Below are 56,571 nucleotides of genomic sequence, written 5' to 3'. Positions count from 1 at the left end.
TACTCCATGCGGCCGGAGAGCTGGCGGTTCGCGGGGGCGTAGACGCCACCACGAGCGAGCTTGAACTCCGCGAGGTCGCCGCCGCCCCAGAGGTCGTTGATCGTGTTCCAGAGCTTGCGGAGGCCGTCGTTCCAGACGAAGTCGATGACCCACTGAACAGGCCCCATGAGGGCGTCCTTGAGGGACTCCCAGGTCTGCTTGATCCAGTCCACGGCGGTCCCGAAGCCGCTCTTCACGGTCTCGACGGCGGAGGAGAACTTGTCGAAGACCGGCCGGATCAGGTTGTCGTAGACCCAGCCGAAGCCGGAGGCGAGGTCGTCCCAGGCGTCACCGATGAAGCCGAAGACGGGCTTGAGGACGCTCTCCCAGAGCCAGGAGGCCGCCGAGGAGACGGCGTCCCAGACGGGCTGGAGGACGTTCTCCCAGGCCCACTGGATGTTGGAGAGCAGGGTGCTCCAGCGGTCTCCGATGAAGCCGAAGACGGGCTTGAGTACGTTCTCCCAGAGCCACGACGCGGCGGCGGAGACGGCGTCCCAGGCAGGCTTGAGGATGTTCTCCCAGGCCCAGGAGATGCCCTTGACGAGGTAGTCCCAGCCGGTCTTGATGCCCTCCCAGGCGGGCTTGAGGGCCTCCTCCCAGAGCCACTTCCCGAAGTCTCCGACCTTCTGGAGAGCGCCGGTGACGACGTCACGGAAGGTCTCGGAGTGCTTCCAGGCGAGGACGAGGCCGCCGACGAGGAGGCCGAGCAGGGTGACGACCTTCAAGATGGGGTTGGCGCTCATTGCGGCGTTGAAGACCCACTGGACGGCGCTCCACGCCTTGGTCGCGGCGGAGATCAACTTCGTCTGCTTGAGCCACTGGGCCATGCCTCCAGCGGCGGCTACGGCCATCGACGCGGCGTGGGCAGAGGTGGCGAGCTTGAGAGCGGCGTAGGCGCCAACGAGCGTGTAAACGGCCCATTCGTTGTCGGAGAGCCAGCCAGTGACGTCGCGGAGGACGGGGGCGAGGAGCTGGATGGCCTCCCAGGCCAGCTTGAGCCCGCCGCCGAGGATCACGCCGAGGACCGGGCCGAGGTCGGCGGCGACGTCGCGGAGGTTCCCGAAGGTGCCGACGAGGTCGTTCCAGAGTGGGAAGAGCTGGTCGGCGGCCGTGCGGATGATGTCGATGTGCGCGCCGGTGTTACCGAGGATGTTGTCCAGCACCTCGGCGACGCCCTGGGCGTCCTGGTCGGCCAGAGCACCCATGAGGTTGGGGGTCTGGTCCACGATGACCTGGAACTTGGCGGAGATCGCGGAGAGGCCGGTCTCCATCGCCACGGCGGCTCCGGCCATGGCCGTCTTGATCGACGGGATGAGCGGCGTCATAGCTGACGCCAGATTCATCTGGACGGTGTCCTTCATGGTGGAGAAGAGGCCGGAAAGGCTCTGGCTCTGCTTCTCCATGAGCCCGTTGAAGCGCTCCAGGCCCTTACCGGTCTCCAGGGCCGTCATGAGCTGTTCCAGCTCCTTGCGCCCCAGCTCGCCGTTCTGGGCCATCGCGGCCAGCTCCTCCTTCGCCTTGCCGGTGGCTCCGGCGAGGAGGTCGAACACGGGGATGCCCGCGTCGCGGAGCTGGTTGAGGTCCTCGGCCGTGATCCGACCGGCCGCGTTCATCTGCTGGATGGCGACCGTGGCCCGCTTGACGCCCTCGGCACCGGTGCCCATGCCGGACGTGACGTTGCCCAGCGTGGTCATGATCGGGATGACCTTGGAGGCGTCGATCCCGATGGAGATGAGCGAGGACGCGGCGGTCTGGAGTTCGGGGAACTCGAAGGGGGTCTTGGCGGCGAACTTCTGGAGGTCGCGGAGGAAGGCGTCGGCCTTCTGAGCCGAGCCAAGCATGGTCTCGAACCCGATGCGGGCGGTCTCCATCTCGGCGGCGACCTTGAGGCCGAGACCAGCTCCGGCGGTGGCAGCACCGAGGCCCGCCGTGAAGGCCGCCCCGGCGAGCTTGCCCAGCTTGCTGAGGGTGCCGGAGATCCCGCGCTCGGCGGCGGATCCGAAACCAGAGGTGTCTGGCCGGATACGAACCCGGGCTTCTCCCAGGAGTGTCGTCATGGCGACGCCCGCCAGTGGGCGCATTCGTTGCTGTTGAGGGTCATCGGATCAACTCCGGATCTGGAGGGGGGCGGGTGAGAGCGCCGCCGGAACGCAGAAAGCCCGCGTCCGGCGATCCGGAGGCGGGCTCTCTGGCGAGACGGCGTGTGGAGCTAGGGGGAGGGTGAGAGGAGAAACTCGGGGCGGAGAGCCGCGACGGCGGCACGCATCTCGTCGGCGGTGGAGCCAGTGACGCGGTCGAGGGGGAGAGCCCAGTCAGCCGAGAGCCTCCAGCGGAGGTACTCCAGATGAGGGGGCGTCTCGGCGTCGGTGGGGCGGGCCATGGGGGCTCCGTTCATGGGGCGTGCGGGTGAGGGCGGGGGCGACGCCGGTGGCGACGACGTGGGCCGCCAGCACGGGCCGGGGTCGTCGCCGTGGGCGCTCGCCGGTGCCTGGCGTGCTGGGAGGTTCGGCGTCAAGCCGCCGTTGACTGCCGACGCGGCGGGGTCAGTAGACGTATCGCCGCAAGTAGTGCTCCCGGCGAGCCCGGTACCTCGCTCGGAAGTCGAACGCGTCAAGGGGCTCGCCGAGCGACGCGGGCCGGAGGGCCGCCTCCTCCTGCGCGAGGCGCTCCGCCTCGCGGGTGCGGGCGGCTGGAGTGACGCCGTGACGGCGGGCCGCCTCGGCTCGGCCCGCCTCGGTGGACGTGTGCCGCCCCTCGTCGGTCACGCGGCACGGGCAGCGATGCGGCGCTGGGCCTCGGCGCGACCGTCGGCGGCGGAGGTCAGGCGGGGCTCATCGGCCTCCGGGACGTCATCGCTGTCCCGGTGGGTGGCGGTGCCGGGGGCGTCGCCGGTGCCCCGGCCCTTCGGGTAGCGGGCACGGGCGGCGGCCACGCCGTCGGCCCAGCCGAGCCGTCGGGGCTGGTCGGCGTCGGTGGAGCGATCCCCGGCGGAGACGCCGCGAGCGTCCTGGTCGGCGAGCGCCGCTCGAAGCTTGGCTCGCAGGCTCTCGACCGCGGCCTCAGCGGTGGCCAGGGCGTCGCGGGCGGCGTCGATCTCGGGGGTGGGGGTCATGTGGGTCCTTCAAGACGTAGGAATGGCGAAGGCCCCTGCCTCCCGCGTCAGGTCACGGGAGGAGGAGCCTTCGGTCGGGGCGGGGGTCAGACGAGGCCAGCCTCAATCGCCTCGTAGGGGTTGAGCGGGCTGCCAAGGTCCGCGAGCTGGCGGACGGCGTTGTCGTAAATCGGCGAGCCGGTGGCATGGCGGATGCCCCGGTCGAGGTGCTCCTTGAGCCGCCGAAGGGATGAGAGCGAGTCGGTCGGGTGGGGATCAGTCACGGTCACGAGCCTTCCTGGTCGAGGTACTCGTAAGGGTCGAGGTCGATGCCCATGGCGGCCAGCTCGGCGACCGCTTCGGCGTGCTGCCTCGTAGCCGGTCCGAAAGTGGCGCCGCCCTGCGTGCGCCACCGGGCCAGGAGGTCGAGAGCGGAGGTGCTCGACCGCCGGAAGCGGTCGCGGCTGGAGCCCGGCCGGATGGTGGTCGCTCTGCTCCGGATCGGTGTGACCGTCGCCGGGGCGGTCGGTCCGGCGATCCGCCATCGGTTCCGGGCCAGGCCGCCGACCGAGAGGCCGAGGTTGTCGCGGGTCATCCGCACGAAGTTGCGGACGGTCGAGGCTGCTCCGGGTAGCTCGGCCTCCACGAAGGCGCGGACGTAGAGCCCGACCTCGTAGTCCAAGCCAAGCGCCTCCCACTGGATGGCCTGGGGGCGGGTCCACTCCTGTTCCCAGACCGCAAGCTCGCGGGGAGAAGGCGCGGGAAGCGGGAACTCAGGCGCGGGCTCGGTACGGCCCTCGGTGGGCAGGGTGATCCACCCGGCAGCGTCGCTGGGGCGATCACGGCGAAGGGCGTTTGGGTCTGGGGCGGGGCCGCCCCGGCCGTGGTATCCGGCCATGCGTTGGTCCTTTCGGGATAGTCCTGGCCTGCCCGGCACCGCAACGCCCTCTCCGCCGGGGTGTCATGAGGGGGCTCGGGGGGGCCTCCCCCCACCCCGCGTGACCCTCCGTGAGTGGAGAGGCTGGGGCGAGGAGAGCGGCGCTCCTAGGGCTCACAGAGCGTCAGAGCCCAGTCCGACGCCATCCGTAGTTGCAGCGGCGACACTGAGCCTCGATGCCATCTGAGGTCCGACCACCGACGCGGACGGCTCGGACGTGGCCTCCGGTCGCGGGGTTAGCGGAGGTGAAGGGCTCACCGCAGCGGGCACAATGAGTCGCCCCTTGCTTGGCGGCTCGGCTGGCTCTACGGAAGCGGGAGTCGTAGCCCCGCTCAGAGTTGGACCCTCGCTGGATCTCGTACTCACGGGCATGGACAGGGCACATGCCTCGGAAGGTGGCGATCTCAGGGCAGCCAGGACGAGAGCAGGGGCGGGCCGCCCTGGGCATGGGGTCTCCAGATGGTGGGCCTCGTAGAGAGGGGGGCTCCAGGGCCTCGCTCCCAGGGCACATCCGCCAGGGGTCTCCGGGCCACCGTGGAGCACCCGCCACGAGCCGCCCGGCTAGTGAGTGCAGCGACGGATCCCAGGGTGACACTCACGACCCGCTCGACGCGGCGGGCTAAGACTGGGAACCGTTGAGCCGGGCGACGTGAGCGGCGCCCGCCGCCTTGTCCGCCCGTGTCACGGACATGAGGTGCCACAATCGCGGCGCCTCACCGGGTGGCCCTGGCGACGCTCCTAACCGGCCCAGCACCCAGGTGCCTATCGACGGTCGAAGCTGCGCCGCGAGGAGCCGTGGGCGCACCCTGGGCGACTCGGGGGGCGCGCAGAGACTGCCTGGGGGTAGGTCAGCCCCTCGACGCCGAAGTGGTGACCACCTGCCCGCGCACACGGCGGGTAGGGACGGCGACGATCGGGAGGACGCTGGTCGCCTCGGTTGCTCGCACGATCCGAGGCAGCAGTCGCTCCCTGTTCTCCACGACATAGCGCAGGTGCTCAGGAGAGGCGGTGGCCGTAGCGTCGAAGGGGACGTCGGTCGTCGTCACGGCAGCGAGGCCGCCGAAGAGGACGTCAGCGAAGGCGGGGCGAACCATCGCCGTGTCGTCGTCGGCGGCGGCCCGCAGCGCTCGGAAAGCGCTGACGATCTCGTCGTACTCGCGGGACAGATCCCGGAGCGCCGTCCACTGGTCGGTCCGCTTCGCCTCGATGGCGGCTTCGGCGTCCGGGATGCCACGGAGAGCCGTGACCACCGGCTTCGCTCGGTCCAGGACGTCGGTGAGCTGGCTGGCGAGGCCCTCGTACAGGTCGTCCTCAGATGCCTCGATGCAAGACAGGATCTCCCGGCGGGCGTCGGCGGGGAGCGCCGCGAATAGGTCGGCCGCCTCTCGGTGTGCAGCCGCATCGGCGATGGCTCGGGCCATCTGCTCGATGAGCACGCCGACGTCGTCGGGCTCGCAGGTTCGCACGGCCTCACAGAAACCGGCGGCGGTATCGCGGGTAGCAACAGCGACCTTCGCGGCAGCGGCGGCCAGTGCTACCGCACGGTTGAAGGCGGCGACGAGAGGTTCGATCTCGTTAGCAGGCAGGAGACCGGTCAGGCGCTCGGACGTGTAAACGGCGTAGGCGAGCTTGCCGTCATGGGTGGGGTTGAAGCGGGGCAGGCGGGCCATGTCGATCTCCTATGTGGGTGAGGCTCCGGGGCTTCTCCGGAGTCGGGTGGGGGCCGCCGAGAGGGGCTTCTCCTCTGGCGGTGGGACGGCGCACGCAGACGGGGCGGCTCTGGAAGAAGCCGCCGGAGTCGCCCCGTCCGGGCGCTCGGACCCCGCATGCCGTCTACGAGTCGGCGGCGGGGGAGTAGGGGTCAGGCCCGCAGACGGCGGGCCAGTTCCTCGGTGGCCTCGTGGTGGAGGGCGGCGACGTACTCGCCGGGGGCCTCGGCCATGACGACGAGGGCGCGCTCTTCCAGCCAGTCGATGACCAGGACGCTGGCCTTCTCGCCGGGGGGTAGAGCGTGGACGAGGGCGGCCTCATGCGGGGTGAGGGAGATGTCGGTCGGGACCGTCACCTCGTCGGGCCGCTCGTCGGGCTCCAGGAAGGAGAGGAGCATCGGATCGTCGGTGTAGAGGTCCACGGTGAGACGCTCGAAGACGCTCACGCCTGGTCCTCGACGTCCCACCGGCTCATTTGGTTTCGGAGAGCGGCCAGGTCGCGGAGGATCTCCCGGCCCATGACCTCCACGCGGGCGAGTGCGGTGGCTCGGTCCTCGTCACGGCGAAGCAGCTCGCCGAGAAGCCGGCCGACATCGGAGCCGGTCAGGGCCGTGTCCTCGCCGGTGTCCGCGACGTCGGGAGTCGCCTCGGCGGCGTGGTCGCGGTGTCGGACGAGAACGAGGTCGTCACCGGGACGGCTCCGGCGGGTCACCGGGGCAGGGGCGCCGGTGACGGCGGGGGCGAGCAAGGGTCGGCTGATGAGGGTCATTCGGTGTGTCTCCCTAGTGAGGTGTCGGCGGACCGGGGTGGTGCCGAGGTAGGTGCTCTCCGGCGGGTAGCGCCGTCGGAGAGCGGTCGAGAAGGGGCTAGTGAGCGGCCCGGTGACGGGCCTCGCGGGCCGTGAGGTCTGCCCGGATCTCGGCGACGCGGCGGGGGATGACGCCGTCGGAGTCGGTCAGCTCGTAGGAGCCAGGGCAGGCACAGTGGGTTCGGCGGTCGCCGAGGGCGAGGTTGTCCAGGTCGTCTCCGGCGCCGTGAAGGACGTCGCGGTGACATCGCTCGCAGCGGGCGTCCACGAGATAGGCGTGGTCGCGGGTGGCAGGGCGGAGGTAGGTGATGGTCGCCCGGCCGGTGGTGTATTCCAGGACGTCGGTGGTGTGTTCGGTCGGCATGGCTGTGGCTCTCTGGGTGATGAAGGTGCAGGTCAGAGAGGCGAGACGGCCGAGATGGTGTGTTTGGTGTGCTGTCTCAGATCCACCCCAAGGAACGGTTCACTAGGGGGTCGATGACAGGTCGGACACCAAACACACCAAGCACACCATCCGATTGCCGCCTCGCCCCGCGTCGTCAGCTCGTCAGCGCCAGCCCGCGTCCGGCGGCCTCCGCCGTCGCCTCCAGGTGCGCACGGCGCAGGCGCTCGGCGACCGGGAGGATTCGGACGTTGCGGTAGATGGGCCGGTTGGAGCGGCGGTCCGGCGTGATCCCGGCGCGCTCGCCGATGGCGGTGGTGAACAGACGACGGCTGAACTTCCGGTCCTCACCCACCTCGTCGGCCCAGTCCTCGTAGGATTTCCAGAGGTCAGTGAGGGTGACGACGTCCAGGCGCTCGCCGGTGATTTCCACGCGGTCGGCCAGGAACTCGCCGAGCCGGTCGGACTCCTCGCGGTAGGCGCTCGTCCCGGCCTTCAGGGTCTCCGGCTCCTGGAGCCCGTCGGCGTACCACTCGATGGCACCCCGGACGGCCCAGGCCAGGATGCCCTCGGCCTCAGCCAGGAGCTTCTCCCCGAGGCGGCCGTCGCGCTTGTCGGGCTCGACGTAGCGGCGGAACGGGACGAGCTTGACCCGCCTCCAGAGGCCCTCGTCCTGCCCCTTGAAGTTCGGCTTGTAGTTCGTGGACAGGATGATCAGGAAGCTCGGCTTGAACTCGAAATACTCGGCGCGCATGAAGCGGGCGGAGATCGTGTCCTGACCCGTGACGCGCTTGATTGTGGCCTCGGCCATCGGCGCGCCCACCTCGCCCTCCGAAGCGAGCACGAGGCGCGCTCCCTTGAGAGCGGCGATGTCGTTGGGGATGGAGCCGGGGCGCTGCTGCTCGAAGGTGGAGAACGGCGTCGCCACGGTGTGGGCCGTGAGGATCGACTTGAGGGTCTCGGTGAAGACGCCCTTGCCGTTCCCGCCCTTGCCGAAGAGGACTGCGAAGCACTGCTCCCGCGTGTGGCCGGTGATGCCGTATCCGGTGAGTCGGCGCATGAAGTCCACGACGTCGCGGTCCGTCTCGCCGTCCTCGTCCACCAGGGCCTCGTCCAGGAAGCGCTCCCAAGTGGGGGCGGTGGCCTCCGGGCGGTAGGCGACATCGACGCGGCGGGTGAGGCGGTCTCGCAGGCTGGCGGGCCGGAGGTTGCCGGTGCGGAGGTCGATGACGCCGTTAGCCACCAGCAGGACGTCGGGGTCCGAGTCGAAAGCCGTCCACTCGGCAGCGACGCCGGGCAGGGACTTGAGAGTAGTGATGATGTCGGCGATGGAGCGGGCACGCCTCATCGCACGGGCCGAGGTCATGAGGCGGTTGGCTCGTGCCTGGAGCACCCGCGAGGCGTCGCTGTCACCTTCGTCTCGGGCGCGCTGCCAGAGCTGGTCGGCGGCGTCCGTGAGCTTGTCGCCTACGGCGTGGATGAACGGGACGACCTGCTCGACGTGCACGGGCGACCAGACGCCGTCGGGGCTGCCGAGCAACCACCCGCCTCGCGGGGCCGAGTGGGCGAAGGCGAGGCCGTAGCCGAGCGAGCGGATGTGCTGGAGCGAGAGCCGTGCTCGGCTCAGGTCGGAGTCGGCGTCGGCGGTCAGCCAGTCCACCGGGGCCGTGGCGGGCACCCCCGCGCTCTCCCACTCCTCGTCCGTGACCGGCTGAGCGGACCGGCGACACGAGAGACAGGCGTAGGTGACGAAACCGCCGTGACTGTCGGTGCGCCGGTCTTGGCACGGCTCGCCGGAGTTGTGGCTACCCGGATCGGAGCAGTGAAGCGGTACGACGAGGAGGGCGGGGTCTTGGCCGTCTTCGGGGCAACCCGAGACGTGGATGAAGTAGTCGCGGGGACTGAGGTCGGGACCGGCGAAGTCCGTAGCGGACATGGGTGTTCCTTCGATGTAGGGCTGGCGAAGCCCGTGTGGGTGGGGAGAGTCGCGGCGTGGAGGGCCGCGTGGCCTGCGCGTCTGGCGCATGGGCGTCCGATGGCGGGGGGGTTCGCTCGACGTCGGCAGAGCCACGACGACGACCGGGGTTCCAAGCCCGGCGTCTTGATGTCGCGGCCCCGCCGACGGAGCCACCACCCACCCGAAGGGGACGCCCCCGTCCGGCCAAGGACGGGGTCTGGTGGGGGACCGGCTCGACGCGGCATTTACACGCGGCGGAGCCTCGGTCCTGATGCGGGGGTCGCTGGGAGGGACCGACGCCGGTCTGAGGACCGGCGTCGGCCTTCCCTACAGGGGACCCCTGGACGCCGACTAGGACGGCGTCCTTCTCCGAGACCTGACGACCTCGGGATCTTGGGTGCCCCCGGCGGCACCTCTCTGACCCGCCCAAGGGGGAGGAGAGACACCGCCGGGGGCGGTCGGACGCGGCGGTCGCTACCTCGCCTGGCCGTCCGGGCCGACCTCGGGACCGCCGCGAGGGAGCACGCGGACGGCGAGGCCGGGGATCAGGGTGTTGCTTAGGCCGCGTGGGCGGCGGTGAGCTGGGCTACCTGCTGGCGAAGCTGAGTCAGCTCGTTTCGACGCTTCTCGCGGAAGCGGCGCTGCTTCGCCGCGTTGGCTGCCGCCCTGCACGGCGGGCAGTACGACGGCGGCCTGCCGACGTGGTCGCCGATGTAGACGACGTCGTTGCAGCGCTCGCACGTGATGGATCGCAGATCGATCACCTCCTCTTCTCGTGCCGTGACCAGAAGTGGTCGTTCCTCTGCGCAAGCGCCGAGGGAGAGAGCTGCACCTGTCTCTCCCCCATGACGTCTGCGAGCCGGGGCGGCGTTACTCACCGCCGCTCAAGATTCCTTTGCAGGACAGATCTATGACGCGGGTCGGAGAATGACCGCCAGGCGGTCACGCTGGGCGGCGGTCAGCGGGGGAGCAGAGTCCACGACGCGGGCGATGTGGCCAGCGGTGTCGGGGCGGGGAGCAGGGCGACGGGGCATGCCCAGGACGTCTGCGAGAGCCCCGGGATCTGCTCAGGCCCCGACGATCACGCTCCGGCGACCCACTCGATCTCTACGGACTCCGGTCGGAAGGTCCGCGTCCCACGGCCTGGCGGGTGCAGGCGGACGACCATGAGCAGATCGACCACGGCTCGGCGGCGGGCGGTGCTCATCCGGTCCCAGGCTGCCTGGACGTCGGCTGAGGACACCAGCGGCCCGAGGACGTCAACGCGGCCCGCGTCTGCCAGCTCGTTCTCCACCTCGGTCAGTCTGGTCTTGATGTCCTCGGTGATCCTCGTGAGCTGGCTCAGCTCGATGGCGCCCGCCGCGAAGGCCTGGGCGGCCCCGTCCAGCCGCGTCCGCAGGGCGACCGCCTTTTCCCTGAGCTTCCCCACGTCGGGCTTCGACTCGTCGGTCAGGAGGTCCGCCGCGTCCGGGCGGCTCAGGCGAGACACGACGACGGCAGAGACATAGGCCTCCACTGGCTCAGCGGCTCGGCTCACATGCTTCATCGACCGGCATCGGTAGATCCGGAGTGGCTGGGTCATCGCTGCACCGCCGGAGTGGACTGTGTCGCCGCAAGTGCCGCACCTAGCGACCCCAGTGAGGAGGGCGCGGGCGTTCGCCGGAGCGGTCCGGCGGCGAGGGTCGCGGAGAAGATCGACCGCTGCCCGCCAAGTGCCCTCATCGACAATGGGGGGCCAGGTGGCGGGTCCGACTACGTGGTCGCAGGCGTAGACGCGGCGCCTCTCCTCCCGCGCCCTCTCGCGGTCCTCCTCGGTGACGTGCGAGCGGAGGGCGGCGTTGCGGGGGTTGAGCAGGACGTCGCGGACGCTGCTCCGGGTGAAGGGGCTGGGCACGTCCTTGCGCTCGCCGGAGTTGCCCCGCTGGCCCGTGGTGAGGCCGCGAGAGTTCCAGTCCCGAGCAATCTCGGCGAGAGGCTCCCCAGCGAGGAGAGCGCGGTAGCCGTCGTAGACGGCGGCGGCCTCTTCCTCAATGACCTCCGTGCCGCCGAGCGTGTAGCCGAAGGCCTTGCGGCCTCCCACTCGGCGACCGGCCTGGGCCGCCTGGGCCTGAGCGCGCTTCTGCCGGTCGGACTTCTGCTCGATCTCCAGGCGGGCCAGGCTGCCCAGGTTGTCGGCGAGGTAGCGGCCGGTCGGCGTCTCCCACTCCAGGTCGGGTCCCCGGACAAGGGAGACGACGACCTTCCGCTTCTCGCACAGTTCGTAGAGCCGGACCTCATCGCGGCGGTTGCGCTGGAGCCGGTCCAGGTGCCACGCGATGACGACCTGAACGGCTCCGTCCTCGATGAGCTGGAGGACCCGCTCGAAGCCGGGCCGCTTCTGTCGTCCCTTGGCGCTGACGTCGTTGTCCTGCTCGACGGCGACTACATCCCAGCCCCGGTCCATCGCCCGGCGCTCGCAGTCCTCGCGCTGGCGGGTGACTCCCGCCTCCTCGCCGGTGCGGTCCTCACTGATGCGGAGGTAGATCGCGGCGCTGGCGGTCATGGGAGGCTCCTCGGGACGGGTGGACAACATCTGCCGTTCGAGTGTCCTCCTAGTCGCCTGGACCCTCGCCGATCTCGGCGGGCTCACGGTTCCGGGAACCGACGAGATCGCCGAGGCCCTCGGCATGCGACTGCAGCGGGCGGCGGCGTGAACACCCTCGAGGAGGACCTCGAGGCCGCGGGGTCGGCCGGGGCGGACGCTGCCGTGCGCCGTGCGCGGGCCTGGCTGACCCGCGCGGTGGAGCCGGGCACCGTCGATCTGTGGCGCTTCGTCGAGGACGTCGGTCCGGTCGAGGCCGTACGGCAGCTGCGGTCGGGTGCGGCACCGGCGAGCATCCGGTCGCTGGCCGGTCCCCGGGCAGAGCAGGACGAGACGGCGGCCGACCTGCGTCGCGCCGAGCGGTGCGGCGCACGCCTCGTCGTGCCGGAGGACGGGGAGTGGCCCGACCTGGCGTTGCACGCGCTCACCGTCGCCGCCGCGCAGGAACCCCTCGACCGAGCGGACCAGAGCGACCGCACGCTGGCGCTGGTTCCGCCGATCGCGCTGTGGGTCCGCGGGCCCGCGCGCCTCGACGAGGTGACCGCGCGGTCGGTCGGCGTCGTCGGCTCTCGCGCGGCCACGGCCTACGGCGAGCACGTGGCCGGGGAGCTGGGGCACCAGCTCGGCGAGCGGGGCTGGACCGTCGTCTCCGGTGGCGCCTTCGGCATCGACGGTGCGGCGCACCGCGGGGCACTCGCCGCGGGCGCGCCCACCGTCGCGGTCCTCTCCTGCGGGGTGGACCGCCCCTACCCGGCCGGGAACGGCGCACTGTTCCACCGGATCGCCGAGACCGGGCTCCTGGTGAGCGAGTGGCCGCCAGGCTGCGCGCCGCTGCGCCACCGCTTCCTGGTGCGCAACCGGCTGATCGCGGCACTGACCCGCGGCACCGTCGTCGTGGAGGCGGCGGCCAGATCGGGGGCGCAGGCCACCGCGAAGCGGGCGCAGAAGCTGGGCCGCCCGGTGCTGGTGGTCCCGGGTCCGGTGACGAGCGCAATGTCCGTCGGCTGCCACGAGCTGCTCCGCGACGCTGAGTCCGGCGCCACCCTCGTGACCTCGGCAGCACAGGTCATCGAGGCCGTCGGCAGCATCGGCAGCGATCTGGCCGCACCCCCCGAACGGCCGGCCTCGCCGCGGGACGGGCTCTCCGACCTCGCCGTCCGGGTCCTCGACGCCTGCCCGGTGCGCGTCGGGGTCGGGCCGGAGCGACTGGCCGCCATCGCCGGTTGCGACGTCCTGGAGGTGCTCCGCGTGCTCCCGGCGCTGGAACTGGCCGACCTCGTGCAGTGGACGGGATCCGGCTGGCGGCTCGCACCGGCACCGAAGCCGACCGGCGCGGCGCCTTGACCAGCGCGACCCGCCGACGCACGGTGCCCCCGTGCCCAGTCCCAGCACCGCCGAGGTCCGTGCCGGGCTGCCGCCCGCCCTGGCCGAGGCGCTGGCCGGCTACGAGGAGCACCTGACCGCGCAGCGCGACCTGTCGGAGAACACGGTCCGCGGTTACGTCGGTGACGCGGTGCGGATGCTGGACCACCTCGCCCGCCGCGGAGGACAGCAGCCGCACGACCTCGACCTCGCCACGCTGCGCAGCTGGCTCGCCTCGGGCCGCACGCGTGGGCACAGCCGCTCGACGACCGCCCGCAACGCGGCCAGCGCCCGCTCCTTCACCGCCTGGCTGCGCCGCGCCGAGCTGCTCCCCGAGGACGTCGGCCAGCGGCTGGTCAGCCCGCGCGCCCGCCGCACGCTGCCCGACGTGCTCGCGCCGGCGCAGGCCCGCGACCTGGTGGATTCCACCGCCGGCGCCGACGAGCCGGTGGGTCTGCGCGACGCCGTCGTCCTGGAGCTGCTGTACGCCAGCGGCATCCGCGTGAGCGAGCTCGTCGGCCTCGACATCGACGACGTCGACCGCGGCCGGCGGCTGCTGCGCGTGCTCGGCAAGGGCAGCAAGGAGCGCAGCGTCCCCTACGGCGTCCCCGCCGAGCGTGCACTGGACGCTTGGCTGACCCGGGGGCGACCGGCGCTCGCCACCCCCGACTCCGGGCCGGCCCTCCTGCTGGGGCTGCGCGGCCGCCGGCTGGACGCCCGCGAGGCGCGGCGCACCGTGCACGCCGCCACCGCCCGGGTCCCGGGTGCGCCCGACATCGGACCGCACGGGCTGCGTCACTCCGCGGCGACCCACGTCCTGGAGGGCGGCGCGGACCTGCGCTCCGTACAGGAACTGCTCGGCCACGCTAGCCTCGCGACGACGCAGATCTACACGCACGTGACGGTCGAGCGGCTCCGTGCGGTCCACGCCCAGGCGCATCCGCGTGCCTGAGGCCGGCCGGCACGGGCGACGTACACCGGCAGTCATGACCACGCGGGGCCACGGACGGGGAACCCGCAGCACGACCGAGGAGCGCGACCGTGTCTGAGGCAACGATCCACCGGCTCGACGAGTCCGGCGAGGACACCGACGCCATGCTGGCCGAGCTGTGGACCCGCTACGTCGAGGGCCGGGACTCCGCGCTCCGCGACCGGCTGATCCTGCACTACGCGCCGCTGGTCAAGTACGTCGCCGGCCGGGTCGGCAGCGGTCTGCCCGCGCACGTCGAGCAGGCCGACCTCATCTCCTACGGCACCTTCGGCCTCATCGACGCGATCACCCGCTACGAGCCGACCCGCGAGGTGAAGTTCGAGAGCTACGCCATGTCGCGGATCCGTGGCGCGATCATCGACGAGCTGCGCAACACCGACTGGATCCCGCGGTCGGTGCGCGTCAAGGCCCGCCTGTTCGAGCGCACCGTCGCCGAGCTCGAGGCCAAGTACCGGCGCACTCCCACCGACGAGGAGGTCGCCGATGCCATGGAGATGGACGTCGACGACATCCGCAAGTTCCTCGGCCAGCTCTCGCTGGTGAACGTCGTCGCCCTCGACGAGCTGCTCACCGACGACGACGGCGGCGCCCCCCGCCTCGGCGACACGCTGCAGGACACCTCAGCGCTGGACCCGCAGGCCATGGCCGAGCACGGCGAGGCGCGGCAGCTGCTCGCCCGCGCCGTCGAGCAGCTGCCCGAGCGGGAGAAGGTCGTCGTCTCCCTCTACTACTTCGAGGGCCTGACCCTGGCCGACATCGGCCGCGTCCTCGGCGTGACCGAGAGCCGCATCTGCCAGCTGCACACCAAGGCCGTCCTGCACCTGCGCACCAAGCTCGCTGACATCGCGTGACGACAGCTGCGGGAGCATCGCAGCGAGGAACGAGCGAGGAGCGGACCGCGGCGCGGAGTCGCGCCGTAGTCATCGCCTGACCCTCGCGGCGCCTGCCTCAGCCGGCGGGGCTCCGACGACCGCCGGCGTCCCGTCCCGGATGGTTCGCGTGGCCGGTGCGGTGATCGGCGTGCGACAGGGCCTGGCGGACCAGCTCACCGATGTGGTCGTCGGCCAGCGCGTAGTAGATGAAGGTGCCTTCGCGGCGGTTGGAGACCAGCCCGGCGAGGCGCAGCTTGCTCAGGTGCTGGCTGGCGGCGGTGGGGGAGGTACCCGCGAGATCCGCGAGGCAGGCGACCGACGTCTCGCCCTGCATGAGAGCCCACAGGATGTTCAGCCGGGTGGGGTCGGCCAGCATGCGCAGCGCGTCGGCGGCCTGCCGCACGGCGTCCGGCGCGGGCATGTCGAAGTCCTCGATGCCCTGGTGCACGGCCCGACCATACCGGTGTTGTCGTGAAGGTAGATACCTTCGCACCTACGCAGCTAAGTTGGTCGGGTGATGACCCGAGCACCGGCGCCGCCCACCGCTGTCAGCACGGCCCTCGTCGAGGAGGAGCGGGCGTCATGAGCACCGTCGCGCTGGTCCTCTACGTCGTCGCCCTGGTCGTGCTGTTCGGCGTCAGGTCGTGGGTGCAGCACCTGCGCACCGGCAGCACCGGGTTCAAGGGCATCTCCGGCACGCCCGCGGACGCCGGCTGGTGGGGTGGCGTCCTCTTCGTCGTCGCCATCGTGCTGGGGCTTGCCGGTCCGGTGCTGGCCGTCACCGGCGCGGTGCCTGCCGATCCGCACCCGATCGTCGCCGGCGCCGGTCTCCTCGTGGCGCTGGCCGGCTTCGCCGCCACGCTCGCCGGGCAGACCGGGATGGGTGCGTCGTGGCGGATCGGCGTCGACCGTGCCGAGCGGACGGACCTCGTGACCACCGGGGTGTTCGCCGTCGCGCGTAACCCCATCTTCACCGCCATGGCGCTCGCGCAGCTCGGCCTGGTCCTGATGGTGCCGACCTGGGTCAGCGCCGCCGCGCTCGTCGCACTGGTCGCGGCCGTGGAGTTGCAGGTCCGCACGATCGAGGAGCCCTACCTCCTGCACCACCACGGTGCCCGCTACGCCGACTACGCGGCGCAGACCGGGCGTTTCGTTCCGGGCGTCGGCCGCATCCGCCTCGTACGGCACCAGGCGCGGCGACCCGACCGGGACGCGCGCCCGGGGTGAACCGGACCTCCACGCACTCCGCCGTGCGGATGCGGAACGGGCTAGGTTCGTACCGACCGGCTCGGTGATCCGCGGAGGTGCGTGTGCCGATCGACTTCCACGACGTCGCGAACCGGAACAGCTACTCGGGACGGCAGGTCGACCCGTCCTGGTCTGCCGCCGTGCGCGAGCTCGTCGACCCGTCCGGCGCAGTCGTCGTGGACGTCGGCTGCGGTGGCGGCATCTACAGCCGCGGCTGGCACGACCTCGGCGCGGCGATGGTGCTCGGCGTCGACTCGAGCGCGTCGATGCTCGACGCCGCCCGCACCGAGCACGGCGGCCTGCCCGGGGTCGACTTCCGGCTGGGGGACGCCGCCGCGACCGGCCTCGCGGAGGGCTGCGCCGACGTGGTGTTCGAGCGAGCCCTGGTGCACCACACGCCGGATCTCCCCGCGGTCGCGGCCGAGGCGTTCCGCGTGGTCCGGCCCGGCGGTACCTGCCTCGTCCAGGACCGGACCGCCGACGACGTCGCCCAACCGGGCTCTGCGACGCACCCGCGCGGCTGGCTGTTCGAGGTCTTCCCGCGACTGCTCGAGGTCGAGAACCGTCGCCGTCCGGACCCCGGCGAGCTGACCGCCGCGCTCACCGGCGCCGGCTTCGAGGAGGTCACGGCGACGACGCTGTGGGAGGTGCGCCGGCGGTACGACGCCCCCGAGGAGTACCTGGCGGAGATCACCACCCGCACCGGCCGGTCGATCCTGCACGAGCTGGACGACGCCGAGCTGGCCGAGCTGGTGGGCGCTCTCCGCGAGCGGCTCCCGGACGGGCCGGTCGAGGAGATCGACCGGTGGACGATCTGGCGGGCCGGCCGACCCAGCTGACCCCGTCCACCGGCAGCAGCCGCACCTCGGGTGGGCGCAGGAGCGCCAACGGGTCGAGGTACTCCTCGCCCCGGCGCAGCCCCCAGTGCAGGCAGGCGCCGACGGGGCAGCCGGGATGCCCGGCGACCAGGGTCCCGAGCGGCGCCCCGCGCAGCACCTCCTGACCGGCGCCGACCCCGGCGGTCACCGGCTCGTACGTCGTCCGCAGGCCGCCGGCATGGTCGACGCTCACCACCGGGCGCCCCGCGACCATCCCCGCGAACGCCACGACCCCGTCGCCGGCGGCGAGCACCACAGCCTCCGGGGTACCGGCCAGGTCGACCCCCCGATGACCCGGCCCGTAGGCGTGCGCGGGCGCCTCGAACGGGCGGGTCACGGCGAGCTCGCCGACCAGGGGAGCGGTCCACGGCGGTACCGGCGGGGGAGCGGCGGCCGCCGGCGTCCCGAGACCGACCACCAGGAGGCAGACGACGAGCAGTGCGCGGGAGATCACCGGTCGATGCTCGCCGCGCACGGGCCACAGGGGAGCGGTCGACCGGGATCCGTGGATCGCTCCGGTGGCTGTGGACGATGCCGGCAGCCCGTCACGGCCGGCGCCTCCGACCGGCAGGAAGAGCGCAGCCTGTGGACGCGTATGCTCTCCGGTACGGCCCGTCTCGACGGGTCGACTTCGCGTGTCCTCTTCCCGCCGATCGGCGGGGCAGTCGCCACCTCGGTCCCGGCTCAGCCGGGTGAGTGGTGCCGCAGGACGCCAGGGCGTGCACCACCCGGTGCCCGCGACAACCGTAGAGCGCGCGGCCCCGGCCGCGCGCTGACATCAGAGAGGCTGCGATATGGCAGTCGTCAGCATGAAGCAGCTGCTCGACAGCGGCGTCCACTTCGGGCACCAGACCCGTCGCTGGAACCCGAAGATGAAGCGCTTCATCTTCACCGAGCGCAACGGCATCTACATCATCGACCTGCAGCAGACGCTCGGGTACATCGACAACGCCTACGAGTTCGTCAAGCAGACCGTGGCCCACGGTGGCTCGATCCTGTTCGTCGGCACCAAGCGTCAGGCGCAGGAGGTCGTCGCGGAGCAGGCCACCCGCGTCGGCATGCCCTACGTCAACCAGCGCTGGCTGGGCGGCATGCTCACCAACTTCCAGACGGTCTTCAAGCGCCTCGAGCGCCTCAAGGAGATCGAGGACATGGAGCAGACCGGCGTGCTGGTCTCCCTGTCCAAGAAGGAGCAGCTGGTCCTCAGTCGCGAGAAGGCCAAGCTCGACCGCTCCCTCGGCGGTATCCGCGACATGAAGAAGGTGCCCAGCGCCATCTGGATCGTGGACACCAAGAAGGAGCACATCGCCGTCGGCGAGGCCCGCAAGCTGAACATCCCGGTCGTCGCGATCCTGGACACCAACTGCGACCCCGACGAGGTCGACTACAAGATCCCGGGCAACGACGACGCGATCCGCAGCATCGCCGTGCTGACCCGCGTGGTCGCCGACGCGGTCGCCGAGGGCCTCATGGCCCGCTCGGCCGCGCAGGCCAACGCCGGTCGCGAGGACGGCGCCGAGCCGGCCGTCGCCGCCGGCGAGCCGCTGGCCGACTGGGAGCGGGAGCTGCTGACCGGTGGCACCGCCGCCGACCAGGCCGCCGCCACCCCGCTGCCCGAGACCCCGGCCGAGGCGCCGGCGACCTCGGCCACCGAGGTCGCCCCGGTCGAGGGCGTGCCCGCGACCGGCAGCACCGAGACCGGCACCCAGGGCGCCCAGAACGGCTGAGTAAGGACCCCCTCGCTCCCCACCGCTCGCACGCTCGCGGTGGGCCCCTGCGAGGGGGCCTTCCAGGCTCACCCTCGCACCCAGACTTCTGAGGAGAAGGAACATGGCTGACTTCACTGCGGCCGACGTCAAGCGTCTGCGCGACGCCACCGGCGCCGGGATGATGGACTGCAAGAAGGCCCTCACCGAGGCCGACGGCGACTTCGAGAAGGCCGTCGAGTTCCTGCGCGTCAAGGGCGCCAAGGACGTCGGCAAGCGCCTCGAGCGCTCGACGACCAACGGCATCGTCGTCAGCAAGGACGGCGCGCTGCTCGAGCTCGACTGCGAGACCGACTTCGTCGCCAAGAACGCCGACTTCATCGCGCTGGCCGAGCGCCTGCTCGAGATCGGCCTGACGAACAAGGCCACCGACGCCGAGTCCCTGCTGGGCAGCGACGTCGACGGCCAGACCGTGGCCGCGCTCGTCGAGGGCGAGTCCGCCCGCATCGGCGAGAAGCTGGTGCTGTCGCGGTTCGCAGCGTTCGAGGGCGCCACCGCCACCTACCTGCACAAGCGGGCCACCGACCTGCCCCCGGCGATCGGTGTCGCGGTGCAGTACTCCGGCGGTTCCGAGGAGGCCGCGCGCAGCCTGGCGATGCACATCGCCGCCGCTCGCCCGCGCTTCCTCACCCGCGACGAGGTCCCGGCCGAGACGGTCGAGACCGAGCGCCGCGTCGCCGAGCAGACCGCGAAGGAGGAGGGCAAGCCGGAGCAGGCGATCGTCAAGATCGTCGAGGGCCGCGTCAACGCCTTCTACAAGGACTTCGTCCTGCTCGAGCAGCCGTCGATCACCGAGCCCAAGCGCACGGTCAAGCAGATCGTCGACGAGGCCGGCCTGACCGTCGAGCGGTTCGCCCGCTTCGAGGTCGGCCAGAACTGACGTAGTAAGAGGACCGTCCTTCCCCCCAACGCCTCGCAGGCTCGGCGCGGGACCCTGAAGGACGGCCGTTCCAGCACGTTGCGTGCGGCCCCGCTCCCTTCCGGGAGCGGGGCCGTTCGCCTGTGCGGCAGGATCACCAGCGACACGAAGACGACCGAGGGATGAACTCTTGACCGACACCACCGCACCCTTGTCCGCGCCCAGTGCCTTCGAGCCGGCCGACGGGCACGGCTACAAGCGCGTGCTGCTGAAGCTCTCCGGCGAGGCCTTCGGCGGCGGCAGCGTCGGTGTGGACTCCGGCATCGTGCACAGCATCGCCCAGCAGCTCGCCGACGTCGTGCACGGCGGCACCCAGGTGGCGGTCGTCGTCGGCGGCGGCAACTTCTTCCGCGGGGCCGAGCTCGCCGAGGCCGGCATGGACCGCCGGCAGGCCGACTACATGGGCATGCTGGGCACGGTCATGAACGCGCTGGCCCTGCAGGCGTTCTGCGAGCAGGTCGGCCTGGAGACCCGGGTGCAGACGGCGATCGAGATGGGGCAGGTCGCCGAGCCCTACATCCCGCGCAAGGCGGTCCGGCACCTGGAGAAGGGCCGGCTGGTCATCTTCGGTGCGGGTGCCGGCATGCCGTACTTCTCCACCGACACCGTCGCCGCCCAGCGCGCCCTGGAGATCGGGTGCCAGGTGCTGCTGATGGCCAAGAACGGCGTCGACGGCGTCTACGACGACGACCCGCGCACCAACCCCGACGCCCGGATGTACACCGACCTGGACTACGCGAAGGTCCTGGGCGACGAGCTCAAGGTCGCCGACGCGACGGCGATCAGCCTGTCGATGGAGAACCGCATGCCGATCGTCGTGTTCAACCTGCTGACGGACGGCAACATCGCGCGGGCGGCATCAGGTGAGAAGATCGGCACGCTGATCAGCCAGTCCGTCGAGTCCTGACCGACCGGCCGACCCACACACCGGAGAGACGACGGCGGAGGTCCCGCCGCCGATGGAGGGAAGACCCGTGATCGACGACACCCTGCTCGATGCCGAGGAGCGGATGGACAAGGCCCTGTCCGTCGCCCGCGAGGACCTCGGCTCGGTGCGCACCGGCCGGGCGGCGCCCTCGATGTTCAGCAAGATCATGGTCGACTACTACGGCGCGTACACCCCCGTGCCGCAGATGGCCTCGATCACCGTGCCCGAGGCGCGCATGGCCGTCATCAAGCCCTACGACATGGGTCAGCTGCAGGCCATCGAGAGGGCCATCCGGGACAGCGACCTGGGCGTCAACCCCACCAACGACGGCCAGATCCTCCGCGTCGTGTTCCCGCAGCTCACCGAGGAGCGCCGTCGCGACCTGGTCAAGCAGGCCCGGTCGAAGGGGGAGGACGCCAAGGTCGCGATCCGCAACATCCGGCGCCGCGCCAAGGAGGAGCTCGACCGCATCGCCAAGGACGGCGAGGCCGGTGAGGACGACGTGCGTCGCGCCGAGAAGGAGCTCGACGACCTCACCTCGCAGCACGTCAACCAGATCGACGAGGCCATGAAGAACAAGGAGGCCGAGCTCCTCGAGGTCTGACCTCAGCTCGGCTGCCACGTCCATGACGCCTCCCTCCGCCGACCGCCCGGGCTCCGTCCGCCCGGGTGCCGGGCCGTTCCCGCGGCTGGGCACCCGCCGGGCCCGGACGGACGACGCCGACACCGGCCCGGTGCCGGTCGCCGGGTCCCGGCCCGTCCCGCCGCTGCCCCCGCGCACCCCGGTGCCGGTGCCGGAGGACACGAGCGCCTTCCCGCAGGTCGAGCCGGACGACGTCGCGCCGGCGACGGCGCTGCCGCAGCCGGCGGTGGAGGAGCTGCCCACCACCGAGAAGCCCGTCGGCCGGGCCGGGCGGGACCTGCGCGCGGCGATCGGTGTGGCGCTCCTCCTGGGCACGGCGATCGTGGGGACCCTGCTGGTCTGGCCACCGGCGTTCCTCGCCGTGCTCGGTGCCGCCATCCTGGTCGCCGTCGTCGAGCTGGGCCAGGCGCTCCGGGCCGGGAACTTCCACCCGCCGCTGGTGCCGCTGCTGGTCGGCACGGTCGCCATGGAGGCGCTGGCCTGGACCCGCGGCCCCACGGGGCTCATCACCGCGTTCTTCCTCACCGCGCTCGCGGTGCTGGTCTGGCGGCTCGCCGGTGGTCCGGCCGGCTACCGGCGCGACGCGGCCGCGGGTGTCCTCACCGCGCTCTACGTCCCGCTGCTCGCCGGCTTCGCGGTGCTGCTGCTCGCCCCCGACGACGGCGCGGCCCGCGTCCTGGTCTTCATCGGCACGGTGGTCTGCAGCGACGTCGGTGGCTACGCGGCGGGGGTGCTCTTCGGCAAGCACCCGATGGCGCCTTCGATCAGCCCCAAGAAGTCGTGGGAGGGCTTCGCCGGGTCGGTGCTGGCCTGCGTGCTGGTGGGCACGCTCGTGCTCACGCTCACCTTCCACGCGCCGTGGTGGACCGGCGTGGTCTTCGGCGTCGCGATCGCCGTCACGGCGACCCTGGGCGACCTCGCCGAGTCGCTGATCAAGCGCGACCTCGGTATCAAGGACATGGGCGCGATCCTGCCCGGCCACGGCGGCATCATGGACCGGCTGGACTCGCTGCTGCCCTGCGCGGCGCTGTCCTACCTCCTGCTGTCGGTCTTCGCCCCGATCTGACTCACGCTCCTCGGCTGACCGACCAGGCGCGGCCGACGTCGGCGAACCCGCGGCGGGCGTACCAGTGCTGCGGCCAGTCGTCACCCGCCGCCTCGAGCACGACCAGGTCGCAGCCGGCGTCGTCGGCCAGCTGCAGCGCCCGGCGCAGCAGGGCGTCGGCATGGCCGTGGCCTCGCGCGGCCGGGTCGGTCACTACCGAGTCCACCGCCGCGGTAGCGCCGTCGACCCGCAGCTGCGCGGACGCCACCACCCGGTCGTCCTCCCGCACCACGAGGTCGGTGACGGCGACGACCCGGTCGTTGAGGTGCTCGCGGCCCACCAGGTCCGCGACCGCCCGGTCGAGGTCGGGGCCCAGGTGGGCCAACCCCTCGCGCCAGGACCGCTCCCAGAAGTCGTGCACCTCGGGCTGGGCGACGACCTCGACGCGCGCCACGTCGCCGGTCGGGGCCGGTCCGGTGCGGGCCATCAGCACCAGCTCCTCGGTCTGCCACCCCCGGTCGCGGAGGTCCGCCGCGGTGGTCTCCGCGCCGGGCCAGCCCAGCCAGGCGGCGCGGTGCGGCCAGCCGGCGTTGCCGCCGACCTCCTCCGCGGCTGCGTCGACGGTCGCTGCGTCCACCGGCTCGAGGAACAGCAGCCGGTTGTTGTCGTGCGAGCGCACGTGGTCGGGGTCCAGCACCGCGATGCCGCCGGGAACGTCGCCCAGCCCCACGGCGCGGCGCACCGGGAGCGACGCGTAGAAGGCGACCGCCCGGCCCAGGACGTCGCCGGGGGAGGGCAGCGGCGGCAGCGGCGAGCGGTAGGGGACGACGGCGACGACGGCGGTCACCGGCAGCGGGCCGTAGAGGTGCGGGAACAGCATCCCGGCGGGGTCCTCCGGGCGACCAGATTCGAAACGCACCGGATCGGGCAGCCGGACCGGGTCGACCACCAGCAGCGCCACGTCGCGCCGACCGGGGAACAGCGCCCGCGCGGGCAGGTGCACCTGGTCGGGGGTCGACAGGTGCACGAAGCCGACGTCGGCCAGGGAGGCCGGGCGGACGGCGCCCTCGCGCAGGGCCGCGCGCCAGGCGGCGGGCTCGATCAGGTGGAGGAGGACGTCGGCCACTCTGCGATCCTGCCCGCATGACCGACGAGGACCTCGACCGCATCGCACGGGGGTACCGCGAGTTCGTGGCCGAGGCGCAGCCCACCTCCCCGCTGTACGCGGAGCTCGCCGGGCACGTCGCCGGGTCCGAGCGCGTGCTGCGGTTCCTCGCCGGGCTGCCCGTCGGCAAGCGGCAGCCCAACCTGCTCCTCGCCGCGCTGCAGTTCCTCGACGGCGCACCGGCCGACGGCGCGGAGCTGGAGCGCCGGATCACCGAGGACGGCGACCGGGTGCGCGCGACCGTCCTCGCCCGCGCCACCCAGACCAACGAGCCGGCCCGCTGCGGCGCCCTGCTGCCGGTGCTCGCCCGGCTCGCAGGCCCGCTCACGCTGATCGAGGTGGGCGCCTCCGCCGGCCTGTGCCTCTACCCGGACCGGTACGGCTACGACTACGACGGCGTGCAGGTCGGGCCGACGGACTCGCTGCGCATCCGGGTCGAGACCTCCGGCGGTGTGCCCGTGCCGAGCGCGGTGCCCGAGGTGGCCGCCCGCATCGGCATCGACCTGAACCCGCTCGACCCCACCGACCCCGGCGACCGCGACTGGCTGCGCGCGCTGGTCTGGCCCGGGCCGGTCGCCGAGGAGCGGCTGGCCCGCCTGGACACGGCGGCGGAGGTGGCGGCCCGCGAGCCGGCCACCCTGCTCGCCGGTGACCTCGTCGACCGGCTGCCCGACGCCCTGGACCTGGCGGCGCCGGGCAGCACCGTCGTCGTGATGCACACCGCCGTGCTGCCCTACGTCCCGGGCGACGTGCGGGCGCGGTTCGCCGAGGCGGTCGCCGGGCTCCCCGTGCGCTGGCTCGCCCAGGAGCCGCCCGGCGCGGTGCCCGGCACCGGCGAGCGCCCGGCCGACGGGTGGGGGAAGGAGTTCGTCGTCTCCCTGGACCGCCGGCCCCTGGCCCGCTCCGCCCCGCACGGCGGCCGGCTGGACTGGCTGGACGGGGACCCGCGGTGACCGACGAGATCCCGGCCGGCCCCACCGACTGGGGGACGACGGTCGGCGTCGGCCCGTGGGAGGGGCCGTGGCCGCAAGCCCCGCGCTACGACCCGCAGCTGCTGGCCGAGGGCGACCGGCGCAACGTCGTGGACCGCTACCGGTACTGGACGGTGGAGGCGATCGTCGCCGACCTCGACCGGCGCCGGCACCCGTTCCACGTCGCCATCGAGAACTTCGGGCACGACCTGAACATCGGAACGGTGGTGCGCACCGCCAACGCCTTCCTCGCCGCGGAGGTGCACGTCGTCGGACGGCGCCGGTGGAACCGGCGCGGGGCCATGGTCACCGACCGCTACCAGCACCTGCGCCACCACGCCGACGTCGGCGGCCTCCTGGCGTTCGCCGCCGAGCAGGGGCTGGCGGTGGTCGCCGTGGACAACGGCCCCGGCGCGGTGCCGATCGAGACCGCACGGCTGCCCGAGCGGTGCGTGCTGCTGTTCGGCCAGGAGGGTCCGGGGCTGACCCCGGAGGCCCGGGAGGGGGCGGCGATGACGGTGTCGATCGCCCAGTTCGGCTCCACCCGGTCGATCAACGCCGGCGTGGCCGCGGGCATCGCCATGCACGCGTGGGTGCGCGAGCACGCCGGCGTCGGCCGGCCGTGACCGGCAAGGTCGACCTCAGGCGGGAGCTGGACGGCTACCGCGCCCGGCGAGGGGAGTTCCGCGTCCTGGACGTCCCCGACCTGCGGTACCTGATGATCGACGGCTCCGGGGACCCGAACACCGCGCCGGCGTTCACCGAGGCGGTGGAGGCGCCGTACCCGGTGGCCTACGCGCTCAAGTTCGCCGGCAAGGCCCTGGGCCGCGACTACGTCGTCCCGCCGCTCGAGGGGCTGTGGTGGGCCGAGGACATGGCCTCCTTCACCGCGGCGCGGGACAAGGCGCGGTGGAACTGGACCCTGATGATCCTGGTCCCGGAGTGGATCGGCCGGGAGCAGTTCGACGCGGCTCCGGAACGGTTGAGGAGGCGTCCGGCCCGCCTGGACGACGTGCGGCTCGAGACGCTGGCCGAGGGCCGGTGCGTGCAGACGCTGCACGTGGGGTCCTTCGACGACGAGGCCGGGGTGCTCGCCCACCTGCACGACGTCGTCGTCCCCGGCGCCGGGTTCCGGATGACCGGGGAGCACCACGAGATCTACCTCTCCGACCCGCGCAGGACGGCACCGGCGAAGCGGCGCACGATCCTCCGCCAGCCGGTCGCGCCGGCGCAGGGATAGCCGGTCAGCCGGTCAGCGGCGGGTCGGGGTCGATGCCCCGCACGTGCAGCGCGCGCTCGATCGCCTCGCAGACGGTGCGGACGACGGCGACGCGGGCCCACCGCTTGTCGTCGCCGGCGATCACGTGCCACGGGGCGATGTCGGTGGAGGTGCGCTCCAGCATCTCCTCGACGGCCGCCTCGTACTCGGCCCTCTTCTCCCGGTTGCGCCAGTCCTCGTCGGTGAGCTTCCAGGCCTTGTAGGGGTCGGCCCGCCGGCTCTCGAACCGGCGCAGCTGCTCCTCGGGGGAGACGTGCAGCCAGAACTTCACCAGGATCGTGCCCTCGGCGGCCAGGGACGTCTCCAGGTCGACGATCTCCCCGTACGCCCGACGCCACGCCTCCTCGGTCGCGAAGCCCTCCACGCGCTCGACGAGCACCCGGCCGTACCAGGTGCGGTCGAGCACGGCCATGCCGCCCCAGCCCGGCAGCACCGGCCAGAAGCGCCACAGGAAGTGGTGCCGCTTCTCGTCGCGGGTGGGAGCGGCGAACTGCGCCACCCGCACGTGCCGCAGGTCGAGCTCGCCGACCAGCCGCTGGATCGCCCCGCCCTTGCCCGACGCGTCCCAGCCCTCGAAGAGCACCAGCAGGGGCGGGCCGAGCTCGCCGGAACCGATCTGCCCGCCCAGGAGCAGCCGCAGGTGCACCAGCCGCGCCTGCGCCTCGGCCAGCTGCTCCTTGCCCTCCTTCTTCTCCAGGGCGAGGGAGAGGTCCACGTCGGCGAGCCGGCTCATGGCCCGACCCTGCCAGGGATCCACCCCTCCCGCGTGAGTTCGGTCTCCGGAGCGGGACCACACCGCCCAGGAGTGGGACCATGGACGACGCCATGACTGCCCTGCCCCTGGTCTTCGACGCCCCCCGCCGCGGCATGCCGCCCCGCCACCTCGCCGACCTCACCCGCGAGGAGGCCCGCGCGGCGGTGTCCGAGCTCGGCCAGCCGGCGTTCCGGGCCGACCAGCTGGCCCGGCACTTCTACCGCGGGGTCACCGACCCGGCGCAGATGACCGACGTCCCGGCGGCGGTCCGCGAGACGCTCACCGAGGCGCTGCTGCCGGGCCTGCTGACCGTCGTGCGGCACCAGACCGCCGACGACGGCCGCACCCGCAAGACGCTGTGGAGGCTGCACGACGGCGCGCTGGTCGAGAGCGTGCTCATGCGCTACCCCGACCGGGCCACCGTCTGCATCTCCAGCCAGGCCGGCTGCGGCATGGCCTGCCCGTTCTGCGCCACCGGCCAGCAGGGGCTCACCCGCAACCTCTCGGCCGCCGAGATCATCGGCCAGGCGGTCGCCGCCTCGGCCGCGATGGCCAACGGCGAGCTCGACGGCGGCCCCGGCCGGCTGTCCAACGTCGTCTTCATGGGCATGGGCGAGCCGCTGGCCAACTACGCCCGCGTCCGCAAGACCTTGGACGCGCTGCTCACCCCGGCCCCGCACGGCCTGGGGCTGTCGCAGCGCTCCGTCACCGTCTCCACCGTCGGCCTGGTGCCGGCGATCCGGAAGCTGACCGAGGAGGGCCGCAACGTCACCCTCGCGGTCAGCCTGCACGCCCCGGACGACGAGCTGCGCGACACCCTCGTGCCGATCAACACCCGCTGGAACGTCGGTGAGGTGGTGGACGCCGCCGACGCCTACGCGCGGAAGACCGGCCGCCGCTACTCCATCGAGTACGCGCTGATCCGCGACGTCAACGACCAGCCCTTCCGCGCCGACCTGCTCGGCAAGCTGCTGGCCGGACGGCTCGCGCACGTGAACCTCATCCCGCTCAACCCGACCCCGGGCAGCAGGTGGGACGCCAGCCCCCTGCCGGCGCAGCGCGAGTTCGTCGCCCGCCTGCGCGCGGCCGGCGTGCCGACGACGGTGCGCGACACCCGCGGGCAGGACATCGACGGCGCCTGCGGGCAGCTGGCCGCAGCCGACCAGGTCGAGGGCGTGCCGAGCGTCGCCGTCGCCACCCCGTCGGTCGAGCCGGTCGAGGCGCCCGTGCCGCTGGGGGCCGAGGCGGACCAGGAGTGACCGCCGGCGCCCCGACCCCACCCCCGTCGACGGCCGAGGCGCACGAGCACAGCCACGCTGACGTCTCGGGAGGGTGGCTGCGGGCCGCCGTCTTCGGCGCCATGGACGGGCTGGTCACGAACACCGCGCTGGTCGCCGGTGTCGGGGGCGGCGGGGCGTCGTCCCGGGCGATCGTGCTCTCCGGCGTCGCGAGCCTGGTGGCCGGCGCCATCTCCATGGCGCTGGGCGAGTACACCTCGGTGAAGACCCAGAACGAGCAGCTCGACCTGGAGGTCGAGAAGGAGCGGCGCGAGCTCGAGCGCAACCCCGAGGGGGAGCTCGCCGAGCTGATCGCGATGCTGCGCGTGCGGGGCGTCGATGAACGGCTGGCGCACGAGGTCGCCGTCCAGCTGTCCCGCGACCCCGAGACGGCGCTGCGCCTGCACGTGGTCGCCGAGCTCGGCCTCAACCCGGAGGACAAGCCGTCCCCGTCGGTCGCCGCGGTCTCGTCGTTCCTCACCTTCGCCACGGGGGCCCTGATCCCGCTCGTGCCGTTCCTGCTCGGTTCCTCGCTGCTGTGGGCGGCGCTGGTCTGCGGGGGCGTGGGCCTGTTCGCGGCAGGGGCGATCTCGGCCCGCTTCACCCCGCGCGCGTGGTGGTACGCCGGGCTGCGCCAGCTGCTGTTCGGCGCGGTCGCGGCAGGGATCACCTACCTGATCGGGTCGGCGATCGGCGTCGCCGTCTCCTGACCCGGGGTCAGGCGTCGCAGGACAACCCAGCGGCAGCCACGGCCGCCGCGGTCTCCTCGGTCGGGAAGCGCGCGAGGGTGCCGTTCACCGGGTCGCCGACCGGGAGGACGGACACCGGGCCGAGGTCCGCAGAGGCGAGCGCCGCCAGCTCGCCGGCCGACGTCCCCTCGTCCACGGTCAGCGCGTCCGAGGCCGCCCAGGCCGTCGCCTGAAGACGCCAGGGTCGCAGACGGGCGTCGTCGGCGGCCGCCGAGAGCGCCTGCACCAAACCTGCGGCGGTCCGGGCGCGGACGTCGGGGTCGGCAGGTGCCGGTACCCAGGTGTCCGCGCGCAGTTCCTCCGGCTGGCGGGAGCGGACCAGCGCCAGGGCGGTCCGGCCGTCGACGTGCTGGACACCGGCCCGGGCCAGATCGAGTTCCGCGAGGGGATCCCGCACAGCCGCGGGGACATCGACCTCCAGGCCGCCGAGCGCGTCGACGACGGCAGCGAAGCCGGCGAGGTCGACGCTGACCAGGTGGTCGGTGGGGATGCCGAGAGAGCACAACGCGTCGACCGTGGCCTGCGGCCCGTCGAGCCACGTGAGCGCCAGCCGCCCTCCACCGGTCGGGGTGGAGACCACGACGTCGCGCGGGACGGACAGGACGGTCGTGCGCTCGCCGGACGAGTGGAGCACGAGGACGACGTCCGCCCGGCTGCCGGGCACCTGCTCGGGGGTGCCGACGTCGCCCGCCGCCATGCCCGTCGGGAGGTCGGCGCGGGAGTCCTCACCGATCAGCACCCACGTCGTGCCCGGGCCCTCGCGGAGCTCGACGGGGACGCGGTCGACGCGCGCGGCGAGCACCGCCGCGTCGAGGACCAGCGCCCCGGCCACGAGCAGCAGCGACCCAGCCGCGAGCCAGGACCGTCGGCGGACGGCGGCGCGACGCGACGGAAGCCGGCCGGAGGAGCTCCGGCCGGCTTCCGCCGGGAGATCGTCGGTCACGCTCAGGCGCTGGCGCCCTGACGGCCGCGTCCACGGGCGGCGACGATGGCGCCGGCTCCCGCCACGACCAGTGCCCCGCCGATCACCAGCGGAAGGGTCACGTCCGCTCCGGTGTTCGCGAGCGTGGGCCGGGCAGCCGCCGGCGCGGCCGCGACGGTGACGGGGTAGCGCACCGTGCTGCCGTCGGCACGGGTGACGACCAGGTGGTGCAGGCCGGCAGGGGTCCCGGCGGGCACGGTCAGCGCGAAGGCCATCCTGCCGCTCGCGTCAGCTTGGTCCTCCCCGAGGTCCTGCGGCGTCGAGTGCAGCGCGAGCCGCACCTTCTCGAGCGGCAGGTACCCGGTGAGCAGGAGGGCGAGCTTGCCGCCAGGGACGACCCCGGCCGCAGGGGCGATGCTCTGCCCCGGTCCGACCGTGGCGCAGCCCGAGGCGCACTCGGCGGGCACCGGCAGCGCGCCGAAGGTGATGGCGGCGAGCGGGTACGAGCGCTGTCCGAGGTAGTCGTCGCAGACCACCTGGATCCGGTAGGTCCCCTTAGGGGTGGCGGGACCGAACACCTCCCGGAACTCGAAGCTCCCGTCCGGGTAGCTCTGCCCACCGTCGCCCAGCAGCGGCGTGTCGGGGGACGTGAGGGTCAGCCACGGCTTCGAGCCGCCGGGGCGAGCGGTGCAGCCGGTGACGCTGACCGTGAAGTGCTCGTTGGCCTGCACGACGGTGTGGGAGACGACCGGGCGCGGCAGGTCGGCGGCGGAGGCGGCCGGTGCGGCCAGGGCACCGACCCCGGCCACGACCGCGCCGGCCAGGGCGCCGGTGAGAAGGCGGCGCAGGTTGAGGCGGGACATGAGGCTCTCCGGCTGGCGAACGGTCCGGACGTCCCGGACGTGTTCGTCGATCTTGTCGCCACCGCGCTACGAGAACCGGGCGGAACCGCGCTCATGGTCGACGAACCAGACGCCGTTCCGCGCACATAGTTGCCAATCGACAACGAAGGCCCGCTCCGAACCGGAGCGGGCCTTCGTCGAGAAGTGTTCAGCGGCGCCAGGCGGTCTTCTTGCGACGCAGGTCCCAGATGAGGATCAGGGCCATGAGCCCCGCGGTGGCGTAGAGCCACAGGTCCTCGACGCGGCCCTCGTGGTTGCCGATGAGGTAGGTCAGGATCACGGCCGTCGCGATCCAGCCGCCGATCTGGCCCCACTTGCCGGTCTCGCCGTGCCAGCCCCAGTCGGCGGGGCTCTCGTGCTCGACGGGGTGGGCACCCGCGCGGACGACAGCCTCTTCACGTCCGGGCTGGCTGACCCGCTGGGTCGACGGGGAGTGGAATGCCTCGGTCACGCCGTCATTCTGGCAGGAGCCCGGGCGGGACACCCGTCGAGGGCGCCCGTGCGGCGGGTCGGGGAGGATGCGGGCGTGACTGCGCTGCGCGAGGTGACCCTCCTGGGCTCCACCGGCTCCATCGGCAAGCAGGCGGTGGCCGTGGCGCGGCAGAACCCGGACCGGGTCCGCATCACCGGGCTGGCCGCCGGGGGTGGCGACGTCGCGACGCTGGCCGAGCAGGCGCTGTCCCTCGGCGTCCGCACCGTCGCCGTCGCCCGGGCCACCGCGGCCCAGGACCTCCAGCTGGCCTTCTACGCCGCTGCCTCGCAGCGCGGCTGGAACAAGGGGGAGTACGCCCTGCCCGAGATCCTCGCCGGCCCGCGCGCGGCCGAGGAGCTCGCCGCCCGCCCGGCCGACGTGGTGCTCAACGGGATCACCGGCTCGATCGGGCTCGGTCCGACGCTGTCCGCGCTGCGCGCCGGCCGCACGGTGGCGCTGGCGAACAAGGAGTCGCTGATCGCCGGCGGCGACCTGGTGCTCGCCGCGGCCGGCCCCGGGCAGCTCGTGCCGGTGGACTCCGAGCACTCGGCGATCGCCCAGTGCCTGCGGGGCGGTGACCGGGGTGAGGTCGCCCGCCTGGTGCTCACCGCGAGCGGCGGCCCGTTCCGCGGGCGCACCCGCGAGCAGCTCGCCGAGGTCACCGTCGAGCAGGCGATGGCCCACCCGACCTGGGACATGGGCCCGGTCATCACGATCAACTCGGCGACGCTGGTCAACAAGGGGCTCGAGCTCATCGAGGCCCACCTGCTCTTCGGCGTCCCGTTCGGCGACATCGACGTCGTGGTGCACCCGCAGTCGATCGTGCACTCGATGGTCACCTTCGCCGACGGCGCCACGATCGCGCAGGCCAGCCCGCCGGACATGCGCCTGCCCATCGCGCTGGCCCTGGCGTGGCCGGAGCGGCTGCCGCACGTGCAGCCCGCGCTGGACTGGTCGGCGGCGAGCACCTGGGAGTTCCTGCCGCTGGACGAGACGGCCTTCCCCGCCGTCGCGCTGGCCCGCTCGGCCGGGGAGGCCGGAGGGGTCGCGCCGGCCATGTACAACGCCGCGAACGAGGAGGCGGTCGCCGCGTTCGTGGCGGGTCGCCTGTCGTTCACAGGGATCGTGGACCTCGTCGCGCGTACCCTCGACGCCGCGCCGGACCTCGGCGTCCCCACCTGCGTCGACGACGTGCTGGCGGCGGAGAAGTGGGCCCGGGAACACGCCCGGGGTGTGATCGCCGGAGGCTGAGCTGAGCGGGATCCTGCTGACGATCCTGGGGATCGTCCTCTTCGCCCTCGGCCTGATGTTCTCCATCGCCTTCCACGAGGCCGGCCACTTCTGGTGGGCCCGGAAGTTCGGCATGCGCGTGCCGCAGTTCATGGTGGGCTTCGGTCCGACGATCTACTCCCGGCGCCGCGGCGAGACCGAGTACGGCGTCAAGGCGATCCCGCTCGGCGGCTTCATCCGGATCGTCGGGATGATCCCGCCGGCCGAGGAGAACGAGAGCAAGCGGGCCACCCGCATGCGCAGCTTCATCGCCGAGGTCCGCGGAGCGGCCCTGGACGACGTCCTGCCCAGCGACGGCGACCGTGTCTTCTACAAGAAGCCCTGGTGGCAGCGGGTCATCGTGATGTTCGCCGGGCCCTTCCACAACCTGGTGCTCGCCGTCGTCTTCTTCACCGTCGTGCTGGTCGGCTTCGGCATCCCGGAGATCACCACCACCATCGCGCGCGTGCCGGACTGCGTGCTGCCGGCCGGAGCCGCGACGGCGGGTGCCGAGGACCCCTGCGCCGTCCCGATCACGCCGGAGGGGCAGCGCTGCGAGGAGGGGACCGCGGGCTGCGCCCTCCCCGCCCGCAGCCCGGCCGCCGAGGCCGGCCTGCGCGCCGGCGACACGATCCTGGCCATCGACGGCGACCCCGTCTCCCAGGAGACCGACGTCGGCTGGGACGAGGTCCAGGAGGCGATCCGCACCAGCGCCGGGCAGCCGCTGGAGCTGACCGTCGAGCGCGACGGCCGGGAACGCGAGCTGACCGTCACCCCGACGGAGAACCTCGCCTACCTCTCCGACGACGGCGAGACGACCGGCATCGTGGGCTTCGTGGGCATCAGCCCGGCCGACCGGGACGTGCGCCAGTCGATCACCGAGGTGCCGGGTCACCTGGGGCGGATCGTGGTGACCTCGGTCCAGCGGCTGGCCGAGATCCCCGAGCGCATCCCGCAGCTGTTCCGCGCCACCTTCCTCGGGGAGGAGCGCGACCCGCTCGGCCCGATCGGCGTGGTCGGCGTGAGCCGGATCTCCGGTGACGTCTTCGCCTACGAGCAGTTCTCCGCCGCGCAGAAGATCGGCTACTTCATCCAGCTGCTCGCCGGGATGAACATAGTGCTGTTCCTGTTCAACCTGCTGCCGATCTACCCGCTCGACGGCGGGCACGTGGCCGGCGCGCTGTACGAGAAGGCGCGCTCCAGCGTGGCCCGGCTGCGCGGCCGGCCCGACCCGGGGCCGTTCGACATCGCGCGGCTGATGCCGGTGGCCTACGCCGTCGCCGGGGTCTTCCTGGCGCTGTCGCTGCTGCTGTTCGTCGCCGACATCGTCAACCCGATCCGCTTCGGCTGAGCGCGCCCGACGCAGGTCACAGCGCCGTCGGCGGCGCGGTGGCGGCGACGGGGGATACTGGGCGGCATGGCGATCCCCGTCGGCCTCGGCATGCCCGCTGCACCCCCTCCCGTCCTCGCCCCGCGGCGGAAGACCCGCCAGCTGGACGTGGGCGGCGTCGGCGTCGGCAGCGACCACCCCGTCAGCGTGCAGTCGATGTGCACCACGAAGACGGCGGACATCAACGCGACCCTGCAGCAGATCGCCGAGCTGACCGCCTCCGGGTGCCAGATCGTGCGCGTCGCCGTCCCCGACACCGACGACGTCGCGGCGCTGCCGATCATCGCGAAGAAGTCGCAGATCCCGGTCATCGCCGACATCCACTTCCAGCCGCGCTACGTGTTCGCCGCGATCGACGCCGGCTGCGCCGCGGTCCGCGTGAACCCCGGCAACATCAAGAAGTTCGACGACAAGGTCGGCGAGATCGCCCGCGCGGCCAAGTACGCCGGCACCCCGATCCGGATCGGCGTCAACGCCGGGTCGCTCGACAAGCGGCTGCTCGCCAAGTACGGCAAGGCCACGCCCGAGGCGCTGGTCGAGTCCGCGCTCTGGGAGTGCTCGCTGTTCGAGGAGCACGACTTCCGCGACATCAAGATCTCGGTCAAGCACAACGACCCGGTGGTCATGGTGCGCGCCTACGAGCTCCTCGCCGAGCAGTGCGACTACCCGCTGCACCTCGGCGTGACCGAGGCCGGGCCGGCCTTCCAGGGCACGATCAAGTCCGCCGTCGCCTTCGGTGCGCTGCTGTCCCAGGGCATCGGCGACACCATCCGCGTCTCCCTTTCGGCCCCGCCGGCCGAGGAGGTCAAGGTCGGCAACCAGATCCTGGAGTCGCTGAACCTCAAGCAGCGCGGGCTGGAGATCGTCAGCTGCCCCTCGTGCGGTCGCGCGCAGGTCGACGTCTACAAGCTGGCCAACGAGGTCACCGCCGGGCTCGAGGGCATGGAGGTGCCGCTGCGCGTCGCCGTCATGGGCTGCGTCGTCAACGGCCCGGGGGAGGCCCGCGAGGCCGACCTCGGCGTGGCGTCGGGCAACGGCAAGGGCCAGATCTTCGTCAAGGGCGAGGTCGTCAAGACCGTTCCGGAGTCGCAGATCGTCGAGACCCTCATCGAGGAGGCCCTGCGCATCGCCGGTGAGCACGTCGACGCCGGCGAGCCCTCCGGCCCGCCGGTCGTCACCGTCAGCTGACCGTGCTCCGCGCGACCGCCGCCCGGGTCCTCGACGAGAGCGACGAGCCCGCCGTCACCGAGCTCCTCGCCACGGACCCGGTGGCCACGTGCTGGCTGGCCGGACGCGTGGAGGCGGTGGGCACCGGCGCCCTGGCCCTCGGCGCCCCGCTCTGGGGGTTCGGCTCGGGCCGGTCGGTGGAAGCGGTGTGCCTGGCCGGCGCCAACCTCATCCCGTTCGCCCTCCCCGGCGCGGAGCGGGCGTCGTCCGCCGCCTTCGCGGAGCGGGCCCGCCGGGCGGGTCGCCGGTGCAGCACCATCGTCGGCCCGGCGGGCGCCGTCGAACCGCTGTGGCAGCTGCTCGAGCCCTGGTGGGGGCCCTGCCGCGACCACCGGCCGCGGCAGCCGTTGCTGGCGATCGACGGGCCACCGGCCGTCGCGCCCGAGCCCCGGGTGCGGCCGGTCCGGCCCGAGGAGCTGGAGACGCTGCTGCCGGCGTCGGTCGCGATGTTCACCGAGGAGGTCGGCGTCAGCCCGCTGCGGTCCGACGGCGGTGCCGGGTACCGGGCCCGGGTCGCCGAGCTGATCCGGGCCGGCCGCTCGCTGGCCTGGATCGAGGGCGGCGAGGTGATCTTCAAGGCCGAGATCGGCGCGGTGTCCCGAGCCGCCTGCCAGGTCCAGGGCGTCTGGGTCGCCCCCGCCCACCGCGGGCGCGGCATCGGCACCGCGGGCACCGCGGCGGTGGTCGAGTACGCGCGGTCGGTCATCGCCCCGGTCGTCAGCCTCTACGTCAACGACTTCAACGGTCGTGCCCGGGCGTCGTACGCGCGGGTCGGTTTCCGCGAGGTCGGGATGTACTCCAGCGTGCTGTTCTGAAGCGCGCGTCGCCTTCTGACAATGTGACCCCGTGCGGACACGACCAGCCCCTCTGCTGCTGACCTCCCTGCTGATGGCCGTGCCGGTGCTGGCCGGCTGCTCCGGCAGCAGCGAGGACGACGTGCGCAGCGCCGCCGAGGCGTTCCTCGAGGACTGGGCCGCGGGCGAGACCGGAGCCGCCGCCGAGGCCACGACCGACACCGCCGTCGCCACCGCGCTGCTCGAGCAGACCGCGGCCGACCTGCCCGGCGCGGTGCTGCGCCCCGAGCTGGGCGACATCACCGTCGAGGACGACACGGCCACCGTCGACTGGACGGCGACCTGGGCGCTGGCGGCCGCGCCGGAGTGGAGCTACGACGGCGCCCTGCGCCTGCAGGAGGGCGAGGAGGCCTGGGAGGTCGTGGCCGAGCCCGCGATGGTGCACCCCGAGCTGGGGGAGGGGCAGCGCCTCGAGCTGGTCCGCAGCCTGCCCGAGCGCGCGCCGATCACGGACGCCGAGGGGACCCCCCTGTTCACCGAGACCGAGGTGGTCAACGTCGGCGTGGCCAAGGGGCAGGAGACCGACCTCCCGGCCCTGGCCGCCGCGCTGTCGGCGGCCACGGGCATCGCCGCGGACGAGATCGTCGCCGACGTGCAGGCCGCCCCCGACGGGCAGTTCGTCCCCGTCATCACGCTGCGCCGGCCGGACTTCGAGCGGATCCGCGCGCAGGTGTTCGACCTGCCGGGTGCGGTGTTCCCGACCGACACCCGGTCCCTCGCGCCCACGCCGCGCTTCGCCGAGGCGCTGCTCGGCCGGGTCGGTGGCGCGACCGCCGAGATCATCGAGGAGTCCGCCGAGGACGGCGTCCCGCGGTACGCCGCCGGCGACCAGGTGGGCCTGTCCGGGCTGCAGCGCGCGCTCCAGGAGCAGCTCACCGGCACCGCCGGCTTCACCGTCTCGGTGGTGAGCACCGACGAGGGCACCGGCGACGCCGGCCGCGAGATCGCCGCGGTCGACCCGGTGCCCGGAGAGCCGGTCCGGACGCCGCTGGTGCGGGGCCTCCAGGAGGCCGCCGACGCCGCGGTCGCCGCCGAGGCCCGGCCCACCCACCTCGTCGTCGTGCGCCCCGGGACCGGCGAGCTCCTCGCCGTTTCCTCCAACGAGATCGCCGACGCCGGGAACGCGCTGGCCGGTCAGTTCCCACCCGGCTCGAGCATGAAGGCGATCACCGCGACCGCGCTCCTGTCGGCCGGCTCGGTGGCCCCGGACTCCCCGGTCGCGTGCCCGGGCACCACGGTGGTCGACGGCCGCGAGTTCGAGAACCAGGACCAGTTCGACCTGGGCACCGTGCCCTTCACCGAGGCGTTCGCGCAGTCCTGCAACACGACCTTCATCGAGGAGGGGCTGCAGCTGCCCGACCCCGCGCTGGCCGAGGCGGCGGCGGCCTACGGCGTGGGCACCGACTGGCAGCTGCCGGTGGACGTCTTCAGCGGCACCGTGCCCTCGGACAGCACCGGGACGACGAAGGCGGCGAACGCGATCGGCCAGGGCCAGGTGCTGATGAGCCCGGCCCAGATGGCGCTGGTCGCCGCGGGCATCGCCAGCGGCACGCCGGCCGCCCCCGTCGAGGTCGTGGGCGCCGAGCCCGCCGGCGCGACCCCTGCCGGCCCGTCGGCCGAGGTGCTGGCCGCGCTCCGGCCGCTGATGCGGCAGGTCGTGCTCTCCGGGACGGCGACGGCGCTGGGCGACCGGGGCGAGGTGTTCGGCAAGACCGGCACCGCGGAGTACGGCAGCAACACCCCGCCGGACTCGCACGGCTGGTTCGTCGGCTACCGCCTGGGCGGCGCGGGGGGCGACCTGGCGTTCGCGGTGCTGGTCGAGGGCGGTCAGTCCAGCAGCGCCGCGGTCGCGGTCACCGACGCGTTCCTCGGCGCGGTGCGCTGAGGAACGCGGGTCACCGCGCGGGCAGCCCCGGCAGCGCGCTCGTCGTCGTCGTCTTCCCGGCGGCCGCCCGCCACGACACCGCCCGCACCTCGGCCCCGCCGAGCGCGCCCATGGCCAGCTCGCGGGTCGCGCGCTCGCCGGCCCGGCCGAGCACCCGCACCCACGCCGCCACGACGCCGTCCTCCACGGTGACGGCCAGGTTCGCCGCGTCGACGGCGGAGAGCACCGGGAAGGGGAGGGCGTAGCCGCCCTCGGGTCCGGCGGGGTCCTCGCCGCGCTCGGCGAGCAGCGCCGTGAGCCGGTCCCGGACGTCGCGGTGCGCGTTCTCGGCCGCCACCACCGGCTGCCGCTGACCGGCCGGCAGCGCGGCGCCCACCACGCCGTAGCCCCAGACGGCCGCGTGCTCGGCGGCGAGGGCGTCGGCCAGCGCGTCGTTCTCCTCGGTGGTCTCCGTGCTGTCCTCAGCCATTCCCGAACTCCCTCATGCCAGTCGTGCCTCGTGCCCCCGCAGGCCCGCGGCGACCGAGCCCAGCAGGGCCGCCCGCGCGCCGGACTGGTCCAGGCAGGCGGCCGCGTGCGACGTGGCGGCGGCCGCGACCTGCGCGCGCAGCCACGCCTGGGCCCCGCCGGCGGGAGGGGTGCCGGTGGGCGGGGGCCCCTCGGGACGGTCACCCGGGGCGGCGTCCCGCAGCCGCTCCAGCTGCTCGCCGGCCTGGGTGGCGAGGTCGGCGGCGGCCGCGGCGAGCGCCGGGTCGGCGCCGAACGCCAGGTCGTAGGCCGCGACCAGCGTCTCCTGCACGGCGACCTGGCCGGCGAGCTCGTCGGCCTGCTCGCTGGTCACGGCCTCCTGCTCGTCGTCCGCGGAGGAGGTGCACCCCGCGAGGGTCACCAGCCCCGCCGCGGTGACCGCGAGCAGGGTGCGGCGGGTGAACGTCCGCGGGCCGGGGAGGGCGGTAGGAGGCATCACCGCCATCCTCTCAGCCGGACGCTCCGGCAGCCGGTCGCACGTGCCGCACGCCGTGCCGCGTCGCCCCCGGCGGATCCCGCCCGCCTCTCGCGCCCCACCGCGTGACGGGGTCCTCGCCCGGTGCGGCGGTCCGGCGCGGCCCGGCGGGCGGTAGCCTGGGCCCTTCCCCTCGGCACCGCGCCCGGCCGCTCTGCAGGTCTCCGGCGCCGGTCCGCAGGGGTGCGCGCACGCATCGTGCGGCCGACCGAGCCTGAGGAGGCAACTGTGTCCGCCTCTCGCGGAACCCAGCGGAGCGACCCCGCCACCGAGCGGCTCTCCGGCTGGATCCAGCCGGTCGTCACCGGGGCCGGGTACGACCTCGAGGAGCTCGTGGTGACCCCCGCCGGCCGGCGCAGCGTCGTGCGCGTGGTGGTCGACCGCGACAACGGGGTGACCCTCGACGACATCGCCGAGGTCAGCCGGGCGGTCTCCGAGGTGCTCGACAGCAACGACGACGGCATGGGCCGGACGCCCTACGTCCTCGAGGTGACCAGCCCCGGCGTCGACCGCCCGCTCACCGAGCCGCGCCACTGGCGGCGCAACGACGGCCGCATGGTGCAGGTCGCCGTGGGCCCGGCCGGGTCCACCGAGCAGCTCACCGGCCGCATCACCGGCGTCGACGACGCCGGCGTCACGCTGGCGGTCGAGGCGAAGGGCAAGCCGGGCGCGAAGAAGCGTGCTCCGCAGCCCCGCCTCGTGCCGTGGGCCGACCTGGGCGCCGGCCGGGTGCAGGTGGAGTTCGCGCGGCACGACGCCGCGGACGACTCCCACGACGACGACCTCGCCGAGGACGTCGACGACATCGACGACGACATCGCGCAGGACGACGCCGCGGACCTCGACGACCTCGACGAGCCCGCGGACGACGACGGAGGAGAGAAGTGAACATCGACGTCACCGCGCTCAAGGCGGTGGAGCGGGAGAAGGGCATCCCGGTCGACACGGTGATCGAGGCCCTCGAGACGGCGCTGGTCACCGCCTACCGGCACGCCGACGGCGCGGCGAAGCACGTCCGGGTGCACGTCGACCGCAAGAGCGGCGAGGTGGCCGTCCTCGCGCAGGAGCTGGGTCCCGACGGCGAGCTCGTGCGCGAGTGGGACGACACCCCGTCGGACTTCGGCCGGATCGCGGCCAGCACCGCCAAGCAGGTCATCGTCCAGCGCCTGCGCGACGCCGAGAACGAGCAGACCTTCGGCGAGTACGCCGGCAAGGAAGGCGACATCGTCAGCGGCATCGTCCAGGCCGACCAGCGGCGCAACGCCAGCGGTCTGGTGATGATCGACATCGGCAAGGTCGAGGCCGTGCTGCCGTCGGCCGAGCAGGTGCCGGGGGAGACCTACACCCACGGCAGCCGCATCAAGGCCTACGTCGTGGCGGTGTCCCGCACCTTCCGCGGCCCGCAGGTCACCGTCTCCCGCACCCACCCCAACCTGGTGCGCAAGCTGTTCGCGCTCGAGGTGCCCGAGATCGCCGACGGCAGCGTCGAGATCGTCGCGGTCGCCCGCGAGGCGGGCCACCGCTCGAAGATCGCCGTCCGCACCGCCGTGCCGGGGCTCAACGCCAAGGGCGCCTGCATCGGGCCGATGGGTCAGCGGGTGCGCAACGTGATGAGCGAGCTGCACGGAGAGAAGATCGACATCGTCGACTGGGTCGAGGACCCGGCCGACTTCGTGGCGCAGGCGCTGAGCCCGGCACGGGTCAGCAGTGCCCGGCTGGTCGACGCCCAGGCCAAGGCCGTGCGGGTCGTCGTCCCGGACTACCAGCTGTCGCTGGCCATCGGCAAGGAAGGGCAGAACGCCCGCCTCGCCGCCCGCCTCACCGGCTGCCGGATCGACATCCGCAGCGACGCCCAGCCCGACGACGCCGACGCAACCCCCTCGCCGGGGGTGGGCCGGCCGCCGCTGCGCTCGGGCGCCCCGGCTCACCCGGCCGGGGGGCGCGGCGGCGCTCCGGCCGGCCGTTCGCAGCCTCCGGCGGGCGGTCCGCGCTCCGCGCCGCGGCGCGCGGAACATCGCGGACCGGCCACGCGCTAGAGTTACCGGTGGCCGAAACGTCGAATCCGGTCCGCACCTGCGTGGGGTGCCGGAAGAAGGCGACGGTCAACGACCTGCTGCGCGTCGTCGTCGTGGCCGGGGAGCTCGTCCCCGATCCACGGCGGGTGCTACCCGGTCGCGGTGCCTCCCTGCACCCGACGGCGGAGTGCCTGCGCGCAGCGGAGCGTCGCCGGGCCTTCCAGCGGGCGCTGCGCAGCAGCACCCCCGTGGAGGCCGGTCCGCTCCGGGAGCACGTCCTCGGCCCCTCGTCCTGAGGCGCCGGGGTCGCGGTCCGGATCGGGCACGCAGCAGGACACAGTCGGGCCGGCACCAGGCCGGTCCGCACGTCGACAGGACACCGTCGGATGACTCAGCCGTGAAGTTCTCACGATGACCATGCGCTACTGACGACGAGGTCGAGCGGGCAAGCCGCCGGCCTCACGAAGAGGAGACCCGTGCCAGGCAAAGCCCGCGTACACGAACTCGCCAAGGAGTTCGGTGTCGACAGCAAGACCGTGCTCGCCACGCTCAAGGAGCAGGGCGAGTTCGTGAAGTCCGCGTCCTCCACCGTCGAGGCCCCCGTGGCCCGGCGGCTCCGCGAGGCGCTCGGCGCCGCCACCGGTGGCGGCAGCGCACCGGCCGCTCCCGCGGCCCCCGCCGCCCGCCCCAGTGCCCCGGCCCCCAAGCCTGCGGCCCCGGCCGCTCCCGCCGCGCCGTCGGCACCGGCCGCCTCCGCGCCGGCTGCCCAGGCCCCGGCTCGTCCGGCTGCCGCTCCGGGTCCGCGCCCCGGCCCGCGTCCGGCCGCGCCGGCTCCGCAGGCCCCGGCCGCCCAGGCCCCGGCGGCTCCCGCCGCCCAGGCCCCGGCTCCGCAGGCCCCGGCCGCCCCGGCTGCGCCGCGTCCCGCCGGACCGCGTCCGGCCGGCGGTGCCGCTCCCGGTGGTCCGCGTCCCGGCCCCCGGCCGGCGCCGCGGCCGGGCAACAACCCCTTCAGCAGCGCTCCGCGGCCGGCTCCGGCCGGCGGCGCGGCGCGGCCCGGTCCGGCCGGCCCCGGTGGGCCCGGCGGTCCTCGTCCGGCGCCCGGCGCCGGTGGTCCGCGCCCCGCGCCCGGTGCCGGCGGCCCCCGTCCCGCGCCCGGCGCGCGTCCGGGCCCGGGTGCCGGTGGCCCCCGTCCGGCCGCCGGTCCCGGCGGTCCGCGTCCCAACCCGGGCATGATGCCGCAGCGCCCGTCGCCGGGCATGATGCCCGGCCGTCCGGCCGGTGGCGGCCGCCCCGGTGGCGGTCCCGGTGGTCGTGCCGGTGGTCCCGGCGGCGGTGGCCGTCCGGGTGGTCCCGGCGGCGGCGGCTTCCGTCCCGGCGGCGGCGGCGGTGCCCCTGGCGCCGGCGCGCCGGCCGGTGGTGGCTTCCGTGGTGGCGGCGGTGGCCGCGGTCGTGGTCGCGGTGGTTCCGGTGCCGGTACCGCGGGTGCCTTCGGGCGTCCCGGGGGCCGTGGACCGGTCCGCGGGCGCAAGAGCAAGAAGCAGCGGCGTCAGGAGTTCGACTCGATGGCGGCGCCCAGCATGGGCGGCGTCAGCCTGCCGCGCGGCAACGGGCAGTCCGTCCGGCTGCCCCGTGGCGCCTCGCTGACCGACCTCGCCGAGAAGATCGGCGCCCAGCCCGCCGCGCTGGTCACCGCCCTGTTCCACCTGGGCGAGATGGTGACCGCGACGCAGTCGGTCAACGACGAGACGCTGCAGCTGCTCGGTGCCGAGATCGGCTGGGTCATCCAGGTCGTCAGCCCCGAGGACGAGGACCGCGAGCTCCTCGAGACCTTCGACCTCACCTTCGGCGACGAAGAGGGCGACGAGGGCGACTGGGACGTCCGTCCGCCGGTCGTGACCGTCATGGGTCACGTCGACCACGGAAAGACCAAGCTGCTCGACGCCCTGCGCAACACCAACGTGGTGGCGCGCGAGGCCGGCGGCATCACCCAGCACATCGGCGCCTACCAGATCGTCAGCGAGCTCGAGGGCGAGCAGCGGCCGATCACCTTCATCGACACCCCGGGTCACGAGTCGTTCACCGCGATGCGTGCCCGAGGCGCGAAGGTCACCGACATCGTCGTGCTGGTCGTCGCGGCCGACGACGGCGTCATGCCGCAGACGGTCGAGGCGCTCAACCACGCCCAGGCGGCCGAGGTGCCGATCGTGGTCGCGGTGAACAAGGTGGACAAGGAGGGGGCCAACCCCGCCAAGATCCGCCAGCAGCTCACCGAGTACGGCCTGGTGGCGGAGGAGTACGGCGGCGACACGATGTTCGTCGACGTCTCCGCGCTCAACCGGATCGGCCTCGACGAGCTCACCGCGGCGATCCTGCTGACCGCCGACGCCTCGCTGGACCTGCGCGCGAACACCGAGCAGGACCCGCAGGGTGTGGTCATCGAGGGCAAGCTGGACAAGGGCCGCGGCCCCGTCGCGACGGTGCTCGTCCAGCGCGGAACGCTGCGCCAGGGCGACTCGATCGTGGCCGGCGACGCCTACGGTCGCGTCCGGTCGCTGCTCGACGAGCACGGCAACAAGCTGAAGGAGGCCCTGCCGGCCCGCCCCGTGCAGGTCGTGGGTCTCACCTCGGTGCCGCGTGCCGGTGACACGTTCCTCGTCGTCGAGGAGGACCGCGTCGCCCGGCAGATCGCCGACCGTCGTCAGGCCCGCATCCGCAACGCGCAGAACGCGTCGATGCGGAAGCGGATCAGCCTCGAGGACCTCGACGCCGCGCTCAAGGAGACCCGTCAGCTCAACCTGATCATCAAGGGCGACAACTCGGGCACCGTCGAGGCGCTCGAAGAGGCGCTGATGAAGATCGAGATCGACGACGAGATCTCGCTGCGGGTCATCCACCGCGGCGTGGGTGGCATCACCAAGAGCGACATCGACCTGGCGCTGGCCGACGACGTCATCGTCCTCGGCTTCAACGTCCGGGCCGAGGGCCAGGCCACCGAGCTCGCCAACCGCGAGGGCGTGGATGTCCGGTACTACACGGTCATCTACCAGGCGATCGAGGAGATCGAGGCCGCGCTCAAGGGCATGCTCAAGCCCATCTACGAGGAGGTCCAGCTCGGCACGGCGGAGGTCCGCGAGGTCTTCCGGGTGCCGAAGATCGGCAACGTCGCCGGTTCGCTGGTCCGCAGCGGCACGATCGTGCGGAACTCGAAGGCCCGTCTCATCCGCGACGGTGCCGTGATCGCCGACAACCTGACGGTGGAGTCCCTCCGCCGCTTCAAGGACGACGCGACCGAGGTCCGCGAGGGCTACGAGTGCGGTATCGGCCTGGGGTCGTTCAACGACATCAAGACCGATGACGTGATCCAGACCTTCGAGATGCGCGAGAAGCCGCGCGAGTAGAAGGACCCCGCTGCCCCCGCGCCTCGCACGCTCGGCGCGGGGCCCTGCAGCGGAGCCGTTCCAGCACGTCACTTGCAGCGGGTCGGTGGGAGGTGCACTGGTGTTCACCGGGGCACTGACCGCCGACCTGCTGCTGGGCGACGTCCACTCGCTCAAGGGCAAGCGCTCCGTCGTCCGGCCGATCGTGGCCGAGCTGCGGCGGCGCTTCGCCGTCTCCGCCGCGGAGGTCGGCGACCAGGACCTGCACCGCCGCGTGCAGATCGGGGTCGCCACCGTCGCGGGGGAGGCCGGTCAGGTCACCGACGTCCTCGACGCCTGCGAGCGGTTGCTGGCCGAGCGGCCGGAGGTGACGCTGCTGTCGACGCACCGGCAGCTGTTCAGCGACAGCGATTGATCAAGGACCCCGTCCCCCTCACCCCTCGCTCCGCTCGGGGTGAGCCTCTGGACGGGGCCGTTCCAGTCACTCACCAGGAGGTCCTGATGGCCGACCCGGCCCGCGCCCGCAAGCTCGCGGTGCGCATCCGTCAGATCGTCTCCGCCGCGATCGAGACCCAGATCAAGGACCCCCGCCTGGGCATGGTGACCGTCACCGACGCCCGCGTGACCAGCGACCTCCGCGAGGCCACGGTCTTCTACACCGTCTACGGCGACGAGACCGCGATCGCCGACTCGGCGAAGGCGCTCGCCAGCGCCACCGGGGTGCTGCGGTCCACGGTCGGCAAGCAGACGGGGATCAAGTTCGTCCCCTCGCTGGAGTTCGTGGCCGACATCGTCCCGGACACCGCCCGCGAGCTCGAGGAGGCGCTCGAGCGCGCCCGGCACGCCGACGCCGAGCTCGCCCGCGCCCGCGAGGGCGCCAGCTACGCCGGCGAGGCCGACCCCTACCGCCGTCCTGCCGAGGACGACGAGGACGACGACGACACGGCTGCGGCCTCCGCTGCCGATGAGGGATCCGAGGACCCCGCCCCGACGAGGAGCGCACAGTGACCGAGAACGACCCCGACCCGTACGAGCCCGGCGAGGGCCAGGGCGCTTCCGTGCTGGGCGGCAGCGCCGTCCCCGGCAGCGGTGACCCGACCGACGGCGGCAAGCACGGCCAGATCGGCGAGGCGCCGAGCATCGCCGAGGACGAGCCGGACGACGGGACCGGGTACGCCGTGGGCGGCGGGAACATCACCGAGCACCAGGGCGGCCGCGTGGCCGACCCGGATCCGGGCGCGTGAGCGCCCGGATCACGACCCCGCGGAACCCGCTGAGCGGCGACCTGGCCGACGCGCTGCGCGCGGCGTCCGCGGTGCTCGCCGAGGCCGCGGACGCGCGCGCGACCGTCGTCCTCTCCGGCCACGTGCAGCCCGACGCGGACGCGCTGGGCAGCACCCTGGCCCTGGCCGAGGGGCTGCGACGCCGGGGCGCACGGGTGCTGGCCACCTTCCCGGGACCGTTCACCCTCCCGGCCTCGCTCGGCTGGCTCCCCGGCGCCGACGGGCTGGTGCCGTCGGACTCGGTGCCCTCCTCGCCCGACGTCTTCGTCAGCCTCGACGCCGCCTCGCCGGGCCGGCTGGGCGAGCTCGCCCCGCTGCTGGAGCGGGCCGCGACATCGATCGTCGTCGACCACCACGCGAGCAACCCGGGCTTCGGCCGGCTGCGCGTCGTCGACCCCGCGGCCCCGGCCACCGTGACCCTCGTGGCCGACCTGCTCGACGGCCTGGGCGTGACGCTGGACGACTCCCTGGCCACCTGCCTCTACGCCGGGCTGGCCGCCGACACCGGCTCCTTCCGCTTCGGCAACACCCGCCCGGACACCCACGAGCTGGCCGCCCGGCTGCTCAGCACCGGCATCGACCACGCCGCCATCAGCCGCCGGCTGTTCGACACCGCACCGTTCGGCTGGCTGGGGCTGCTGTCCGTGGTGACCGGTCGCGCCACCCTGGAGCCCGAGGTGGGCGACGGGCTGGTCTGGACGTGGTCCAGCGCCGCGGAGGCCGGCGAGCACGGCCTCGCCGGCGAGCAGCTCGAGGCGCTGGTCGACGTCATCCGCTCGGCCGAGGAGGCCGACGTGGCCTGCGTCCTCAAGGGGCAGCCCGACGGTTCGTGGACCGTCTCGATGCGGTCCCGCGGCGCCACCGACGTCGCCCGCATCGCCATGGCCCTGGGCGGCGGCGGCCATCGCGCGGCCGCCGGCTACACCTCGCACCTCGACCGCGAGGGGACCATCGCGGCGCTGCGCGAGCAGCTGCGCGCCCGATGAGCGGGCGGTCCACCGGACCGCGCAGCTCACCCGGCGTGCTGGCGCTGGCGCTGCCGGCGCTCGTCGTCCTGGCCGCCGAACCGCTCTACCTGCTGGTCGACACCGCCGTCGTCGGCAACCTCGGGACGGTCGCGCTCGGCGGGCTGGCCGTCGGCGGCGGGCTGCTGGCGTGGGCCGCGGCGCTGCTGAACTTCCTGGCCTACGGGACGACGGCCCGAGCCGCCCGCCGGGCCGGGGCCGGTGACCGGGCCGGCGCGGTCACCGAGGGCGTGCAGGCGACCTGGCTGGCGGGAGCCCTCGGGCTGCTCGTGCTGCTGCTCTTCCAGCTCCTCGCCGGGCCCCTGACGCGGGCGCTGGCCGGCGGTCCGGGACCGGTCGCCGAGGCGGGGGAGGAGTGGCTGCGGATCGCCTCGCTCGGAGCTCCGCTGCTGCTGGTGTCCCTGGCCGGGAACGGCTGGCTGCGCGGGGTGCAGGAGCTGCGCCGCCCGGTGCGCTACGTGCTGGCCGGCAGCCTGCTCAGCCTGGTGCTCTGCCCGCTGCTCGTGCACCCGGCCGGTCTGGGGCTGCCCGGCTCCGCGGTGGCGAACGTGGCCGGTCAGGCGCTCACCGCGGCACTGTTCGTGCGCGCGCTGCTGCGCGAGGGGGCCGCCTGGCAGGTCCGCCCGGCGGCGGTGCTGCGCCAGCTGGTGATCGGGCGCGACCTGCTGCTGCGGGCCGCGGTCCTGCAGCTGGCCTTCCTCGTCGCCGCCGGCGTCGCGGCCCGCACCGGCACCGCCGTGCTCGGGGCCCACCAGATCGCCCTGCAGCTCTTCTTCTTCCTGGCCCTGGTGCTCGACGCCTACGCCATCGCCGCGCAGACCCTCGTCGGGCACGCCCTGGGTGCCCGGCGCCCGGACGAGGCCCGCGCGACCGCCCGCCGCGTCGCCCTGTGGGGGCTGGTCACCGGAGGCCTCGTCGCCGCCGTCCTGCTCGCGCTGCGCGACGTCCTCCCGCCGCTGTTCACCGACGACCCGGCGGTGCTGGCGCAGGCCGCCGTCGTCTGGTGGTTCCTGGCCGGCTTCCAGCCGCTGGCCGGCGTCGTCTTCGCCCTGGACGGCGTGCTCATGGGAGCCGGCGACGTCGGCTACCTGCGCACGGTCACGATCGCCTCGGCGCTGGTCGGCTTCCTGCCGCTCTCGCTGCTGGCCGGGCCGCTGGAGCTGGGCCTCGCGGGGGTGTGGACCGGTCTGACGCTGTTCATCGCACTCCGGCTGGTCGCCGTCCTGGCCCGGGTGGCGGGTGACCGCTGGCTGGGCGCGCCTGAGAGCGTTGGGGCGTGAGCCCGAGACGCCAGGACGCCGACGTCCCGCCCGGTCTGCTGCTTGTCGACAAGTCCGGCGGCATGACTTCGCACGACGTCGTCGCCCGCGCCCGGCGCGCGCTGTCGGTGCGCAAGGTCGGGCACGCCGGCACCCTGGACCCGATGGCCACGGGTCTGCTCGTGCTCGGCGTGGGGACGGCGACCCGGCTGCTCGGGTACGTCGGCGGCCACGACAAGACCTACGAGGCCACGATCCGGCTGGGTCAGGCCACGGTCACCGACGACCGCGAGGGGGAGCTGCTCACCTCCGCCTCCACCGCCCACCTCGACGACGACGCCGTCCGCGCCGCCCTCGCCGCCCAGACCGGCCCGCTGCAGCAGGTGCCCTCGGCGGTCAGCGCGGTCAAGGTCGACGGGCGCCGCTCCTACGACCGCGTCCGGGCGGGGGAGACCGTGGAGCTGGCCGCCCGCTCGGTCACGGTGCACCGCCTGGAGGTGCACCGGATCACGCGGCCCGAGCCGGACCTGGTCGACGTCGACGTCACGGTCGAGTGCACCGCCGGCACCTACATCCGGGCCATCGCCCGGGACGCGGGCGCCGCCCTCGGCGTGGGCGGCCACCTCACCGCGCTCCGCCGCAGCGCCTCGGGCCCCTTCGCCGTCGCGCAGGCCGGCACGGTCGAGGAGTCGGCGGCCTCCCTGGTCGCCGGCGGCGGCCCCGGCTTCCTGGGTCTCACCGAGGCGGCCCGGCTGGTCTTCCCCGAGCGGGCCCTGACCGCCGAGGAGGCCGTCGCCCTCGGGTACGGGCAGCGCATCCCGGCGACCGGCGCCGAGGGCCTGCACGCGGCCGTCGACCCCGACGGCCGGTTGGTGGCGCTGGTCGAGGACGCCGGCCGCGTCGCGAAGGTGGCGGTCGGCTTCCCGCCGTCCTGACGACGGCCTCCCGCCGCGGGGATTGAGCGCGCGCCACCTCGGGAAGGGGTGGCCCATGAGCGTCGTGAAGATCAACGCGGTCACCGTGCCCAAGGACAAGCAGGAGCGCTTCGAGGAGCGGTTCCGGGGCCGGGCCGGTGCGGTCGAGAGCACCCCGGGCTTCGAGTGGTTCGAGCTGCTGCGCCCCGTGGAGGGCACCGACCAGTACCTGGTCTACACCCGGTGGAGCAGCACGGAGGCCTACGAGGCCTGGCAGTCGAGCCAGGACTTCGACCGCGCCCACGACGGCGGCGGCGACACCCTGGCCTCCGCGGCGCCGCACTCGGCCCACGTGTGGACCTACGAGGTGCTGGAGAACGCCGGGCCGAAGGTCGACCAGGAGCACCAGGCCTGAGCCCGGCTACTGTGACGGCACCGGTCCCGCACGTCCGCGGGGCCGGTGCCGGTCCGGCACGCCGCCGGCCGGTGCCACGACGCAGCACGCCCGGGTAGGAGCCATGACCGACACGCTCGCCGACAGCCGTACCACCTCGCGGATGTTCCTCGCGGACGTGCCGGTGGTCGTCGACGACGTGCAGCGCCGCTCGCCCACCGAGCGCGCGGAGCTGCTGGCCGACCCCGGGTTCGGCCGGTACTTCACCGACCACATGTTCGTGGCCCGCTACCAGGCCGGCCGCGGCTGGTACGACGCCCGCCTGACCCAGTACGGCCCGCTGCCCATGGACCCGGGCACCGCCGCGCTGCACTACGCGCAGTCGATCTTCGAGGGCCTCAAGGCCTACGCGCAGCCCGACGGGAGCGTCGCCACCTTCCGCCCCGAGGCCAACGCCGCCCGGTTCGTGCGCAGCGCGCAGCGGCTGGCCATGCCGCCGGTGCCCGAGGAGGCCTTCCTCGCCGCGGTCGACGCCCTCGTGGACGCCGACCGCGACTGGGTCCCCACCGGGGCCGACCAGACCCTGTACCTGCGGCCGTACCAGCTGGCCAGCGAGTCCTTCCTCGGTGTCCGCCCGGCGCACGAGTACCTGTTCCTGGTGATCGCCAGCCCGGCGGGTGCCTACTTCCCGCGAGGTGTCCAGCCGGTCTCGGTCTACGTCTCCGAGGACTACGCCCGGGCGGCGCCCGGCGGCACGGGCGACGTGAAGTGCGCCGGCAACTACGCGGCCAGCCTGCTGCCGCAGCAGGAGGCCAGCGCGCTGGGCTGCGACCAGGTCGTCTACCTCGACGCGGTGGAGAAGAAGTACATCGAGGAGCTGGGCGGGATGAACCTCTTCTTCGTCCACGGCTCCGGCGACGACGCCGAGCTGGTCACCCCCGAGCTCTCCGGCAGCCTGCTCCCCGGCATCACCCGCGCCTCGCTCATCACCGTCGCCCAGGACCTGGGCCACCGCGTGAGCGAGCGCAAGGTGAGCCTCGCCGAGTGGCGCGACGGCGTCCTCGACGGCTCGATCACCGAGACCTTCGCCTGCGGCACCGCCGCCGTGATCACCCCGGTCGGCGAGGTCAAGGCCCGCAGCGGCGAGTTCTCCGTGGGCGACGGCACCCCCGGCCCGCTCACCATGCGGCTGCGCGAGACGCTGCTCGGCATCCAGCACGGGCGGGTGGCCGACACCCACGGCTGGCTGCACCAGGTCTCCTGACCGGGGCCGGACGCGTGCTGCGCTGGCGGGGGCTGGAGGCGACCCCCGGTGATCTCGGCCGGACCGTGGTCACCGTCGGCATGTACGACGGCGTCCACCTCGGTCACCAGAAGCTGATCGGTGCCGCGGTCGCGCGGGCCCGGGCGATGCGTCGTCCGTGCCTGCTGCTCACCTTCGACCCGCACCCGGCCGAGGTGGTCCGGCCCGGCTCCCACCCGGCGATCCTGACCTCGATGGACCGCAAGGCCGAGCTGGTCGCGGGCCTGGGCGTGGACGCCATGTGCGTGCTGCCCTTCACCGCCGAGTTCAGCCGCCTGGTGCCCGAGACCTTCACCCACACCGTGCTGGTCGAGCGGCTGCACGCGGCGCAGGTCGTCGTGGGGGAGAACTTCACCTACGGGCACAAGGCGGCCGGCGACGTCGCCAGCCTCGCGGAGGAGGGACGCCGGTTCGGTTTCGCGGTCGAGGGCGTGCCGCTGGCCCAGGACTCGTCCGACGACGGCGAGGTCACCATCTCCTCGACCTACATCCGTGCCTGCGTCGCGGCCGGCGACATGGTGTCCGCGGCCCGCGCGCTCGGACGGCCGCACCGGGTCGACGGCGTCGTCGTCCGCGGTCACCGTCGGGGACGGGAGCTCGGGTACCCGACGGCCAACGTGGAGACCCCGCCGTTCACCGCCATCCCGGCCGACGGCGTGTACGCCGGCCACCTGGTCACCCGGCACGACGACGGCACCACCGACCAGCGGCTCCCCGCGGCGATCTCGGTCGGCACCAACCCGACCTTCCAGGGCACCCGCCGCACCGTCGAGGCGTTCGCCCTGGACTACAGCGGCGACCTGTACGGCGAGCACGTCGGCGTCGAGTTCACCGCCCGCCTGCGCCCGATGGCCGCGTTCGACGGCATCGAGGCGCTGCTCGCCGCGATGGCGAAGGACGTCGCCGACACCCGCCGGGCGCTCGGGCTCCCCGACGCGCCCTGACCCGGCCGGGTCGGTGCGGCGACGCACCGTGATCAGCCGGCGTCGGCGCCGCTGGTAACCTTCGGGGCAGCCGGTACCACCGGCGTGTGTGCAGCCTGCCCTCGTGCGTCAGACCGAGGGCCACACGTGACCGCCCAGGAGGCGAACCATGGCGCTCGACAGCGCAACCAAGCAGCAGATCATGACCGACTACGCGACGGTCGAGAAGGACACCGGTTCGCCCGAGGTGCAGGTCGCGATGCTGACCCGCCGGATCAGCGACCTGACCGAGCACCTGAAGATGCACAAGCACGACCACCACAGCCGGCGGGGCCTGCTCCTGCTGGTCGGCCGGCGTCGCCGGCTGCTGAACTACCTGGCGAAGACCGACATCAACCGGTACCGCTCGCTCATCGAGCGGCTCGGCCTGCGCCGCTAGCACATCGAGGGGACCGCCCGGTTCGTGCCGGGTCGGTCCCCTCTCTCGTGCGGCACCCGCCGCACGGGCCACGGCGAGCCCGCCCGACGCGATCCGCATCGGGCCGGTCCTCGGTAGTGGCCCCCGGGCACGCAGGTTCCCTCCGCGGAACGTTCCCGAGGGCTTCGATCGAGCACCGGTCATCCGGACGCCCCGGCGGACCCCCGCCGCAAGAGGAGTCGCAGGTCGGCACGAGGCCGCCGCGACGAAGAAGAGAGAAGGACGAGTGTCCGCACCCACCATCACCGCTGAGTTCGACGCCGAGGACGGCGTCACCACCGCCACCGCGGTCATCGACAACGGCAGCTTCGGCAGCCGCACGGTCACCTTCGAGACCGGCCGGCTCGCCCGCCAGGCCGCCGGCTCCGTCGTCATCACCCACGGCGACACCATGCTCCTGTCGGCCACCACGGCCGGGCGCCAGCCGAAGGAGCAGTTCGACTTCTTCCCGCTGACCGTCGACGTCGAGGAGCGGATGTACGCCGCCGGGCGCATCCCCGGCTCGTTCTTCCGTCGCGAGGGCCGCCCCTCCGAGGACGCGATCCTCACCTGCCGCCTGATCGACCGCCCGCTGCGCCCCACCTTCGCCAAGGGCCTGCGCAACGAGGTCCAGGTCGTCATCACGGTCATGTCGCTGGACCCGCAGCACCTCTACGACGTGCTCGCGATCAACGGCGCCTCGGCGTCCACCCAGCTCTCCGGCCTGCCGTTCTCCGGCCCGGTCGGCGGCACCCGCGTCGCGCTGATCAACGGCCAGTGGGTGGGCTTCCCGACCCACGCCGAGCTCGAGGACGCCGTCTTCGACATGGTCGTGGCCGGCCGCGTGCTCCCCGACGGCGACGTCGCGATCATGATGGTCGAGGCCGAGGCCACCGAGAAGACCATCGAGCTCATCGCCGGTGGCGCCACCGCCCCGACCGAGGAGGTCGTGGCGCAGGGTCTCGAGGCGGCCAAGCCGTTCATCAAGGCGCTGTGCGACGCGCAGTCCGCGCTCGCGGAGAAGGCGGCCAAGCCGGTCGCCGACTTCCCCCGCTTCCTGGACTACCAGGACGACGTCTACGCCGCCGTCGAGGCGCAGGTCGGCGACAAGCTGGCCCAGGCGCAGCAGATCGCCGGCAAGCACGAGCGCGAGGACGCCACCGACGCGCTCAAGGACGAGGTCAAGGCCGCGCTGGCCGGCCAGTTCGAGGGCCGCGAGAAGGAGATCTCCGGAGCCTTCCGCGCGCTGACCAAGAAGGTGGTCCGCCAGCGGATCCTGCGCGACAAGGTCCGCATCGACGGCCGTGGGCTGACCGACATCCGGCCGCTGTCGGCCGAGGTCGAGGTCATCCCGCGCGTGCACGGCTCGGCGCTGTTCGAGCGCGGCGAGACCCAGATCCTGGGCGTCACCACGCTGAACATGCTCCGCATGGAGCAGCAGCTGGACACGCTGTCGCCGGTGAACCGCAAGCGCTACATGCACAACTACAACTTCCCGCCGTACTCCACTGGTGAGACCGGCCGCGTGGGCTCGCCCAAGCGCCGCGAGATCGGCCACGGCGCGCTCGCCGAGCGCGCCCTGGTGCCGGTGCTGCCGGACCGCGAGGAGTTCCCCTACGCGATCCGGCAGGTCTCCGAGGCCCTCGGCTCCAACGGCTCCACCTCGATGGGCTCGGTCTGCGCCTCGACGCTGGCCCTGCTCAACGCCGGTGTCCCGCTGAAGGCCCCGGTCGCCGGCATTGCCATGGGCCTGGTCTCCGACGAGGTCGACGGCAAGACCGAGTACGTCGCGCTCACCGACATCCTCGGTGCCGAGGACGCGTTCGGTGACATGGACTTCAAGGTCGCCGGCACCAAGGACTTCGTCACGGCCCTCCAGCTGGACACGAAGCTCGACGGCATCCCCTCCGACGTCCTCGCCGGTGCGCTGACCCAGGCCCGCGCGGCCCGGCTGCACATCCTCGACGTCATGGGCGAGGCGATCGACGCCCCCGACGAGATGAGCCCGTTCGCGCCCCGCGTGACCACGGTGCGCATCCCGGTCGACAAGATCGGCGCGGTCATCGGCCCCAAGGGCCAGATGATCAACGCGATCCAGGACGAGACCGGCGCGGACATCACCATCGAGGACGACGGCACGATCTACGTCGGCGCCTCCGACGGCCCCTCGGCCCAGGCCGCGGTGGACCGGATCAACGCCATCGCCAACCCGCAGATGCCCAAGGTCGGCGAGCGGTTCCTCGGCACGGTCGTCAAGACCACGCCGTTCGGCGCCTTCGTGTCCCTGCTCCCGGGCAAGGACGGCCTGGTCCACATCAGCAAGCTCGGTGCGGGCAAGCGGATCAACAAGGTCGAGGACGTCGTCAACGTCGGCGACAAGCTGCAGGTCGAGATCACCGACATCGACGCCCGCGGCAAGATCAGCCTCGCCCCGGTCGCCGAGGGTGGTGCCGAGGCCGCGTCCGAGGCGCCGGCCGAGGCCGCCGCACCCGCGGGTGAGTGACCACGTCTGACGTGTTCGGGACCGGGGCGGGTGCGCATGCACCCGCCCCGGTTCCCGTCGGGGAGACCGCGCTGCTCGACCTCGACGAGGTCGGCGGCCGGGTGGAGCGCACCACGCTGCCCGGGGGCCTGCGGGTCCTGACCGAGACGATGCCGGGAGTGCTCTCGGCGACGCTCGGCATCTGGGTGGGCGTCGGCTCGCGGGACGAGACGCCGGCCGTGGCCGGGTCGTCGCACTTCCTCGAGCACCTGCTGTTCAAGGGCACCTCGTCGCGCTCCGCGCTGGAGATCGCGGCGGCCATGGACGCGGTCGGCGGTGAGATGAACGCGTTCACCGCCAAGGAGCACACCTGCTACTACGCGAACGTGCTCGCCAGCGACCTGCCGCTGGCCGTGACGCTCCTGGCCGACCTGGTCACCGAGGCCACCAACACCGCGGCGGACCTGGAGTCCGAGCGCACGGTGGTGCTCGAGGAGATCGCCATGCGCGACGACGAGCCCGCGGACAGCGTGCACGACCTGTTCGCCGAGACGCTCTTCGGCGACACCTCGCTGGGCCGCTCGGTGCTCGGCACCGTCGAGTCCATCGAGGGGCTGACCCGCGAGGACGTCGACGGCTGGTACCGCTCCCGGTACGCCGTCCCGTCGATCGTGGTGACGGCGGCCGGCCGGGTGGACCACCGGCAGGTGCTGGACCTGGTGACGGCGGCCTTCGGGGACCGGCTGTCCGGCTCGGCCGAGCCGGCGCCGCTGCGCACCGGTGACCTCGAGCTGGTCCGCCCGGCCCGCAGCACCGGTCTGATCGCCCGTCGCACCGAGCAGACCCACCTGCTGCTCGGCGCCCCCTCCACGGGGCGGCTCGACGAGCGGCGCTACGCCGCCGCCGTGCTCGACGCCGCGGTCGGCGGCGGCATGAGCTCCCGGCTGTTCCAGGAGATCCGCGAGAAGCGGGGACTGGTCTACAGCGTCGGCTCCGCACTCACCCACTACGCCGGCGCGGGGGCCTTCTCGGTCTACGCCGGCTGCTCCAAGAAGCGGGTGCCGGAGGTCCTCCGGCTGATCCGCGGGGAACTGGACCGCGTCGCCGCCGACGGGCTCACCTCCGAGGAGGTCCGCCGGGCCCGCGGACAGCTGCGCGGGGGACTGGTCCTGGGGCTGGAGGACACCGGTTCGCGCATGAGCCGGCTCGGCAAGAGCGAGCTCTCCTACGGGGAGTACGTGCCGGTGCGCGACGTCCTCGCCCGCATCGACGCGGTCGACGAGGCCCAGGTGCGCTCGGTGGCCGGCGACCTCTTCGGCCGGGAGACCTGCCTCGCCGTCGTCGGCCCCTACCGCGAGTCCGACCTCGACCGGCTCTGACGTGCCCGGGCAGGAAGGCGGCGTGCTGCCGCGCGTCGCCTTCGGCGTCGCCGTGCTGGTCTCGCTGGTCGTCCTGTTCGTCCCCGCCTCGGGGGTGCCGACGGCGCCCCCGGGGACGGACAAGGTCGTGCACCTGCTGCTCTTCGCGGCGCTCGCCGTCACCGGGCGCTGGGCCGGGTTCGCCCGCCTCCCGCTGGGGGCCGGCCTGGTCGCCTACGCGGTGCTCAGCGAGGTGGTGCAGGGCACGACACCGCTGAACCGGTCCGCCTCGGTCGCCGACGGGCTCGCGGACGTCGCCGGGGTCCTCCTCGGTCTGCTCGTGTGGGCCGCGGCCACCCGTCGGACGCGCTGATCGCGCCGCTGTCTTGCGCCGGGGACGCGCGCCGGGAAACCTGACCGCGTGACCACGACCGACCAGAACACCGCGTCCGCCTCCTCGCTCGTCCCCGTGGGGGTGCTGGGCGCCCGGGGCCGCATGGGTGCCGAGGTGGTCAAGGCGGTCAACGACGCCGACGACCTCGAGCTGGTCGCGATGGTCGATGACGGCGACTGGCTGTTCAACGTGGCCGACGCCGGCGCGCAGGTGGTCGTGGACTTCACCCGCCCGGACGTCGTCATGGACAACATCCGCTTCTGCATCGACAACAACATCCACTGCGTCGTCGGCACCACCGGTTTCGACGAGGCCCGGCTGGCCACGGTCGCCGAGTGGCTGGAGCCCAAGCCCGAGCTCGGCGTCGTCATCGCCCCCAACTTCGGGATCGGCGCCATCCTGCTCATGCGCTTCGCGCAGGAGGCAGCGCGCTTCTTCCCGTCGGTGGAGGTCGTCGAGCTCCACCACCCGAACAAGGTGGACGCTCCCTCGGGGACGGCGGTGCGCACGGCACGCCTGGTGGCCGCCGCGCGGCGGGCCGCCGGCCTGCCGCCGTCGCCCGACGCCACGACCGACTCGCTCCCCGGCGCCCGCGGGGCCGACGTCGAGGGCGTCCCCGTGCACGCCGTCCGGCTCACCGGGCTGGTCGCCCACCAGGAGGTGCTCCTGGGCGCCGCAGGGGAGGCCCTGACGATCCGGCACGACTCGTTCGACCGGGCCTCGTTCATGCCGGGCGTGCTGCTGGCGGTGCGCGAGATCAGCCGCCGCCCCGGGCTCACCGTGGGGATCGAGAGCTTCCTCGGCCTGTAGGCCGGCACCACCGACGCGCCGCTGAGAGGCCCGGTTCCGGAACGCGCCGAGTGTGACGCGGACCGCGCCGCCGGGGGTTGCACAGGGACCTAGGACCTCGTGTACTGTTCTCCATGCGCCGCGCGGCCCGGAAGGGCCGCCGGACCGGACACCGCCCTTGAGGGCCTCCGGAAACCGGCGTAGAGTTGGACATCCAGCCAGTGACGGAGCCCGGAAGGGTCGAGTTGTTGCGCGTCCGCTCCTTGAGAACTCAACAGCGTGCCGAAAGTCAGTGCCAAGTAATACCCCGTGCCGCGGCTCGT

57 protein-coding genes and 1 pseudogene (1 of these 58 only partly in view) are annotated in these 56,571 nt (G+C 73.3%); 38 read left to right on the top strand and 20 right to left on the bottom strand.

The annotated features are described in order from the left end of the window. From DQ244_RS17250 to DQ244_RS17195, 11 genes are all read right to left on the bottom strand, one after another. A protein-coding gene (locus DQ244_RS17250; protein WP_158544606.1) for a tape measure protein crosses the window boundary here: on the bottom strand, positions 1–2,096 show its 5' portion. The gene continues 1,069 nt to the left of window position 1, outside the view; the window shows 2,096 of its 3,165 coding nt (coding positions 1–2,096); it begins with the start codon at positions 2,094–2,096; the stop codon falls past the left edge of the window. A gap of 704 nt (positions 2,097–2,800) precedes the next feature. After that, positions 2,801–3,151: a hypothetical protein gene (locus DQ244_RS17240; protein ID WP_113812746.1), complete on the bottom strand. Its 351-nt coding sequence runs from the start codon at positions 3,149–3,151 to the stop codon at positions 2,801–2,803. Between the two features lie 86 nt (positions 3,152–3,237). Next, positions 3,238–3,420: a hypothetical protein gene (locus DQ244_RS17235; protein WP_113812745.1), complete on the bottom strand. Its 183-nt coding sequence runs from the start codon at positions 3,418–3,420 to the stop codon at positions 3,238–3,240. Next, positions 3,417–3,812: a hypothetical protein gene (locus DQ244_RS19725; RefSeq protein ID WP_199580455.1), complete on the bottom strand. Its 396-nt coding sequence runs from the start codon at positions 3,810–3,812 to the stop codon at positions 3,417–3,419. Before DQ244_RS19725 ends, DQ244_RS17235 begins: the two co-directional genes overlap by 4 nt. Positions 3,813–4,915: 1,103 nt before the next feature. Continuing rightward, positions 4,916–5,737 (bottom strand): hypothetical protein, encoded by an 822-nt coding sequence (locus tag DQ244_RS17225; RefSeq protein WP_113812744.1) that lies wholly within the window; start codon positions 5,735–5,737, stop codon positions 4,916–4,918. Positions 5,738–5,928: 191 nt separating this feature from the next. Beyond that, a complete protein-coding gene (locus DQ244_RS17220) occupies positions 5,929–6,222 on the bottom strand; it encodes a hypothetical protein (RefSeq protein WP_113812743.1) in 294 nt (97 codons plus the stop codon). Then, positions 6,219–6,545, bottom strand: a complete 327-nt coding sequence (locus DQ244_RS17215) for a hypothetical protein (protein WP_113812742.1) — start codon at positions 6,543–6,545, stop codon at positions 6,219–6,221. Before DQ244_RS17215 ends, DQ244_RS17220 begins: the two co-directional genes overlap by 4 nt. Before the next feature lie 97 nt (positions 6,546–6,642). Continuing rightward, complete coding sequence (locus DQ244_RS17210; RefSeq protein WP_113812741.1) at positions 6,643–6,948, bottom strand: hypothetical protein; 306 nt, start codon at positions 6,946–6,948, stop codon at positions 6,643–6,645. A 175-nt stretch (positions 6,949–7,123) separates the two neighbouring features. Then, complete coding sequence (locus tag DQ244_RS17205) at positions 7,124–8,644, bottom strand: phage/plasmid primase, P4 family (protein WP_158544604.1); 1,521 nt, start codon at positions 8,642–8,644, stop codon at positions 7,124–7,126. An 836-nt stretch (positions 8,645–9,480) separates the two neighbouring features. Next, a complete protein-coding gene (locus tag DQ244_RS17200; RefSeq protein ID WP_113812739.1) occupies positions 9,481–9,687 on the bottom strand; it encodes a bZIP transcription factor in 207 nt (68 codons plus the stop codon). Between the two features lie 317 nt (positions 9,688–10,004). Continuing rightward, positions 10,005–11,465: a recombinase family protein gene (locus DQ244_RS17195; RefSeq protein WP_158544602.1), complete on the bottom strand. Its 1,461-nt coding sequence runs from the start codon at positions 11,463–11,465 to the stop codon at positions 10,005–10,007. 147 nt (positions 11,466–11,612) lie between these two features. Here DQ244_RS17195 and dprA point away from each other — a divergent pair, with 147 nt between their 5' ends. The 3 genes from dprA to whiG all read left to right on the top strand — a co-directional run bounded on the left by dprA (position 11,613) and on the right by whiG (position 14,708). Beyond that, positions 11,613–12,848, top strand: a complete 1,236-nt coding sequence (gene dprA, locus DQ244_RS17190) for a DNA-processing protein DprA (protein ID WP_113812737.1) — start codon at positions 11,613–11,615, stop codon at positions 12,846–12,848. 31 nt (positions 12,849–12,879) lie between these two features. After that, positions 12,880–13,818, top strand: a complete 939-nt coding sequence (locus DQ244_RS17185; protein ID WP_113812736.1) for a tyrosine recombinase XerC — start codon at positions 12,880–12,882, stop codon at positions 13,816–13,818. Positions 13,819–13,907: 89 nt separating this feature from the next. Next, positions 13,908–14,708, top strand: coding sequence for an RNA polymerase sigma factor WhiG (gene whiG / locus DQ244_RS17180; protein ID WP_113812735.1), 801 nt, complete (start codon positions 13,908–13,910; stop codon positions 14,706–14,708). A 97-nt stretch (positions 14,709–14,805) separates the two neighbouring features. Here the strand turns inward: whiG and DQ244_RS17175 are convergent, their stop codons facing one another. Continuing rightward, the gene (locus tag DQ244_RS17175; RefSeq protein ID WP_113812734.1) at positions 14,806–15,177 is read right to left on the bottom strand and encodes a metalloregulator ArsR/SmtB family transcription factor; all 372 of its coding nucleotides are present in this window, start codon (positions 15,175–15,177) and stop codon (positions 14,806–14,808) included. A 134-nt stretch (positions 15,178–15,311) separates the two neighbouring features. Between DQ244_RS17175 and DQ244_RS17170 the strand changes: the two genes are divergently transcribed. Together DQ244_RS17170 and DQ244_RS19995 are read left to right on the top strand one after the other, a co-directional pair. After that, positions 15,312–15,956, top strand: coding sequence for an isoprenylcysteine carboxylmethyltransferase family protein (locus DQ244_RS17170; RefSeq protein WP_113812733.1), 645 nt, complete (start codon positions 15,312–15,314; stop codon positions 15,954–15,956). Between the two features lie 83 nt (positions 15,957–16,039). Further along, entirely contained in the window at positions 16,040–16,816 is a 777-nt protein-coding gene (locus DQ244_RS19995) for a class I SAM-dependent methyltransferase (RefSeq protein WP_113812732.1), read from the top strand. Between the two features lie 61 nt (positions 16,817–16,877). Here the strand turns inward: DQ244_RS19995 and DQ244_RS20105 are convergent. Beyond that, positions 16,878–17,192, bottom strand: a pseudogene (locus DQ244_RS20105) (peptidoglycan DD-metalloendopeptidase family protein); the annotation flags it as partial. A 457-nt stretch (positions 17,193–17,649) separates the two neighbouring features. Here DQ244_RS20105 and rpsB point away from each other — a divergent pair. From rpsB to DQ244_RS17135, 5 genes are all read left to right on the top strand, one after another. Beyond that, on the top strand, positions 17,650–18,582 hold the full coding sequence (gene rpsB, locus DQ244_RS17155) for a 30S ribosomal protein S2 (RefSeq protein ID WP_113812731.1): 933 nt from the start codon (positions 17,650–17,652) through the stop codon (positions 18,580–18,582). 103 nt (positions 18,583–18,685) lie between these two features. Then, positions 18,686–19,501: a translation elongation factor Ts gene (gene tsf, locus DQ244_RS17150; protein ID WP_113812730.1), complete on the top strand. Its 816-nt coding sequence runs from the start codon at positions 18,686–18,688 to the stop codon at positions 19,499–19,501. Positions 19,502–19,691: 190 nt separating this feature from the next. Then, the gene (gene pyrH, locus DQ244_RS17145; protein ID WP_233491718.1) at positions 19,692–20,447 is read left to right on the top strand and encodes a UMP kinase; all 756 of its coding nucleotides are present in this window, start codon (positions 19,692–19,694) and stop codon (positions 20,445–20,447) included. 67 nt (positions 20,448–20,514) lie between these two features. After that, complete coding sequence (gene frr / locus DQ244_RS17140) at positions 20,515–21,072, top strand: ribosome recycling factor (protein ID WP_113812728.1); 558 nt, start codon at positions 20,515–20,517, stop codon at positions 21,070–21,072. 22 nt (positions 21,073–21,094) lie between these two features. Continuing rightward, positions 21,095–22,177 (top strand): phosphatidate cytidylyltransferase, encoded by a 1,083-nt coding sequence (locus DQ244_RS17135; protein WP_113812727.1) that lies wholly within the window; start codon positions 21,095–21,097, stop codon positions 22,175–22,177. Between the two features lies 1 nt (position 22,178). Here the strand turns inward: DQ244_RS17135 and DQ244_RS17130 are convergent, their stop codons facing one another. Next, positions 22,179–23,282, bottom strand: coding sequence for a GNAT family N-acetyltransferase (locus DQ244_RS17130; RefSeq protein ID WP_113812726.1), 1,104 nt, complete (start codon positions 23,280–23,282; stop codon positions 22,179–22,181). Between the two features lie 17 nt (positions 23,283–23,299). On the opposite strand from DQ244_RS17130, the gene DQ244_RS17125 reads away from it, so the two are divergent. The 3 genes from DQ244_RS17125 to DQ244_RS17115 are packed head-to-tail and all read left to right on the top strand — an operon-like array spanning position 23,300 to position 25,532. Continuing rightward, entirely contained in the window at positions 23,300–24,274 is a 975-nt protein-coding gene (locus DQ244_RS17125; RefSeq protein ID WP_113812725.1) for a DUF2332 domain-containing protein, read from the top strand. Next, complete coding sequence (locus tag DQ244_RS17120; protein ID WP_113812724.1) at positions 24,271–24,918, top strand: RNA methyltransferase; 648 nt, start codon at positions 24,271–24,273, stop codon at positions 24,916–24,918. Before DQ244_RS17125 ends, DQ244_RS17120 begins: the two co-directional genes overlap by 4 nt. After that, positions 24,915–25,532, top strand: coding sequence for a GyrI-like domain-containing protein (locus tag DQ244_RS17115; RefSeq protein WP_113812723.1), 618 nt, complete (start codon positions 24,915–24,917; stop codon positions 25,530–25,532). Before DQ244_RS17120 ends, DQ244_RS17115 begins: the two co-directional genes overlap by 4 nt. A 4-nt stretch (positions 25,533–25,536) precedes the next feature. On the opposite strand, the gene DQ244_RS17110 is transcribed toward DQ244_RS17115, so the two are convergent. Then, positions 25,537–26,304, bottom strand: coding sequence for a polyphosphate kinase 2 family protein (locus DQ244_RS17110; protein ID WP_113812722.1), 768 nt, complete (start codon positions 26,302–26,304; stop codon positions 25,537–25,539). Positions 26,305–26,396: 92 nt separating this feature from the next. Here DQ244_RS17110 and rlmN point away from each other — a divergent pair, with 92 nt between their 5' ends. After that, entirely contained in the window at positions 26,397–27,584 is a 1,188-nt protein-coding gene (gene rlmN, locus DQ244_RS17105) for a 23S rRNA (adenine(2503)-C(2))-methyltransferase RlmN (RefSeq protein WP_113812938.1), read from the top strand. Further along, on the top strand, positions 27,581–28,312 hold the full coding sequence (locus DQ244_RS17100; RefSeq protein ID WP_113812721.1) for a VIT1/CCC1 transporter family protein: 732 nt from the start codon (positions 27,581–27,583) through the stop codon (positions 28,310–28,312). The genes rlmN and DQ244_RS17100 overlap by 4 nt, the downstream gene beginning before the upstream one ends. A 7-nt stretch (positions 28,313–28,319) precedes the next feature. On the opposite strand, the gene DQ244_RS17095 is transcribed toward DQ244_RS17100, so the two are convergent. The 3 genes from DQ244_RS17095 to DQ244_RS17085 all read right to left on the bottom strand — a co-directional run bounded on the left by DQ244_RS17095 (position 28,320) and on the right by DQ244_RS17085 (position 30,626). After that, positions 28,320–29,294: an LCP family protein gene (locus DQ244_RS17095; protein ID WP_113812720.1), complete on the bottom strand. Its 975-nt coding sequence runs from the start codon at positions 29,292–29,294 to the stop codon at positions 28,320–28,322. A gap of 2 nt (positions 29,295–29,296) precedes the next feature. Next, entirely contained in the window at positions 29,297–30,136 is an 840-nt protein-coding gene (locus DQ244_RS19475) for a hypothetical protein (protein WP_158544600.1), read from the bottom strand. 187 nt (positions 30,137–30,323) lie between these two features. After that, positions 30,324–30,626, bottom strand: coding sequence for a DUF2631 domain-containing protein (locus DQ244_RS17085; RefSeq protein ID WP_113812719.1), 303 nt, complete (start codon positions 30,624–30,626; stop codon positions 30,324–30,326). Positions 30,627–30,701: 75 nt separating this feature from the next. Between DQ244_RS17085 and dxr the strand changes: the two genes are divergently transcribed. The 5 genes from dxr to DQ244_RS17060 all read left to right on the top strand — a co-directional run bounded on the left by dxr (position 30,702) and on the right by DQ244_RS17060 (position 37,272). Next, a complete protein-coding gene (gene dxr, locus DQ244_RS17080) occupies positions 30,702–31,898 on the top strand; it encodes a 1-deoxy-D-xylulose-5-phosphate reductoisomerase (RefSeq protein ID WP_113812718.1) in 1,197 nt (398 codons plus the stop codon). Position 31,899: 1 nt separating this feature from the next. Further along, positions 31,900–33,267, top strand: coding sequence for an RIP metalloprotease (locus DQ244_RS17075; protein ID WP_369832127.1), 1,368 nt, complete (start codon positions 31,900–31,902; stop codon positions 33,265–33,267). Between the two features lie 66 nt (positions 33,268–33,333). Continuing rightward, the gene (gene ispG / locus DQ244_RS17070) at positions 33,334–34,494 is read left to right on the top strand and encodes a flavodoxin-dependent (E)-4-hydroxy-3-methylbut-2-enyl-diphosphate synthase (protein WP_199580454.1); all 1,161 of its coding nucleotides are present in this window, start codon (positions 33,334–33,336) and stop codon (positions 34,492–34,494) included. Positions 34,495–34,496: 2 nt separating this feature from the next. After that, entirely contained in the window at positions 34,497–35,348 is an 852-nt protein-coding gene (locus tag DQ244_RS17065; protein ID WP_113812716.1) for a DUF4081 domain-containing GNAT family N-acetyltransferase, read from the top strand. Positions 35,349–35,379: 31 nt separating this feature from the next. Beyond that, positions 35,380–37,272, top strand: a complete 1,893-nt coding sequence (locus DQ244_RS17060; RefSeq protein WP_233491692.1) for a penicillin-binding transpeptidase domain-containing protein — start codon at positions 35,380–35,382, stop codon at positions 37,270–37,272. Positions 37,273–37,282: 10 nt separating this feature from the next. Here the strand turns inward: DQ244_RS17060 and DQ244_RS17055 are convergent, their stop codons facing one another. Together DQ244_RS17055 and DQ244_RS17050 are read right to left on the bottom strand one after the other, a co-directional pair. After that, complete coding sequence (locus DQ244_RS17055; protein WP_113812714.1) at positions 37,283–37,741, bottom strand: ferritin-like domain-containing protein; 459 nt, start codon at positions 37,739–37,741, stop codon at positions 37,283–37,285. Positions 37,742–37,753: 12 nt separating this feature from the next. Continuing rightward, the gene (locus DQ244_RS17050) at positions 37,754–38,236 is read right to left on the bottom strand and encodes a hypothetical protein (protein ID WP_113812713.1); all 483 of its coding nucleotides are present in this window, start codon (positions 38,234–38,236) and stop codon (positions 37,754–37,756) included. A 267-nt stretch (positions 38,237–38,503) separates the two neighbouring features. Between DQ244_RS17050 and rimP the strand changes: the two genes are divergently transcribed. The 18 genes from rimP (at position 38,504) to dapB (ending at position 56,269) form a co-directional block, all read left to right on the top strand. Next, entirely contained in the window at positions 38,504–39,163 is a 660-nt protein-coding gene (gene rimP, locus DQ244_RS17045) for a ribosome maturation factor RimP (protein WP_113812712.1), read from the top strand. Continuing rightward, complete coding sequence (gene nusA / locus DQ244_RS17040; RefSeq protein WP_113812711.1) at positions 39,160–40,311, top strand: transcription termination factor NusA; 1,152 nt, start codon at positions 39,160–39,162, stop codon at positions 40,309–40,311. The genes rimP and nusA overlap by 4 nt, the downstream gene beginning before the upstream one ends. A gap of 8 nt (positions 40,312–40,319) precedes the next feature. After that, positions 40,320–40,586: a YlxR family protein gene (locus tag DQ244_RS17035; RefSeq protein WP_233491691.1), complete on the top strand. Its 267-nt coding sequence runs from the start codon at positions 40,320–40,322 to the stop codon at positions 40,584–40,586. Positions 40,587–40,766: 180 nt separating this feature from the next. Further along, positions 40,767–43,688, top strand: coding sequence for a translation initiation factor IF-2 (infB, locus tag DQ244_RS17030; protein WP_113812709.1), 2,922 nt, complete (start codon positions 40,767–40,769; stop codon positions 43,686–43,688). Between the two features lie 100 nt (positions 43,689–43,788). Further along, complete coding sequence (locus DQ244_RS17025) at positions 43,789–44,082, top strand: DUF503 domain-containing protein (protein WP_113812708.1); 294 nt, start codon at positions 43,789–43,791, stop codon at positions 44,080–44,082. Between the two features lie 86 nt (positions 44,083–44,168). Continuing rightward, positions 44,169–44,675 (top strand): 30S ribosome-binding factor RbfA, encoded by a 507-nt coding sequence (gene rbfA, locus DQ244_RS17020; RefSeq protein WP_113812707.1) that lies wholly within the window; start codon positions 44,169–44,171, stop codon positions 44,673–44,675. After that, positions 44,672–44,911: a hypothetical protein gene (locus tag DQ244_RS17015; protein ID WP_113812706.1), complete on the top strand. Its 240-nt coding sequence runs from the start codon at positions 44,672–44,674 to the stop codon at positions 44,909–44,911. The genes rbfA and DQ244_RS17015 overlap by 4 nt, the downstream gene beginning before the upstream one ends. Further along, entirely contained in the window at positions 44,908–45,936 is a 1,029-nt protein-coding gene (locus DQ244_RS17010; protein ID WP_233491690.1) for a bifunctional oligoribonuclease/PAP phosphatase NrnA, read from the top strand. The genes DQ244_RS17015 and DQ244_RS17010 overlap by 4 nt, the downstream gene beginning before the upstream one ends. Beyond that, positions 45,933–47,255, top strand: coding sequence for an MATE family efflux transporter (locus tag DQ244_RS17005; RefSeq protein ID WP_113812705.1), 1,323 nt, complete (start codon positions 45,933–45,935; stop codon positions 47,253–47,255). Before DQ244_RS17010 ends, DQ244_RS17005 begins: the two co-directional genes overlap by 4 nt. After that, positions 47,252–48,169 (top strand): tRNA pseudouridine(55) synthase TruB, encoded by a 918-nt coding sequence (truB, locus tag DQ244_RS17000; RefSeq protein WP_113812704.1) that lies wholly within the window; start codon positions 47,252–47,254, stop codon positions 48,167–48,169. Before DQ244_RS17005 ends, truB begins: the two co-directional genes overlap by 4 nt. Before the next feature lie 55 nt (positions 48,170–48,224). After that, a complete protein-coding gene (locus DQ244_RS16995) occupies positions 48,225–48,563 on the top strand; it encodes an antibiotic biosynthesis monooxygenase (protein WP_113812703.1) in 339 nt (112 codons plus the stop codon). Between the two features lie 103 nt (positions 48,564–48,666). Beyond that, positions 48,667–49,806 carry a branched-chain amino acid aminotransferase gene (locus tag DQ244_RS16990; protein WP_199580453.1) on the top strand — a complete coding sequence of 380 codons (1,140 nt, stop codon included), beginning with the start codon at positions 48,667–48,669 and terminating at the stop codon, positions 49,804–49,806. 14 nt (positions 49,807–49,820) lie between these two features. Continuing rightward, a complete protein-coding gene (locus DQ244_RS16985) occupies positions 49,821–50,789 on the top strand; it encodes a bifunctional riboflavin kinase/FAD synthetase (protein WP_113812702.1) in 969 nt (322 codons plus the stop codon). Between the two features lie 148 nt (positions 50,790–50,937). Continuing rightward, a complete protein-coding gene (rpsO, locus tag DQ244_RS16980; protein WP_113812701.1) occupies positions 50,938–51,207 on the top strand; it encodes a 30S ribosomal protein S15 in 270 nt (89 codons plus the stop codon). 265 nt (positions 51,208–51,472) lie between these two features. Then, entirely contained in the window at positions 51,473–53,728 is a 2,256-nt protein-coding gene (locus DQ244_RS16975) for a polyribonucleotide nucleotidyltransferase (RefSeq protein WP_199580452.1), read from the top strand. Next, positions 53,725–55,086 carry a pitrilysin family protein gene (locus DQ244_RS16970; protein WP_233491689.1) on the top strand — a complete coding sequence of 454 codons (1,362 nt, stop codon included), beginning with the start codon at positions 53,725–53,727 and terminating at the stop codon, positions 55,084–55,086. The genes DQ244_RS16975 and DQ244_RS16970 overlap by 4 nt, the downstream gene beginning before the upstream one ends. A 22-nt stretch (positions 55,087–55,108) precedes the next feature. Further along, positions 55,109–55,438 carry a VanZ family protein gene (locus DQ244_RS16965; RefSeq protein WP_233491688.1) on the top strand — a complete coding sequence of 110 codons (330 nt, stop codon included), beginning with the start codon at positions 55,109–55,111 and terminating at the stop codon, positions 55,436–55,438. Positions 55,439–55,486: 48 nt separating this feature from the next. Then, positions 55,487–56,269, top strand: a complete 783-nt coding sequence (gene dapB / locus DQ244_RS16960) for a 4-hydroxy-tetrahydrodipicolinate reductase (RefSeq protein WP_113812699.1) — start codon at positions 55,487–55,489, stop codon at positions 56,267–56,269. Positions 56,270–56,571 lie beyond the last annotated feature (302 nt).

It is taken from the genome of Blastococcus sp. TBT05-19 (assembly GCF_003319095.1).
GTDB lineage: Bacteria > Actinomycetota > Actinomycetes > Mycobacteriales > Geodermatophilaceae > Blastococcus.
This window is presented reverse-complemented; position numbering and strand designations above follow the sequence as displayed.

Bases quoted from the DNA above. Each gene is read 5' to 3' on its own strand.
- DQ244_RS17135 (WP_113812727.1), top strand. From the start codon at position 21,095: ATGACGCCTCCCTCCGCCGACCGCCCGGGCTCCGTCCGCCCGGGTGCC.
- DQ244_RS16995 (WP_113812703.1), top strand. From the start codon at position 48,225: ATGAGCGTCGTGAAGATCAACGCGGTCACCGTGCCCAAGGACAAGCAG.
- DQ244_RS17195 (WP_158544602.1), bottom strand. From the start codon at position 11,465: ATGACCGCCAGCGCCGCGATCTACCTCCGCATCAGTGAGGACCGCACC.
- DQ244_RS17210 (WP_113812741.1), bottom strand. From the start codon at position 6,948: ATGCCGACCGAACACACCACCGACGTCCTGGAATACACCACCGGCCGG.
- rpsB (WP_113812731.1), top strand. From the start codon at position 17,650: ATGGCAGTCGTCAGCATGAAGCAGCTGCTCGACAGCGGCGTCCACTTC.
- DQ244_RS17055 (WP_113812714.1), bottom strand. From the start codon at position 37,741: ATGGCTGAGGACAGCACGGAGACCACCGAGGAGAACGACGCGCTGGCC.
- DQ244_RS17050 (WP_113812713.1), bottom strand. From the start codon at position 38,236: ATGCCTCCTACCGCCCTCCCCGGCCCGCGGACGTTCACCCGCCGCACC.
- DQ244_RS17170 (WP_113812733.1), top strand. From the start codon at position 15,312: ATGAGCACCGTCGCGCTGGTCCTCTACGTCGTCGCCCTGGTCGTGCTG.
- DQ244_RS17125 (WP_113812725.1), top strand. From the start codon at position 23,300: ATGACCGACGAGGACCTCGACCGCATCGCACGGGGGTACCGCGAGTTC.
- rbfA (WP_113812707.1), top strand. From the start codon at position 44,169: ATGGCCGACCCGGCCCGCGCCCGCAAGCTCGCGGTGCGCATCCGTCAG.
- rpsO (WP_113812701.1), top strand. From the start codon at position 50,938: ATGGCGCTCGACAGCGCAACCAAGCAGCAGATCATGACCGACTACGCG.
- DQ244_RS17215 (WP_113812742.1), bottom strand. From the start codon at position 6,545: ATGACCCTCATCAGCCGACCCTTGCTCGCCCCCGCCGTCACCGGCGCC.
- DQ244_RS16990 (WP_199580453.1), top strand. From the start codon at position 48,667: ATGACCGACACGCTCGCCGACAGCCGTACCACCTCGCGGATGTTCCTC.
- DQ244_RS17240 (WP_113812746.1), bottom strand. From the start codon at position 3,151: ATGACCCCCACCCCCGAGATCGACGCCGCCCGCGACGCCCTGGCCACC.
- DQ244_RS17005 (WP_113812705.1), top strand. From the start codon at position 45,933: ATGAGCGGGCGGTCCACCGGACCGCGCAGCTCACCCGGCGTGCTGGCG.
- ispG (WP_199580454.1), top strand. From the start codon at position 33,334: ATGGCGATCCCCGTCGGCCTCGGCATGCCCGCTGCACCCCCTCCCGTC.
- DQ244_RS17110 (WP_113812722.1), bottom strand. From the start codon at position 26,304: ATGAGCCGGCTCGCCGACGTGGACCTCTCCCTCGCCCTGGAGAAGAAG.
- rlmN (WP_113812938.1), top strand. From the start codon at position 26,397: ATGACTGCCCTGCCCCTGGTCTTCGACGCCCCCCGCCGCGGCATGCCG.
- DQ244_RS19475 (WP_158544600.1), bottom strand. From the start codon at position 30,136: ATGTCCCGCCTCAACCTGCGCCGCCTTCTCACCGGCGCCCTGGCCGGC.
- tsf (WP_113812730.1), top strand. From the start codon at position 18,686: ATGGCTGACTTCACTGCGGCCGACGTCAAGCGTCTGCGCGACGCCACC.
- DQ244_RS17225 (WP_113812744.1), bottom strand. From the start codon at position 5,737: ATGGCCCGCCTGCCCCGCTTCAACCCCACCCATGACGGCAAGCTCGCC.